The 57671-nt window shown below is 37.7% G+C and carries 49 protein-coding genes, 1 tRNA gene, 1 other RNA gene and 1 pseudogene (1 of these 52 running past the window's edge); 28 read left to right on the top strand and 24 right to left on the bottom strand.

What is annotated here, in order from left to right:
• Positions 1-129: 129 nt before the first annotated feature.
• The 3 genes from BZK16_RS02885 to htpG form a co-directional block, all read right to left on the bottom strand.
• Complete coding sequence (locus BZK16_RS02885; RefSeq protein WP_077927407.1) at positions 130-459, bottom strand: hypothetical protein; 330 nt, start codon at positions 457-459, stop codon at positions 130-132.
• A 393-nt stretch (positions 460-852) separates the two neighbouring features.
• Positions 853-943 (bottom strand) — tRNA-Ser (locus BZK16_RS02895).
• An 87-nt stretch (positions 944-1030) separates the two neighbouring features.
• On the bottom strand, positions 1031-2932 hold the full coding sequence (htpG, locus tag BZK16_RS02900; RefSeq protein ID WP_077927409.1) for a molecular chaperone HtpG: 1902 nt from the start codon (positions 2930-2932) through the stop codon (positions 1031-1033).
• Positions 2933-3096: 164 nt separating this feature from the next.
• Here htpG and BZK16_RS02905 point away from each other — a divergent pair, with 164 nt between their 5' ends.
• The 4 genes from BZK16_RS02905 to BZK16_RS02920 all read left to right on the top strand — a co-directional run bounded on the left by BZK16_RS02905 (position 3097) and on the right by BZK16_RS02920 (position 8762).
• Positions 3097-3717: an XRE family transcriptional regulator gene (locus BZK16_RS02905; RefSeq protein ID WP_077927410.1), complete on the top strand. Its 621-nt coding sequence runs from the start codon at positions 3097-3099 to the stop codon at positions 3715-3717.
• 293 nt (positions 3718-4010) lie between these two features.
• Positions 4011-4274, top strand: coding sequence for a hypothetical protein (locus tag BZK16_RS02910; RefSeq protein WP_077927411.1), 264 nt, complete (start codon positions 4011-4013; stop codon positions 4272-4274).
• Between the two features lie 81 nt (positions 4275-4355).
• Positions 4356-7835, top strand: a complete 3480-nt coding sequence (dnaE, locus tag BZK16_RS02915) for a DNA polymerase III subunit alpha (protein ID WP_077927412.1) — start codon at positions 4356-4358, stop codon at positions 7833-7835.
• 9 nt (positions 7836-7844) lie between these two features.
• Positions 7845-8762: a LysR substrate-binding domain-containing protein gene (locus tag BZK16_RS02920; RefSeq protein WP_233145170.1), complete on the top strand. Its 918-nt coding sequence runs from the start codon at positions 7845-7847 to the stop codon at positions 8760-8762.
• A 245-nt stretch (positions 8763-9007) separates the two neighbouring features.
• Here the strand turns inward: BZK16_RS02920 and BZK16_RS14225 are convergent, their stop codons facing one another.
• Entirely contained in the window at positions 9008-9175 is a 168-nt protein-coding gene (locus BZK16_RS14225; RefSeq protein WP_158076795.1) for a hypothetical protein, read from the bottom strand.
• A 167-nt stretch (positions 9176-9342) separates the two neighbouring features.
• Here BZK16_RS14225 and cbiB point away from each other — a divergent pair, with 167 nt between their 5' ends.
• The 4 genes from cbiB to BZK16_RS02940 all read left to right on the top strand — a co-directional run bounded on the left by cbiB (position 9343) and on the right by BZK16_RS02940 (position 12972).
• Positions 9343-10302 (top strand): adenosylcobinamide-phosphate synthase CbiB, encoded by a 960-nt coding sequence (cbiB, locus tag BZK16_RS02925; protein WP_077927677.1) that lies wholly within the window; start codon positions 9343-9345, stop codon positions 10300-10302.
• A 9-nt stretch (positions 10303-10311) separates the two neighbouring features.
• Positions 10312-11325, top strand: a complete 1014-nt coding sequence (locus tag BZK16_RS02930; protein WP_077927413.1) for an aminotransferase class I/II-fold pyridoxal phosphate-dependent enzyme — start codon at positions 10312-10314, stop codon at positions 11323-11325.
• 67 nt (positions 11326-11392) lie between these two features.
• Positions 11393-12118, top strand: a complete 726-nt coding sequence (locus BZK16_RS02935) for an aminotransferase class I/II-fold pyridoxal phosphate-dependent enzyme (RefSeq protein ID WP_233145171.1) — start codon at positions 11393-11395, stop codon at positions 12116-12118.
• Positions 12004-12972, top strand: coding sequence for a PLP-dependent transferase (locus tag BZK16_RS02940; RefSeq protein ID WP_233145190.1), 969 nt, complete (start codon positions 12004-12006; stop codon positions 12970-12972). The genes BZK16_RS02935 and BZK16_RS02940 overlap by 115 nt, the downstream gene beginning before the upstream one ends.
• 71 nt (positions 12973-13043) lie before the next feature.
• On the opposite strand, the gene BZK16_RS02945 is transcribed toward BZK16_RS02940, so the two are convergent.
• The 6 genes from BZK16_RS02945 to aegA form a co-directional block, all read right to left on the bottom strand.
• Entirely contained in the window at positions 13044-13865 is an 822-nt protein-coding gene (locus tag BZK16_RS02945) for an NAD-dependent epimerase/dehydratase family protein (protein WP_077927415.1), read from the bottom strand.
• A gap of 89 nt (positions 13866-13954) precedes the next feature.
• Positions 13955-14140, bottom strand: a complete 186-nt coding sequence (locus tag BZK16_RS14840; RefSeq protein WP_077927416.1) for a DUF2511 domain-containing protein — start codon at positions 14138-14140, stop codon at positions 13955-13957.
• Positions 14124-14945, bottom strand: a complete 822-nt coding sequence (locus BZK16_RS02955) for a hypothetical protein (protein WP_077927417.1) — start codon at positions 14943-14945, stop codon at positions 14124-14126. Before BZK16_RS02955 ends, BZK16_RS14840 begins: the two co-directional genes overlap by 17 nt.
• Before the next feature lie 22 nt (positions 14946-14967).
• Positions 14968-17115, bottom strand: a complete 2148-nt coding sequence (gene fdhF, locus BZK16_RS02960; protein ID WP_077927418.1) for a formate dehydrogenase subunit alpha — start codon at positions 17113-17115, stop codon at positions 14968-14970.
• A 17-nt stretch (positions 17116-17132) separates the two neighbouring features.
• Entirely contained in the window at positions 17133-17636 is a 504-nt protein-coding gene (locus tag BZK16_RS02965; protein ID WP_077927419.1) for a 4Fe-4S dicluster domain-containing protein, read from the bottom strand.
• Positions 17629-19623 carry a formate-dependent uric acid utilization protein AegA gene (aegA, locus tag BZK16_RS02970; RefSeq protein WP_077927420.1) on the bottom strand — a complete coding sequence of 665 codons (1995 nt, stop codon included), beginning with the start codon at positions 19621-19623 and terminating at the stop codon, positions 17629-17631. The genes BZK16_RS02965 and aegA overlap by 8 nt, the downstream gene beginning before the upstream one ends.
• Positions 19624-19900: 277 nt before the next feature.
• Between aegA and BZK16_RS02975 the strand changes: the two genes are divergently transcribed.
• The 3 genes from BZK16_RS02975 (at position 19901) to trmL (ending at position 22508) form a co-directional block, all read left to right on the top strand.
• On the top strand, positions 19901-21553 hold the full coding sequence (locus tag BZK16_RS02975) for a CTP synthase (protein ID WP_077927421.1): 1653 nt from the start codon (positions 19901-19903) through the stop codon (positions 21551-21553).
• 107 nt (positions 21554-21660) lie between these two features.
• The gene (locus tag BZK16_RS02980; protein WP_077927422.1) at positions 21661-22041 is read left to right on the top strand and encodes a hypothetical protein; all 381 of its coding nucleotides are present in this window, start codon (positions 21661-21663) and stop codon (positions 22039-22041) included.
• Complete coding sequence (gene trmL / locus BZK16_RS02985) at positions 22038-22508, top strand: tRNA (uridine(34)/cytosine(34)/5-carboxymethylaminomethyluridine(34)-2'-O)-methyltransferase TrmL (protein WP_077927423.1); 471 nt, start codon at positions 22038-22040, stop codon at positions 22506-22508. The genes BZK16_RS02980 and trmL overlap by 4 nt, the downstream gene beginning before the upstream one ends.
• Here trmL and BZK16_RS02990 read toward each other — a convergent pair.
• The 5 genes from BZK16_RS02990 to BZK16_RS03010 all read right to left on the bottom strand — a co-directional run bounded on the left by BZK16_RS02990 (position 22492) and on the right by BZK16_RS03010 (position 27029).
• On the bottom strand, positions 22492-22785 hold the full coding sequence (locus BZK16_RS02990; RefSeq protein ID WP_233145172.1) for an RnfH family protein: 294 nt from the start codon (positions 22783-22785) through the stop codon (positions 22492-22494). The genes trmL and BZK16_RS02990 overlap by 17 nt on opposite strands.
• Position 22786: 1 nt before the next feature.
• Positions 22787-23221 carry a type II toxin-antitoxin system RatA family toxin gene (locus BZK16_RS02995; RefSeq protein ID WP_077927425.1) on the bottom strand — a complete coding sequence of 145 codons (435 nt, stop codon included), beginning with the start codon at positions 23219-23221 and terminating at the stop codon, positions 22787-22789.
• Positions 23222-23233: 12 nt separating this feature from the next.
• Positions 23234-24907, bottom strand: coding sequence for a phosphate acetyltransferase (gene pta, locus BZK16_RS03000; protein ID WP_077927426.1), 1674 nt, complete (start codon positions 24905-24907; stop codon positions 23234-23236).
• 66 nt (positions 24908-24973) lie between these two features.
• Entirely contained in the window at positions 24974-26413 is a 1440-nt protein-coding gene (locus tag BZK16_RS03005) for an acetate kinase (protein WP_077927427.1), read from the bottom strand.
• A gap of 79 nt (positions 26414-26492) precedes the next feature.
• Positions 26493-27029 (bottom strand): hypothetical protein, encoded by a 537-nt coding sequence (locus BZK16_RS03010; RefSeq protein WP_143691125.1) that lies wholly within the window; start codon positions 27027-27029, stop codon positions 26493-26495.
• Positions 27030-27197: 168 nt separating this feature from the next.
• Here BZK16_RS03010 and BZK16_RS03015 point away from each other — a divergent pair, with 168 nt between their 5' ends.
• Genes BZK16_RS03015 through BZK16_RS03030 form a run of 4 tightly spaced genes read left to right on the top strand, consistent with a single transcriptional unit; the run spans position 27198 to position 30677 of the window.
• Positions 27198-28100, top strand: a complete 903-nt coding sequence (locus BZK16_RS03015) for a metal ABC transporter substrate-binding protein (protein ID WP_077927429.1) — start codon at positions 27198-27200, stop codon at positions 28098-28100.
• Positions 28097-28984 (top strand): manganese/iron ABC transporter ATP-binding protein, encoded by an 888-nt coding sequence (locus BZK16_RS03020; protein ID WP_077927430.1) that lies wholly within the window; start codon positions 28097-28099, stop codon positions 28982-28984. Before BZK16_RS03015 ends, BZK16_RS03020 begins: the two co-directional genes overlap by 4 nt.
• Positions 28984-29835: a metal ABC transporter permease gene (locus BZK16_RS03025; protein WP_077927431.1), complete on the top strand. Its 852-nt coding sequence runs from the start codon at positions 28984-28986 to the stop codon at positions 29833-29835. The genes BZK16_RS03020 and BZK16_RS03025 overlap by 1 nt, the downstream gene beginning before the upstream one ends.
• Positions 29835-30677, top strand: coding sequence for a metal ABC transporter permease (locus BZK16_RS03030; protein WP_077927432.1), 843 nt, complete (start codon positions 29835-29837; stop codon positions 30675-30677). The genes BZK16_RS03025 and BZK16_RS03030 overlap by 1 nt, the downstream gene beginning before the upstream one ends.
• 36 nt (positions 30678-30713) lie before the next feature.
• On the opposite strand, the gene mgtE is transcribed toward BZK16_RS03030, so the two are convergent.
• A complete protein-coding gene (mgtE, locus tag BZK16_RS03035; RefSeq protein ID WP_077927433.1) occupies positions 30714-32120 on the bottom strand; it encodes a magnesium transporter in 1407 nt (468 codons plus the stop codon).
• Between the two features lie 690 nt (positions 32121-32810).
• On the opposite strand from mgtE, the gene BZK16_RS03040 reads away from it, so the two are divergent.
• Positions 32811-33518: a hypothetical protein gene (locus BZK16_RS03040; protein WP_077927434.1), complete on the top strand. Its 708-nt coding sequence runs from the start codon at positions 32811-32813 to the stop codon at positions 33516-33518.
• A 58-nt stretch (positions 33519-33576) separates the two neighbouring features.
• Here BZK16_RS03040 and BZK16_RS03045 read toward each other — a convergent pair whose 3' ends face one another.
• The 4 genes from BZK16_RS03045 to BZK16_RS03060 all read right to left on the bottom strand — a co-directional run bounded on the left by BZK16_RS03045 (position 33577) and on the right by BZK16_RS03060 (position 36425).
• Positions 33577-34098: an ExbD/TolR family protein gene (locus BZK16_RS03045; RefSeq protein WP_077927435.1), complete on the bottom strand. Its 522-nt coding sequence runs from the start codon at positions 34096-34098 to the stop codon at positions 33577-33579.
• A 2-nt stretch (positions 34099-34100) separates the two neighbouring features.
• Entirely contained in the window at positions 34101-34832 is a 732-nt protein-coding gene (locus tag BZK16_RS03050; protein WP_077927436.1) for a MotA/TolQ/ExbB proton channel family protein, read from the bottom strand.
• A 37-nt stretch (positions 34833-34869) separates the two neighbouring features.
• Positions 34870-35628, bottom strand: a complete 759-nt coding sequence (locus BZK16_RS03055) for an energy transducer TonB (protein WP_077927437.1) — start codon at positions 35626-35628, stop codon at positions 34870-34872.
• A 275-nt stretch (positions 35629-35903) separates the two neighbouring features.
• The gene (locus tag BZK16_RS03060; protein WP_077927438.1) at positions 35904-36425 is read right to left on the bottom strand and encodes a Dps family protein; all 522 of its coding nucleotides are present in this window, start codon (positions 36423-36425) and stop codon (positions 35904-35906) included.
• 603 nt (positions 36426-37028) lie between these two features.
• On the opposite strand from BZK16_RS03060, the gene BZK16_RS03065 reads away from it, so the two are divergent.
• The 3 genes from BZK16_RS03065 to BZK16_RS03075 are packed head-to-tail and all read left to right on the top strand — an operon-like array spanning position 37029 to position 40041.
• Positions 37029-37238, top strand: a complete 210-nt coding sequence (locus BZK16_RS03065) for a hypothetical protein (protein ID WP_077927439.1) — start codon at positions 37029-37031, stop codon at positions 37236-37238.
• On the top strand, positions 37235-38599 hold the full coding sequence (gene allB, locus BZK16_RS03070; RefSeq protein ID WP_077927440.1) for an allantoinase AllB: 1365 nt from the start codon (positions 37235-37237) through the stop codon (positions 38597-38599). The genes BZK16_RS03065 and allB overlap by 4 nt, the downstream gene beginning before the upstream one ends.
• Positions 38600-38646: 47 nt before the next feature.
• A complete protein-coding gene (locus BZK16_RS03075; RefSeq protein ID WP_077927441.1) occupies positions 38647-40041 on the top strand; it encodes an NCS1 family transporter in 1395 nt (464 codons plus the stop codon).
• Between the two features lie 489 nt (positions 40042-40530).
• Here BZK16_RS03075 and BZK16_RS03080 read toward each other — a convergent pair whose 3' ends face one another.
• From BZK16_RS03080 to BZK16_RS03095, 4 genes are all read right to left on the bottom strand, one after another.
• Positions 40531-40878 carry a hypothetical protein gene (locus BZK16_RS03080; RefSeq protein WP_077927442.1) on the bottom strand — a complete coding sequence of 116 codons (348 nt, stop codon included), beginning with the start codon at positions 40876-40878 and terminating at the stop codon, positions 40531-40533.
• Positions 40879-40994: 116 nt separating this feature from the next.
• Positions 40995-41343, bottom strand: an RNA gene (rnpB, locus tag BZK16_RS03085) — RNase P RNA component class A.
• 126 nt (positions 41344-41469) lie between these two features.
• Positions 41470-42870, bottom strand: coding sequence for a sodium:proton antiporter (locus tag BZK16_RS03090; RefSeq protein ID WP_077927443.1), 1401 nt, complete (start codon positions 42868-42870; stop codon positions 41470-41472).
• 256 nt (positions 42871-43126) lie between these two features.
• Positions 43127-43723: a nitroreductase family protein gene (locus BZK16_RS03095; RefSeq protein WP_077927444.1), complete on the bottom strand. Its 597-nt coding sequence runs from the start codon at positions 43721-43723 to the stop codon at positions 43127-43129.
• 241 nt (positions 43724-43964) lie between these two features.
• Here BZK16_RS03095 and tkt point away from each other — a divergent pair, with 241 nt between their 5' ends.
• The 9 genes and pseudogenes from tkt to aceE all read left to right on the top strand — a co-directional run.
• A complete protein-coding gene (gene tkt, locus BZK16_RS03100; RefSeq protein ID WP_077927445.1) occupies positions 43965-45938 on the top strand; it encodes a transketolase in 1974 nt (657 codons plus the stop codon).
• Positions 45939-46013: 75 nt separating this feature from the next.
• Complete coding sequence (gene yajC, locus BZK16_RS03105; protein WP_077927446.1) at positions 46014-46469, top strand: preprotein translocase subunit YajC; 456 nt, start codon at positions 46014-46016, stop codon at positions 46467-46469.
• Between the two features lie 81 nt (positions 46470-46550).
• Positions 46551-49394 carry a protein translocase subunit SecD gene (secD, locus tag BZK16_RS03110; RefSeq protein ID WP_077927447.1) on the top strand — a complete coding sequence of 948 codons (2844 nt, stop codon included), beginning with the start codon at positions 46551-46553 and terminating at the stop codon, positions 49392-49394.
• Positions 49395-49490: 96 nt separating this feature from the next.
• Positions 49491-52931, top strand: a complete 3441-nt coding sequence (locus BZK16_RS03115) for a DNA translocase FtsK (RefSeq protein WP_233145173.1) — start codon at positions 49491-49493, stop codon at positions 52929-52931.
• Between the two features lie 24 nt (positions 52932-52955).
• The gene (locus BZK16_RS03120; RefSeq protein WP_077927448.1) at positions 52956-54332 is read left to right on the top strand and encodes a leucyl aminopeptidase family protein; all 1377 of its coding nucleotides are present in this window, start codon (positions 52956-52958) and stop codon (positions 54330-54332) included.
• Positions 54333-54364: 32 nt separating this feature from the next.
• Complete coding sequence (locus tag BZK16_RS03125) at positions 54365-55681, top strand: D-alanyl-D-alanine carboxypeptidase (protein WP_077927679.1); 1317 nt, start codon at positions 54365-54367, stop codon at positions 55679-55681.
• Entirely contained in the window at positions 55612-55818 is a 207-nt protein-coding gene (locus tag BZK16_RS03130) for an SPOR domain-containing protein (protein WP_233145191.1), read from the top strand. Before BZK16_RS03125 ends, BZK16_RS03130 begins: the two co-directional genes overlap by 70 nt.
• The gene (locus BZK16_RS03135) at positions 55818-56384 is read left to right on the top strand and encodes a pseudouridine synthase (RefSeq protein WP_077927450.1); all 567 of its coding nucleotides are present in this window, start codon (positions 55818-55820) and stop codon (positions 56382-56384) included. The genes BZK16_RS03130 and BZK16_RS03135 overlap by 1 nt, the downstream gene beginning before the upstream one ends.
• A 112-nt stretch (positions 56385-56496) precedes the next feature.
• Positions 56497-57671 (top strand): annotated as a pseudogene (gene aceE, locus BZK16_RS03140) (pyruvate dehydrogenase (acetyl-transferring), homodimeric type); its annotated part runs 1339 nt beyond the window's last position; the annotation flags it as partial.

Genomic DNA, 57671 nt, shown 5'->3' on the forward strand with positions numbered 1-57671 from the left:
ATAATTGGGTAATCATTTTTTAAAAAAGCGAAGAATTCTACCATAAATTATTATGACTTATTATTTATATAAATATATTTATACCATGACATACTAAAAGCCCCTTTCGGAACTTGTTTAAAAAATAAATTATTTTTTTCTGCTGTATGAATGATCTATTTCAGATCTATCAAATTCTTTCAGGATAATTCTGCCATCCTCATTTACTATAAATCCAAAGCAATCTTTTTCTATGCACTTTTCAAAGTATATGAGATAAACCTCTTCATAAAGCTTCACCGACTTATCAATATATTGCTTATAGTTACCGCTAACAATTTTCTCTTTCACCTCTTGCCCAAACCTTCGACCAGACCACTCACCTACAGAAGCACTAATCATATAAAGATTAAAAGAAATTAGTGTTAAGGTAAAAACTAATACAAATATTGCTCCAAGTAAGATAATTGCTAATTCCATCTGTTTTTACGTTTAGTTATAGGCTTCTGTGTTTTTTTAGAGAAATATAATACTAGACCTATGAATATAGCAGCTCCTATCATTACCCCAATTAATATAAATTTTGCAAGAAAATTATCATTACTTAAAAATGCAAAAAACAAGAATACGCCCTGCACTATTACATAAGACATAGCAAACCATATAGGATGATCCATATTTTTTGTTAAAAAGTACAAAGAACAATATATAGAATAGATATAAGTAACTATGACTATTATTAATAACCATAACAACTGAATTTTATTGAAGCTATAATAATTATCTAAATAAAAAATTGGCGGGGTATTTAATACTGCAAGGTACGATACATTAGCGAAAAGCCCGATATAATCGGGCTTTCAGCATTCTAATTGGCGGAGAAGGAGGGATTCGAACCCTCGATACGCTATTAACGTATACGCCCTTAGCAGGGGCGCGCCTTCAGCCTCTCGGCCACTTCTCCGTAAGAAGTGAGATGTATTATAGAGAAAAAATCTCAGTTGTAAAGCCTAGTTTTGCTTAAAAAGTAGTCTTTACGTCATAATGCATACTATTTCATCAATCTATTTAAGCGATTCACGAATTCAGATGGGTTTTCCAACTGCGAACCTTCCAATAATAACGCTTCTTCATAAATTAGCATAGCTAAATCATCCGCAACGGCATTATCAGTCTCACGTGCAATACGTTCAACCAATGGATGCTTCGTATTAATTTCCAACCAAGGCTTCATACTTGGCACATCATGCCCTGCTTCTTTCAACATTTTCTCAAAGTGACTACTTAAAGCATATTCATTGCGAACCAATACAGATGCTGAGTTTGTTAAACGCTTAGAAACTTTTACATTTTCAACTTTTTCACCCAATACATTAGTGAGTTTATCGATGATTGCTTTGTCTTCATTGCTTAATTCAGGCTCTTCTTTTTTCTCATCTTCAGATTTATCATCCAAATTCACATCGCCTTTTGCGATATTTACGAATTTCTTACCTTCAAATTCGGATAAGAAGCCCATCATCCAATCATCGATCACATCTGTCATCAAGATTACCTCATAACCTTTAGAGCGATAAATCTCTAAATGCGGGCTGTTTTTCGCCGTGTTCAAGTTATCTGTTGTGATGAAATATATATTCTCTTGTCCTTCTTTCATTCTGCCGATGTAATCTGCAAATGAAACTTCTTCTGCATCATTCTCTGTAGAAGCAAAACGTAAGAGCTTAGCGATATTTTCTTTGTTCGATGCATCTTCACCGATACCTTCTTTGATCACGCGGCCAAATTCTTTATAGAATGTTGCATACTTTTCTTTTTCATCACCTGTCGCCAAGTTATTCAACATGGTTAACACGCGGCGAGTAACACCTTGCTTAATAGAATCTAATGTAGAAGATGATTGCAAAATTTCACGAGAAACGTTCAACGGCAAATCAACTGTATCTACAACACCTTTCACAAAACGCAAATAACGTGGAATCAATTTATCTGTCGCATTCATGATGAACACACGGCGCACAAATAACTGCAAACCATAATCTTGGTTTTGTTCCCACATATTTTGCTGCGCATGCTCTGGCACAAACAATAAAGAAGTATAGTTAACTTTGCCTTCTACTTTATTATGCGACCACAATAAAGGATCCGCATAATCATGGCTAATGTGTTTGTAGAATGCTTTGTATTCGTCTTCTGTCACATCTTTTTTATCACGCTGCCAAATAGATGTTGCAGAGTTAATTTGTTCAATTTCAATTTCTGAAACTGTTGTTGGCTCTTCGCCTTCTTGTTCTGCTGGCACAGTTTTCGTGCGTTCAATTTCCATCATCACAGGATAAGCAATATGATCAGAATATTTAGTAATGATCGAACGAATTGACCATTCATTCAATAAATCAACATGCTCATCACGCATGTGCAAAGTAATTTCTGTGCCTGCAACTGCTTTCGATGTGTTTTCTAAAGAGAATTCACCTTCGCCTGCTGATTCCCAAATTACAGCACTATCTTCTGGCTCACCAGCTTTACGCGTTGTTAATGTTACTTTGTCTGCAACAATGAATGCAGAATAGAAACCCACACCAAACTGGCCAATCAAGTTAGATACATCTTTTTGATTTTCTTCTAATTTTTCTAAAAATGCTTTCGTGCCTGATTTGGCGATTGTACCAATATTTTCAATCACTTCATCACGATTCATACCGATACCATTATCTCTAATGGTTAATGTTTTTTGTGTAGCATCCATTGTGATGAAGATTTCAGGATTACCTTGATTCTCAATCAATTTAGCATCTGTCAAACCTTCAAAACGGCGCTTATCCAAAGCATCCGATGCGTTTGAGATTAATTCACGCAAAAATATTTCATGATTCGAATACAAAGAGTGAATCATTAACTTTAATAACTGATTAACTTCTGTTTGAAATTGCATTGTTTCTTTTTGGCTCATAACTTCTCCAGTGTTTACCATTAATTGATCTACAAATTTGATAGTTATGAATATGGGCACTGGTTTAGTAATTTCAAGAGAGAATTCTTCATAAAGCTAGACTTTTCCTTGTTATTTTTATAACTATAAGTTATATTGACTCTCGTAAATTAAGGAGAGTTTATATGAAAGATACAGCTGATCGAATCAATCATTTGATCGAAGAGAGAAAAATCTCTCAGGAAATTCTCGCAGCCGATGTGGGCATTTCACAAGCCGCAATCTCTAAAATCTGCCAAGGCAGAACTAAGAGAAGCCGCTTTTTACCACAGATTGCTGAATACTTTAGTGTGGCAGAAAATTGGTTATTATTTGGTGAAGAAACCATAGATGAAGATGAAGTTTTAGTACCATTTTATAAAGATGTGCAGCTATCAGCAGGTTATGGCGCCAGTGAATTCGATGATTATGAAGGCAGAACGATCCGCTTTACTTTAGATACATTAAGAGAAGCAAATGTCACACCCAAAGATGCCATTTGCGTAACAGTCAAAGGCGATAGCATGGAACCTGTTTTCAAAAATGGTTCAACGGTTGGCATTGATTTATCACGCAAAAAAATTATTGATGGTGATGTTTATGCAATTAATAATGATGGCTTATTACAAATGAAACGCCTTAAGCAAAAAACAGGCAGCGTGATTACGGTGGAATCTTATAACCGCGAAGAATACCCAGCTTTTGATGTTTCCTTAGAACAAGTTGAAGTCATTGGCCGTGTTTTTTGGTATTCAACTGTTATGTAATTAATATTTAATACATTATTTTCAATAAATACCCCATGATAGAAATATTTTGGGGCATTTTTTATAACTAAAAATTACTTTTTCAGTTGCCAAATGAAACACAAATATAACTTTAAGTAATCAATAAAAACAAACCCGATAAAACTAATATATTGATTTTAAATAAACAAGTACAAATAAAAGAATTCCTATAACAATATTCATAACTTTTTATGCAAAATAATTTGACACTTTTATAACTAAAGTTATAATTAAGTTATATTCATTAACAACGAGAACTTAAGGTGACACATATGATTAAGCAAGAACGTTTTCAACAGTTATTCAATTCTCTTTCACAACAAGAAAAAGATAGCATTGTGAACAGCGCGATTTCATTAAGCGAACAATTCAAAGCAAGCTCTATTGCCGAGTTGATGTGCGAAAGTCATTATCACGCCAAAGAAGCTATGCAAACCTTCCGCTTCAAAAAACAACGCATTCACCATGCAACACTATTCGCAGCCTTACAACATGCAATGCGCAATCGTATGGGACCATTAATGGCGGCTGCATAAGTGAATCCTTTTTGTTAAACAGCGAATCCTTTCTCCGTGATACAATGGTTAATTTTCACCATCACATGACGAAGGATTCACATGCGTTTTGTCCATTTAAATCTTCACACTGAGTTTTCCATTGCCGATGGTTTAATCCGAATTAAACCCTTATTTGGTAAATTAAAAGATCAAGGTGTTGAATCTGTTGCAATTACAGATATTGGGAACGCATTTGGCGTCATTAAATTTTATGAAACCGCATTAAAGAATGGCATTAAGCCCATTATTGGTGCGGAATGTTATGTGAAAGATGGCAACGAAACCATTGGTAGAATTACTTTATTAGCTCAGAACTATGATGGTTATTTAAGTTTATCCAACTTATTAAGTGAAGGTTATCGTCATGGGCAAGAACGTGGCGTCCCACATATTACTTATGATTGGTTGACTCAATATCACAATGGTTTGATCATCATTGCTGGTAAAGAAAGCCCAATTGGCACAACATTATTAACGCGCAAAGAAGAAGATTGGGCTGAATCGCTCAAATCATTTGAAGCATTTAAAGATCGTTTATATTTAGGACTTTCAAGAACACAACAAGAGAATGATGAAACATTCATCACAGTGGCTAAGCAATTTGCGTTAGCACACAACTTACCTTTAGTTGCGGTCAATAATGTACGGTTCTTAGATAAAAGCGATTTTGATGCTCATGAAATCCGTTCCTGTATTCAAGCAGGTAATGTCATCTCTGATTCTAAACGCCCACGTTTATACAGTGAAGAGCAATATCTCAAATCACCTGAAGAGATGATTGAGCTATTTGCTGATATTCCTGAAGCTATTGAGAATACAGTTGAGATTGCAAAGCGTTGTACTGTACCTTTATCTTTATATAAACCATGCTTGCCAAACTTCCCTATTCCTAATGGAATGACAATGGATGAATATTTCCGTCATTTATCTCATGAAGGCTTGAAAGATCGCATTGGAACAGATCATCCTGAACAAAAAAAATACTTAGAGCGATTAGAAATTGAACTCAACGTTATCATTAACATGGGATTCCCTGGCTATTTCTTAATCGTTGCGGACTTTATTCAATGGTCAAAAGACAATGATATCCCTGTTGGCCCTGGCCGAGGTTCAGGTGCAGGTTCATTGGTGGCTTGGGCATTGAAAATTACAGACTTAGATCCACTGCCTTATGACTTACTATTTGAACGATTCTTGAACCCAGAACGTGTTTCCATGCCCGACTTTGACGTTGACTTCTGCATGGAAGGCCGAGATCGTGTGATTGAATATGTTGCAGAGAAATATGGTCGTGATGCTGTATCTCAGATTGCAACGCACGGTACAATGGCTGCTAAAGCTGTAATTCGTGACGTTGGTCGTGCATTGGGTCATCCTTATGGCTTTGTGGATCGCATTGCTAAATTGATTCCTTTTGATCTTGGCATTACGCTTGAAAAAGCATTAATGCAAGAGCCTGAATTACATGATCTTTATGAGAATGATGAAGAAGTTAAAGAGCTCATCAACTACGCGAAGCAATTAGAAGGTCTAACTAAATCAGTAGGTCGACATGCTGGTGGCGTTGTAATTTCTCCTACAACTATCACAGATTTCTCACCCTTATATTGTGAAGAAGGCAGCGAAGCTTTAGTTGCACAATATGATAAGAGTGATGTTGAATCTGCGGGCTTAGTGAAGTTCGACTTCTTGGGATTAAGAACGCTCACAATCATTAACTGGGCCATTCAAAATATCAAAAAAACGCGCAATCTAAATATTAATATTCTAGATATTCCGTTGGATGATAAACCTGCCTTTGATCTCTTAAAATCTTGTAAAACAACTGCTGTATTCCAGCTTGAATCCCGTGGCATGAAAGATTTGATCCGCCGATTACAGCCTGATACTTTTGAAGATATCATCGCACTTGTGGCATTATTCCGCCCTGGTCCTTTGGAATCAGGCATGGTTGAAGACTTTATCAACCGTAAACATGGCCGTGCTGAAATTGAATATCCTTTTGAAGAATTAGAAACTGTATTAGCTCCAACTTATGGTGTCATTGTTTACCAAGAACAAGTTATGCAGATTTCACAGGTTATTGGTAACTATACATTGGGCGGTGCTGACTTATTGCGTCGTGCAATGGGTAAAAAACTCCCTGAAGAGATGGAAAAACAGCGTGGCTTATTCATGCAAGGTGCTGAAGAACTTGGCTTTGATAAAGAAAAAGCTGGTGCGCTCTTTGACTTGATGGAAAAGTTTGCAGGCTATGGTTTCAACAAATCTCACTCCGCCGCTTATGCTCTAGTTTCTTATCAGACAGCCTATTTGAAAGCCCATTATCCTGCTGAGTTTATGGCAGCAGTATTATCATCCGATATGGATAATACTGAAAAAGTTGTGACATTCATCGAAGAATGTGAAGACATGAAGCTCACAGTTTTACCGCCAAGCGTGAATTTATCTCATTATAAATTCACTGTAAACAATCAAGGTGAAGTGATATATGGCTTGGGTGCAATCAAAGGTATCGGTGAAGCAGCTGCTTTACAAGCCATTGAAGAGATGCAAACTAATGGTCGCTATGTTGATCTATTCGATTTTTGTCGCCGTGTTGATTTATCCAAAATGAATCGCCGTGTTATTGAAATTTTAATCAAAGCAGGTGCATTGGATGATTTATCACCAAAAGTATTAAAAATTCCTGAAAAATGTCAATTCCGCGCAAATTTATTGGCAACATTACCTGAAGCCATTCACTCAGCAGAACAACATCTACGTAATTTGAACTCAGGACAAGAAGATCTATTTGGATTATTTGGTGGTGATTCAGCACAAGATGTCATGCCAGCTAATACACATTTAACAGAAACAGATGCTTGGTCTGAGCGTATTTTATTAGAAAATGAAAGTGATACTTTAGGTTTTTATCTCACAACTCATCCGATTAATCGTTATCGTCAGGAACTAAAATCCATCACAACACATCCGATTGGTGAGATTTTATCTATGCCTGAACCTGCTTATCGAATTGCTCGTGCTAAAGAGCCTGAATCTACAATTGCAGGTTTAGTCATTGGTATCAGAAGTAAATTCAATCAGAAAGGTCTCAAGATGACTTTTGTGACATTGGATGATCGCTCTGGCAGAATGGAATTGCGCTTATATGATGAACATTTGGAACAGTTAAGCCAACCATTAACAACCAAATCGATATTAATTGTAAAAGGCACATTAACATGGGATGATTTTAATGGCGGCATGCGCATTCGCCCATTAGAATTACAACATCTTGAAGCAGTTCGTGATACCTCTGCTAAATCTCTTGCCTTAACAAATATCGCACCTTTTGAAATTGAAAAAGTGCAAAAATTAATCCAATTGATGAATGAGCACAAACAAGATAATGGCAAGCCTGTTTATCTAAAATACAATACAGATTATGCCAACATTTTGCTAAACTTAGGACAGGATTGGAGTTTACAGCTCACGGATGAATTGCTTGAGAAACTTTCTAGCCAATTCCATGAACTTTCCATGAAAGTACAATATTAAGGAGTTTATATGCGCATGGTGGATCTTAACCAACTTTATTACTTTGCCAAAATTGTCGAATATGGCGGCATTAGCGAAGCAAGCAAGCACTTGCGCATTCCTAAATCTAAACTTAGCCGCCATTTAGCAGTTTTAGAAGAAGAGTTGGGTGTACGTTTAATTCACCGTACTACTCGCCATTTCTCTGTCACAGATATTGGACAAACTTATTACACTCATTGCCAAGCGATGCTTGATAAAGCGGAAGTTGCACAAGCTTCTATCATGGAAGCACAAACAAAACCGCGTGGATTAATTCGCATTACCTGCCCAATTACGTTGCTGCATATGTCCGTAGAAGATATGATTGCGAGCTTTGTAAAAGAAAATCCTGAAGTGGATATGATTGTTGATGCAACTAATCGCCGCATTGATCTCGTGCATGAAGGTGTTGATATTGCACTTCGCGTAATTAAACCGCCCTTTGAAGATAGTGAATATGTCATGAAGCGCTTAAGCATTCGTGAACAAGTTTTAGTGGCCAGCTCCGATTTAATTGAACAAATTGGCGAAGCTCATACGCCAAAAGATTTGCATATTTATCCATCCATGGCGCATAGCCAACATCGTGATCGCAATCACTGGGAATTTGTGGATCATTACAATAATACAACTGTGATCCCATTCAGCCCTAAATTCATGACAACAGATTTATCGCTACTAAGAAAAGCTGCATTAAATGGGATTGGCATCGTTAAATTGCCACTAATGGTTGTTCATGAAGATGTTAAAGCAGGAAAATTAATACGCATTCTGCCAGATTGGCATTTCCAAGATGAGGTTGTGCACGCAGTTTACCCTTCTCGTCGTGGTGTTATCCCTGCAATTCGTAGCTTTTTAGATCATTTAGAGAAAGAATTTCTAGAGCTTGATAAATCTCAATGCTGATTTAAAATTATAACTGTATTTTTCGCATATTTATATATACAATTAACATTGTTTATTTATGTAAAATTATGAAATGAAAAAACTGTTCTACCTAACCATACCAGAGAAAATCATGCTATCTTTATTGATAGTTCTGGTTTCTCTATTGGCATTTTCTTCTTATGAAAAAAAAAATAAGTATGGTAATTTTATTAATAATATTCAAAATTGCTCTGGTGAAGCTCATTTTCATCCACATACGCCCATTACTTCCCGAGATTAAAAGTTGAAATAGGCGTATTGAATACAACAACTTCTTTATTCTGATGCTTTACAGCCAACCAATCATCCACTCTATTCAACTGTCCTGTTACCAATCCAAAAATAAATAAAGCTACGATCACGATGAATAAATTTTTAGAGATAGTTTTCATGTTTTGCCTCTTTAAATGAACAACGATTAATTTATAATTAAACATTGTATTATTAATAAATAAAAAAGCAATGTTTTTTTATTATTTTTTCATGCTCTTCTCGAAAAGCCACAATAATGCTATTGTTAGAGGATATAACAACGAATACATTTTCTGATGGTGAAATGATGAGTTTAATTACAATATGGCTAGCAGCTATTACTGATATTTTCTGGGGAGATCCTAACTACCGTTATCACCCTGTTCGCATCATTGGTAATGCAATTACATTCATAGAAAAGAAGCTACGCAAACATTGCTTGAATGATCGTGCTTTGAAAATTGCAGGCATTTTCCTTACGATATTGATTGTTTTAGGCACTTATCTCGCAATTCACTTTCTCATTGCAATCGCCAATCAATATAGCAGTTTACTTGCGACATTTATTTCCATCTTTCTCATTTACTCATTCTTAGCACTACAATCTTTAGTGGATGCTGCTAATGGTATTTATTATTCATTAAAAAATGATCCCATCGCACAAACTCGCCATAAACTTGCCATGATTGTAGGTAGAGATACACAACAATTGAATGAACAACAGATCACTAAAGCGACAGTAGAAACAGTTGCAGAAAATAGTGTAGATGGCGTGATTGCACCATTATTTTTCTTATTCATTGGCGGTGTACCATTGATGGCAGCCTATAAAGCCATTAACACATTAGATTCTATGGTTGGCTATCAAAACAGCCATTATAAAGCAATCGGCTGGTGCTCAGCTAAATTGGATGACATTGCTAACTATATTCCTGCTCGTTTAAGTTTATTGTTCATCACAGCGAGCGCTATATTATTAAAATTAGATTATAAAAATGCGTGGAAAATTGGCCGACGTGACTGCTACCAACATAAAAGCCCTAATAGTGCTTGGTCTGAAGCCACTGTTTCAGGTGCTTTAAACATTCAATTGGGTGGCGGCAATTATTATCATGGCATTTACGTAGATAAGCCAACCATTGGTGATGATATTCATCCAATTAATATCAATCATATCAAGCAAACCAACCGTTTAATTTATGGTGCTTGTGCCATTGCTTTAGTATCATTCACACTCATTTTTTTAGTATTTAAATTCGTATTTTAAAGGTTTTCAATGATTAATGGCCATGGTGATGATTATTTCAATTTTAATCATATTGAGATTAATTTCAGTAGTAACGTTTATCAATCACCAGCGATCCCTGCTTTACAACAATATTTGGCGGATCAACTCCATTTAATCACGCGCTATCCTGAGCCTGATGCTGCTTCACTGAAAAAACTATTATCAGAAGTTGATCAAATTTCTGAACAGCAACTTTGGATCACTAATGGTGCCATTGAAGCGATTTACCTTATTGCACAAGCCTTTCAAAATCAACGAACAACTATTCTAGCGCCCACTTTTAGTGAATATGCAGATGCTTCATGCATTCACAATCTATCCATTCAATATATCTCTGACATTAGAGATTTTAATGGCGATAGCGAACTTTTTTGGCTATGTAATCCCAATAATCCAACGGGCATTTATTGGGATGATGAAACACTCATTGCGCTATTTAAGCAATATCCACACACAACTTTTGTGGTGGATGAATCCTATTTGGCTTTCGTTCAAAGCGCTAGAAAAAAATCTTTTCCTTATCAACATTTACCCAATGTCATCACATTGCATTCATTGACGAAATGCTTTGCCATTCCTGGTTTGCGCTTGGGCTATTTATCAGCATCTGCATCTTTGATTCAAAAAATCAGCCATTACGCAATGCCTTGGTCTGTGAATCAATTAGCCATTGAAGCAGGTAAATTCCTCACGAAATACAAAGATAAATTTGCGGTGCCTTTAATCAATTTATTGAATGATACTGAAACTTTGCGCAATGCGCTGAATCAAATCCCGATGCTATCTGCATTACCGACACAAACTCATTTCTTTTTAGTGCAAATTCAAAATGAAATCATGACAGCCCATGAATTGAAAAAAATCTTAGGCGAAGAACATGGTATTTTAATCCGTGATTGTGCAAACTTTGAAGGATTAACACCCTATCATTTTCGGATTGCAACACAAAAAAAAGAAGCAAATGAATCCCTCATCAATACCCTACAAATGATTTTCAATTAGTACTTAAATTTCCCGCTAGATGTTGCTATATTCATTAATCTTACAAAAATATTAGGCGGGATTTAAAATGGCGGATTCACAGTGTAAAGGTTTTAACAGTCAACTCTTATCAGCAGATAAAAGCATCAAAGATGCACATGGTGCGATTAATACACCAATTTATCGTACAGCGGCTTATGAATTTCCAAGCTCACAAGCGATTGCAGATGCTTTCCAAAATAAAGAGATGATTCCTTCACATACTTATTCGCGCATCAGTAATCCTACCGTTGAGAGTTTAGAGAAAAAGATCAAAGCCATTTCTGGTGGCGACAATGTCATGTTATTCAGCTCTGGTATGGGCGCAATTTCCAATGCATTTATGGCATTGGCTTATGCAGGCAGTAATATTGTCACTTCTCCCCATTTATTTGGCAATACTTTTGCTTTTTTCCAATTCACATTGGCTGAATTTGGCGTAGAAGTTCGCTTTGTGGATACAGATGATTTATCTGCGATTGAAAATGCCATTGATGAAAATACTTGCGCGTTTTTTTGTGAAGTGCTCACCAATCCTCATCTAGAAATTGCAGATCTAGCCAATATTTCTCCAATTTTGAAAAAGCATAATGTGCCAATGGTTGTGGATACAACGGTCATTCCTTGGTGCGGATTTGATGCGAANCTGGTATGGGCGCAATTTCCAATGCATTTATGGCATTGGCTTATGCAGGCAGTAATATTGTCACTTCTCCCCATTTATTTGGCAATACTTTTGCTTTTTTCCAATTCACATTGGCTGAATTTGGCGTAGAAGTTCGCTTTGTGGATACAGATGATTTATCTGCGATTGAAAATGCCATTGATGAAAATACTTGCGCGTTTTTTTGTGAAGTGCTCACCAATCCTCATCTAGAAATTGCAGATCTAGCCAATATTTCTCCAATTTTGAAAAAGCATAATGTGCCAATGGTTGTGGATACAACGGTCATTCCTTGGTGCGGATTTGATGCGAAAAAATTTGGCGTAGATATTGAAGTGGTTTCCACGACTAAATACATTTCAGGCGGTGCAACCAGTTTGGGTGGCGCTATTGTGGATTATGGCTCATTTGATTGGTCAAAGCATCCTCGCTTGAAAAAGGTTACACCACAAGCACCATTCTCTGTTTTCATGTTCAAAATTAAACGAGAAATCGCCCGTAATTTTGGTGCAAACATGGATCCTGATACAGCATTTTTCCAATCATTGGGCTTAGAAACATTAACATTGCGCTATGAAAAAATGAGCAAAAATGCTTATGAGCTGGCAAAATTCTTAGAAACTTTACCGCAAATTATGAAAGTTTCTTACACACAATTAGATAGCTCACCTTATAAAAAATTATCAGATGAAATGTTTAAAGATCACCCAGGTGCAATGCTAACATTTGACTTAAAAGATCAAGCAACATGCTTTGCTTTTATGGATAAATTACAACTCATCAAACGTGCGACAAACCTATTTGATAACAATAGCTTGATCATTCATCCTGCTTCAACAATTTATGGCACATTTACCGCAGAAATGCGCAAAGTGATTGGCATTGAAGATACATTAATTCGCATGTCGGTTGGCTTAGAAGAATTGGAAGATATCAAAGCGGATATTCTCCAAGCATTGCAATAAGAGCTTTTATACGCACCCAAATCAATAATCCTCGCTGAAGCGAGGATTATTTTATACAACATCCAATTTAATTAAACCTCATAAATTGAACCTTGATATTGAAATGGAAAATCACGTGTGATTTTACTGCCATCCACATAAGATGCACGCGTTGGGCGAGCCAATTCAGCTTCATCAAAGATTGGTAATGGCAAACGATGATCCACCGCTACTTTATTATAATATTCATAACGCGTTGGATGCATTGCAACGACAACATTATAAATCTGTTTTTCATCCCAATTGCCCGCAATAATCGCCGCAATCGCATTCACTGCATCCACTCGATGAACCATGTTAATGCTGTGATTTGGGTGATCAAAATGTGTTTTCTTCTGCAACCAATTTTGTGGCAAGCGATCATCACCAAATAATCCACCTAAGCGCACAATTGCCACAGGAATTTTAACTGCTGCCAACAATGCTTCTTCTGCTGCTAAAACAGCATCACCTGAATCTGTGATTGGCTCACAATAAGATTGCTCTGTCACAATATTCGCTTGCTTGCCATACACAGAAATTGAGCTTGTGAATACAATACGTTTTGCTCCGCAATATTCAGCTGTTTTTGCTAAAGCAGCCACAATAGATGCATACTTTTTCACGCCATGATGACCGTTTGGTGGCAATGTAATTACCAAAGTATCACAGCTGAATAATGCTTTGATATTTGGATTTCTAAGTGATAGATCCAAAGTTGTATTCAACAATTGGCAATTCAAACCCAATGCTTGCGCTTGCTCTACGCCTTCTGTTGATGCTTTTGAGCCTTGAACATCATAACCATCCTTTTGCAATTTCTCTGCCAACGGCAAACCTAGCCAGCCCAAGCCAACGATGGAGACTTTTTCCATGTTTATTATCCAACCAAATGGAGGGATTATAGCGTAATTCTATTCCAGATAATTAATTTATAAAGAAAGAGCTATTTGCAAAAAATCACTCATAGCCCCCCAACTATGGCCACCCCAGACTCATGCGGAAAATCAAGCTTATAATAGGAACTAGCCGTACCATTTAAAGCATAATCATATCCATCAATAGTAATTATGCACCAATGTTTTTTACGGCACTCAACAATTACTTCATCAACATAAAAAGGCCATTCTTTATCATAATCCTGTCTCATTATTTTTTACTGATCTGTATTCTGGATTATGAATTCTCTCACGCTCATCCTCACTAGTACGCTTGTGCCTCCTGATCTTAGTAGCTTTATGGCGAGTAGTGTATTTTCGATAATCTTTTTCTCCGAATTTTCTTGATTGAGATGTTGAAAACTCATCAGAATATATAAGACCAAACTCACTAGCTACCAAATACCCTAAGCTTTTAGCCTCGCTTCCTAAATTATTAAAAATAATCTGTCGTGATAGTGCAGCTATAAGCTTTTCAATAATAATGACAACATGGCGAGCTATTTCACTATGCCATTCTAAATGGTTATCATTCTTCACTTGCAGATCTCTTTGGAAGTTCTCCCATAAATTAGCAGGATTCTTATCACCCGGCTTGTCACTACCACAAATTACATCAAAGTTATAATATCGTCCAAATTTTCCAAATTCCGAGATAATGTTAAGGAAACCATTAAGCTCTGCGGAATTTTCTAAAAAATCATAGTCATACTCGTATTGTAGAGGTAGAATTCCAGTGAAATACTTAGGTATAATTTCCTTATATAATAGCCTGCTCAAATTATGCCCATCATGACTTAAATATTTTGCTGGTGGAAATTCACTATGAATATTGAAATATGCTAAACATATATAACTTTTGAAAAATCTCTCAACCCCTTGAGATAACAACTGAAAAGGTAAAAAATGAAAATCATTGAGATAATTTAAATTCTGTATTTCACCTAACCCTAGCTGAATAAGATTATTTGCTGTTTCTAACTCTTCAATTAATAATATTTTTTTTATAGCATTCATATTCGATCAATACCTATTTACTTCAAAAACTCACCACATTATTCAACGATTCCTTAATTTGCACATAAGTTTCTTGCACATAATTCTCTGCCCAAGTTTGATCATCAATCACTTCAAGTTTAACTGCACAATGTTTATATTCAGGAGTTTTAGTAATAGGATCACCCACATCTAGTGTGAGTTTATTACATGCGCCAATCCACCATTGATATGTCATATAAACCGCACCTTTATTCACTCGTTCATTGAAATTAGCGCGCGTCATTACTTGCCCACGGCATGATGCAATCCATACTAAATCTTGATCTTTGATACCCATTCGCATTGCATCTTCAGGATGAATCTGCATAAATCCAGGTTCGTCTGCCAAAGTTTGTAATGCGCTACAATTGCCTGTCATAGATCGGCAAGAATAGTGTCCAACCTCACGAACAGTAGATAATATGAAAGGATATTCTTGATCAGTTTTCTCTAATGGCGGGCGCCATTCTGTGGCATATAACTGACCTTTTTTCGATGGTGTCGAGAATAGATTATCTTTATATAGCCATTCCGTACCTTGATGATTTTCATCAGGGCAAGGCCATTGAACATGCCCTAAACCTTCTAATTTTTCATAAGTGACACCAGAAAAAGATGGACACAGCATTCGCATTTCATCCCAAATTTCTTTTGTATTGGTATAACTCATGGGATAGCCCATCGCTGTGGACATCAAACTGATGATCTGCCAATCTGTTTTTACATCGCCTTTAGGCTCTACAGCTTTATTGAAGTGTTGGAAGCCACGATCAGCAGAAGTATAAACGCCTTCATGTTCCCCCCAAGATGTTGCAGGAAATACAACATCCGCCATTAAAGCTGTTTTGGTCATAAAGATATCTTGCACAATCACAAATTCTAATTGCTCAAAGGATTGCTGAACCATAGATAAATCAGCTTCCGTTTGCATTGGATCTTCGCCCATCACATAAAATGCTTTGATCTTATCTTCATGCACCACTAAGTGCGGCACTTCACTTAAGAATTCACCCACTTTATCAGGCAAAGATTCTACATTCCAAGCTTTGGCAAATTTCTCACGCACTTTTGCATCCGTCACAGATTGATAACCTGGGAATTGATTCGGTAAAGCACCCATATCACAAGCGCCCTGCACGTTATTTTGCCCGCGCACAGGTGAAATCCCCACATTAGGGCGACCTAAGTTACCTGTTAACAATGCCAAACTTGCTAAGGTTTTAACAGCATCCACGCCTTGATTCCATTGTGTTACGCCCATTCCCCACATGATCAAAGCGCCCGATGATTTAGCATACATTCGTGCGGCTTCACGTATTTTTTGTGCAGGAATTCCTGTAATGGTTTCAGAATATTCTGGCGCATATTGCTGAACCGTTTGCCTCATAGCTTCAAAGCCTTCTGTGAACTGGTTCACATAATTGGCTTTATAGAGTTTTTCCTCAATGATCACATGAACAAAAGCATTCAACAGTGCGACATTCGTACCATTTTTAAGTGGCAACCACAAATCTGCAATGCGAGCAGTTTCAATATAACGAGGATCGCACACAATGATCTTCGCACCTTTCTCTTTTGCTTTGATGACACGACGCGCGATGATCGGATGAGAATCCGCAGCGTTATAACCAAAGACCAAAATGCAATCTGCATCCTCAATTTCATTGATTGAGTTGCTCATTGCGCCGTTTCCTACAGTTTGTTGCAGACCTGCAACAGATGGTGCATGTCACACCCGAGCACAACAATCTATGTTGTTTGTCCCTACAACTGCACGTGTAAATTTTTGCATCAGATAATTCACTTCATTGCCTGGCCCGCGAGATGAACCTGTCAAGTAAATGCTATCTGAGCCATATTGATCTTTAATTTTAGAGAGATTTTCAGAAGCAAAGCTAATCGCCTCTTCCCACGAAACGGGCTGTAATGGCTCGTTACGATTTTTACGCATCATTGGTGTTGTTAAACGTGGTGTTAAGATTTTCGTATCATTGATAAAATCCCAACCATAATAGCCTTTTAAGCACAATTCGCCTTGATTTGTATAGCCATCTGCACCTTCAGCACCGACAACTTTACCATCTTCCACCATCAAGTAGAGCTTACAACCTGATGCACAATAAGGACACACTGTTAAAACTTTTTCCACAATATTCTCCCTCAATTCTATTGCGTTAAGCTCACTAAACTTTTAGCGGCAGAAGTTTCTCGTTTTTCTTGGATAATTTCATCCATAGATTTTGCATCCATGATGCTCAACGCATGCGTTGGGCAAACTCTTACGCAGGCTGGCCCTGTTGCAACTTCATGGCATAAATCACATTTTAATGCTTGGCTATCTTCCTGTGTCAAAACAGTCATTGCACCAAATGGACAAGCAATCGCACAGTTTTTACAGCCAATACACAATGATTGGTCCACAATCACAGCATCATCCTGCCTTGAGATTGCTAATGTTGGACAAACTTCTGCACATGGTGCATTTTCACATTGGCGACATAAAACTGGCAGAGTGATTTTTGCACCACGAATCACTTTTAAGCGCGGTGAAAATGTTTCTTTGGGTAACAATGTTTGTAATTTAATTTCAGAGTGCGCAACTGCACAGGCAATTTCACATGTTCTGCAACCGATGCAACGCTCCGCATTCACTGTAATGAATTTATTCATGGCGCAACTCTCTTGTCACAAATTGTGGCGGGAAAATTGGTTGAACTTGTAAATATTTAATGATGCCTTCAGCGGCTCTTCTGCCATCTGACATTGCAGTCACAACCAAATCAGCTCCGCGGACAACATCGCCACCTGCAAAGATTTTTACATTGCTCGTTTGGCAGAATTTCTCTTCGCCTCTTGGCGCATCAATCCCGCCCCATTTATCTAATTTCACATGATAAGGCGATAACCAAGGCATTGCATGAGAGCTAAAACCAAAGGCTTGCAAAATAATATCTGCATCTAAAATGAATTCAGAGCCTGCTATTTTCTGTGGCTTTCTTCTGCCTGAAGCATCTGGCGCACCCAATTCAGTTTTAACCATTTCAATGCCAGCAACTTTACCATCTTCATTCAATACAATGCGTAATGGCTGAACATTGAATAAAAATTCAACGCCTTCTTCTTTCGCATTTTTCACTTCTTTTTTAGAACCAGGCATGTTTGCTTCATCACGACGATAAGCACAAGTCACAACTTCAGCACCTTGGCGAATGGATGTACGCACACAATCCATTGCAGTATCGCCGCCACCCAAAACAACCACCTTTTTGCCTGCTGTATTCACATAAGGCTCTTTTTCTAGCTGTGCTAAATCCATCACATGTTTGGTATTAGCAGTTAAGAATGGCAATGCATCATAAACATCATCCGCATTTTCATTCTCTAAACCTGCTCGTGTATATTGATAAGCGCCAACACCAACAAATACTGCATCATAATCACGCATGAGATCATCAAAGGAGATATCTTTGCCCACTTCTGTGTTTAAGTGAAATTCGATACCCATTTCTGTAAATAATTCACGGCGATGGATAAGAATCTCTTTATCCAGTTTAAAAGATGGAATACCAAATGTGAGCATCCCGCCAATTTCAGGATGACGATCAAACACAACAGCTTTAATGCCATTCTTAGTTAAAACATCCGCACAGCCTAATCCAGCAGGCCCTGCACCAATGATCGCTACACGCTTACCTGTGGCAACAACATTAGATAAATCAGGCTTCCAACCCATTTCAAAAGCTGTATCTGTAATATATTTTTCAATGTTACCAATTGTCACTGCGCCTAAATCTCTACGATCCAAAGTACAAACGCCTTCACATAAGCGATCTTGCGGGCAAACACGACCACAAACTTCGGGCAATGAACTGTATTGATGACATAATTCAACAGCTTCTAAAATCTTGCCTTCTTTTGCTAATTGAATCCAATGGGGAATTTGATTGTGAACTGGGCAAGTCCATTCACAATAAGCATGATCGCCACAAGTAATACAGCGCTCGCCTTGTTTTTTGATATCGCATTGGTTAAAGCCAATATAAATTTCATCAAAGCATGTTTTACGAGCTTCAATGGCGATTTTATCCGCATCTTTTCTTGGAATTTTACCTAAATTATCTAGGATGGAAGATCGTTGTGGCGCTTGATATCCATAATTCCCCAACATTGTGCGTAATTGTTTTTGTTGCTGATTATGCTGAATTAAACTTTCATCATAATATTGAATCGCATTTGTTGGGCAAGCATTCACACATGCAGGACCTTCACTTCTATCTTCACATAAGTCACATTTATGTGCGACGGCTTCATAATTCAATAAACCGTCTTGAGTTTGTGCATTGACGACAGAGATCACACCAAAGGGGCATGCAATCACACAGTTTTTACAGCCAATACATTTCTCTTCGATTAATTTAACGTAATCATCTCTAAAAATTAATGCATCCGTTGGGCAAACAGCCACGCAAGGCGCATCATCACATTGATGGCACATCACAGATGTTCGAACATTGCCATTGTCTAACAATGTCACTCTTGGTAAAAAGTTATCTTTATTTTCTGGCCATATCTCATCATTGTGAGATAAGACACAAGCGGTTTCACATGCTAGGCAACCAATACAACTTAATGGATCAGTCAAAACGAATCGATTCATATCCCGCACCTGTTTCTTTTATATTAATTATTAATGTCTGTAATTTTATAATAAATGCGCTATTTACTGCTGTTTTGCGATCTTATACATGATTTAGAGCAAAAAGTGGCTGAATTTAGTCTGATTGTTATTGAGATTCATCATAAATGTTTATCAGAATCTGTCTAATTTATTTTCTTTTAGGAAATTCTCGAAATCTTCTATCGCCAAATTGATGACGATATAGTACAATGCAATCCCTGATATATATACATTTTATCCCAATCAGGAATTATTCATGACACGTTTTATCTTTGTGACTGGTGGTGTTGTTTCATCACTGGGTAAAGGCATTGCCGCAGCTTCACTTGGCGCTATTTTAGAATCTCGTAAACTTAAAGTAACTATGATGAAACTTGATCCATACATTAACGTGGATCCTGGTACTATGAGCCCGTTTCAGCATGGTGAAGTTTATGTGACAGAAGATGGTGCCGAAACTGACTTAGACCTTGGTCACTATGAACGTTTCATTCGCATGACTGCAACGCGTAAAAATAGCGTAAGTGCAGGTCGTGTTTACTTGAACGTTATCCAACGCGAACGCCGTGGTGATTACTTAGGCGGTACAGTTCAAGTTATTCCACACATTACTAACGAAATCAAAACTTGTATTCGTCAAGCAGCAGGCGATGCTGATGTTGCATTAATTGAAATCGGTGGCACAGTGGGCGATATTGAATCATTGCCATTCTTGGAAGCGATTCGTCAATTAAGCTCAGAATTAGGCCGTGATCAATCATTGTTCATGCATTTGACTTTGTTACCTTACTTACAAGCTTCTGGCGAATTAAAAACAAAACCAACACAACATTCTGTGAAAGAATTGCGTTCAATTGGCATTCAACCAGACATCTTAATCTGCCGCTCTGAAGTTGCTATTCCTGATGATGAAAAGAGCAAAATTGCACTATTCACTAACGTGCAAAAAGAAGCAGTGATCCAATGTTTGGATGCTAAAACAATCTATGCTTTACCACGCATTTTGCATGAAGAAGGCTTAGATCGTATCGCATTAGATTACTTAAAATTGTCTGCACCTGAAGCAGATTTAACAGAGTGGGATACAGTTGTTGAGAAAATCTTAACACCACAATCACAAGTTAATGTATTGATGGTTGGTAAATACATCGACTTAACAGATGCTTATAAATCAGTGAATGAAGCATTGTTCCACGCTGGTATCAAAAATTCAGTGAAAGTTAAAATTCACTATTTAGATTCAGAAACTTTGGATAATGCAAAAACTGAAGAAGAATTAGCACCATACTTCTACAACATTGATGCAGTTTTAGTACCTGGTGGCTTTGGTGAGCGCGGTATTGAAGGTAAAATCAATGCAGTTCGTTATGCACGTGAACATAAAATTCCTTACTTTGGTATTTGTTTAGGTATGCAAGTTGCTGTAATCGAATATGCACGTAACGTTGCTGGCTTAACAGATGCAAACAGCTCAGAAATTCGCTCAGATACGCCACATCCTGTGATCGGCTTAATCACTGAATTCACAAATGCAGCAGGCGAAACTGAACGCAGAACAGCTAAATCAGATGTTGGCGGTACAATGCGCTTAGGTGCACAAACATGTATTTTAGAGAAAGATTCTAAAGCATACTCAATTTATCAAAAAGAAGAAGTGATCGAGCGTCATAGACATCGTTACGAATTCAATAATGATTATTTGAATGTATTGAAACAAGCAGGCTTGAAATTTGCAGCTTGGTCAAAAGATAAAGAATTGGCTGAAATTGTTGAAATTCCAGAACATCCTTGGTTCATTGCATGCCAAGCGCATCCTGAATTCAAATCAACACCACGCGATGGTCATCCATTATTTGTAAGCTTCATTGCAGCAGCAGTTGAACGCCAAAAGAAAACTTCTGGTCAGTAATTCTAAATCTTATATAAATATCTCGCCTTAATGGCGAGATATTTGCATTTAATGAATTAATAAAATATAAAAATAATGGTTATATTATTTTATTGAGGAATATAGTTATGTTGAAATATTTAGGATTAGCTTCTCTAATGATCGTTGTCGCTGGATGCTCTAGCACAGTTGAGCACATCATTACACCTACAGATGATGTTAAAGATTCAAAGCTAAGCTGGGAAATGGAAGGTCGTGCACCTGAATGGCACGTCAGCATCAATGATCAACGCTTTCATGGATCGTTTCCTGGTCGCTATGAAGGTCGTATGATGAGTTGGGAAGAAACTACGAAAGGCAACAAAACCCACTTAAAATCCACCAATCAATTAGCAAACATTGAATTGACAGAAAAAGACTGCTCTGTAGCAGGTAAAGATTTCTCCCATTCAGCCGTTGTCAAAATTAACAAGCAAACATTTAAAGGTTGCGCTAAACGTAAATCATGAGTCGATTATCAGTAATATTATTTGAGCCTGAAATTCCACCGAATACAGGCAACATCATCAGACTTTGCGCAAATACAGGCGCAAAATTACATTTAATTAAGCCATTAGGTTTTAAATTAGAAGATAAAGCTTTAAAAAGAGCGGGATTGGATTATCACGAATGGGCTGATCTCAAAACTTGGGATAGCTTGGCTGAATGCTTAGATTACATCAAACCTAATAATGCATTTGCCATGACAACCAAAGGTACACGCTCGTTCTTTGATGTGAAATTCACAGATAATGACGCATTAATTTTTGGTCCAGAAACACGTGGCTTGCCAATGGATTTCTTGAATAGCTTGCCACATGAAACATTGTGCCGCCTGCCAATGACAGAAAATGGCCGTAGCTTAAACTTATCTAACAGCGTTGCCATCGCAATCTATGAAGGATGGCGTCAATTGAATTTTACTTCTTTGAGTTAAGTAGCTTTCTTTTCCGTTCTGCTCGAATTGTTCGGGCAGTTTTCGGATCTATCTGTAATGGTCGATAAACTTCTATGCGATCGCCATCTTGTAAAACATAATCCAACTCTACTGATTGATTGAAAATACCATAAATAGGCGATTCAATCATTGCTTTGGCTTTTTTATCTAATGCAAAAGAAGACAATGCATCTTTCAATGCACTGCCTTCTTCGATCATTTGATATTCTTGCAATTGTTCATTGGGCAATGCCAAAACATATTCAATTTTGATCATATTATTCGCCATAAACAACCTTCGCTCGATCAGAGAAAGCTTTGATCATGGAACCATACATATTCTCAAAAATTGGATTGAGCATATTGGATAACAAGCCAATCGATAAAGTAAAATCGAGTTCAAATTCTATCGTGGATTCAGTTTCTGAAACATTCACGAACTTCCATTCGCCACGTAATTTTTTGAAAGGCCCATTCACTAAAGACATGTGAATCACTTCACCATCCACCATTTGGTTTCGTGTTGTGAAAGTTTTATTCACTGGCCCCATCAAAACGCCGATCGAAGCGTCCATTTCATTTTCAGTTTGGCGAAGTATCCTAGCTGTTTTACACCAAGGTAAATATTCTGGATACTTCTCCACATCATTAACTAAATCAAACATTTGCTTAGCCGAATAAGGTACGACTTTACTTTTACGGATAATTGGCAAAGAAAACTCCTGTTACTTCTGTTGCGCCGCCTGCACTGCGGTAATCGCAATAGTGTAAACGATATCTTCAACTAATGCACCACGAGATAGATCATTCACAGGCTTTGCCAAACCTTGAAGCACTGGCCCAATGCTGATTAAGTTCGCACTTCTCTGCACTGCTTTATATGTTGTGTTCCCTGTATTTAAGTCTGGGAAGATAAATACAGTCGCTTGACCCGCAACTGGGCTATCAGGCAATTTTTGCTTACCCACTGATGGCACATAAGCTGCATCAAACTGAATTGGTCCATCAATCATTAAACTAGGATCAGCCGCTTTCGCCAATGCTGTTGCCTGTTTTACTGCTTCCACATCTTCACCAGCACCTGATGAACCTGTTGAATAAGAGATCATCGCAACACGTGGCTCAACATCAAATGCTTTTGCTGATTGTGCTGATTGCAATGCAATATTTGCCAATTGCTCAGGTGTTGGGTTTGGGTTCACAGCACAATCGCCATAAACATTTGCACCTTCTGGCATCAACATAAAGAAGATACTAGACACAATGTTTGAACCTTTTGCTGTGCCCAATAATTGTAGTGCTGGGCGAATGGTATCAGCCGTTGTATGAACTGCACCTGAAACTAAGCCTGCAACATCATCTTTTGCTAACATCAAAGTGCCCAAAATTACAGTATCTTTCACTTGTTCTTTGGCAACTTCTTCTGTCATACCTTTGTGCTTGCGTAACTCCACCAATGTTGGCACATATTGCTCTGCCACATCTTTTGGATCAATCACTTCAATAGATTCTGGCAACGTTAAACCTTGTGCAGTAGCAACTGCTTCAATTTTTACACGCTCGCCCAATAAAACACATTGTGCAATCTGACGATCATGACAAATGATTGCAGCTTTCACCGTTCTTGGTTCATCACCTTCTGGCAATACAATGCGTTGATTCGCTTGGCGCGCCTTTTCAATCAAACGATATTTAAAGAATGCTGGCGTTGTGATTGGTTTTTCTTCCACAGCATTCAATTTTGCAACGATATCATCCACTTTCAAGCTACCTTGAATGAAGTTCACAATATCATTCACATCACGCAAACTTTTATTGTCAGCAATCAAACCTAAGCAATCAATTTGCTCATCTGTTAATACTTGGCATGCATTCTCTTCGTCAGACAAAGAAGCATCTGCCATTTTGTTAGCAATATAACCTGCTAACCAATTTTTCAAGCCTGAAAAACGCTTGATGTAGAAATTCAAATATTCACCGATTTGGCAGAATGTATTTGCACCCGCATTACCTGCAAAAATTAAACCTGATTGGAAAGTCGCCGCTAAATCTAGATTCAATTTTTCAGTAAATGGATTACGCGCATTCAACTCGATGCCTTCGATCACAACCACATCGTTATCTTTTTGTGCTTTCATAACCAATTCGATAGATTTCTCTAGAATTGTGTCGTAATCATCTTTTAGAATTAAACTTTCAACTTCCGCCATATCCAAAGAAATTGGCGCGACATCATCAAAAACATATTTATATAACATTGCAGTGTCTTTATTAGCATGACTGATTGGTTTGATATAACCAACCTTCATGCCTTTGGCTTGTAATGCTTTCACTAGTGCAAAAGAAATTGGGTAAAGATTTTTGATTTGACCAATTGGACTAACAAATAATGTTTTCATTGAGTGAATTCCTTTGTTGAACGAAAAAGGATGATCCATGATCATCCTAATATTTGTTGGTGAAAATTATAGTGCGTTAACGATCTTCAGAGTATCTCTAACGATCATCAATTCTTCATCCGTGCAAAGCACCATTGCCTTACCAAATGTTGGGCTTTCGCCGATGATACCTTCTTTACCACGTGATGTTGCATTATTTGCAGCATCATCTACTTTGAAGCCTAAAAATGCTAAATGCTCCAATACTTTTTTACGTGTCATTACATCATTTTCACCAATACCGCCTGTGAATACTAATGCGTCCAAGCGACCTAATGGTACGATGAAAGAAACGATTTTCTTCGCTAAACGATAAATCATGATTTCTAATGCAAGTTTTGCACCTTTATGACCTTCTTCAGCAGCCGCCCACAATGTGCGGCAGTCATTGGATAATTCTGANTTTGCAGCATCATCTACTTTGAAGCCTAAAAATGCTAAATGCTCCAATACTTTTTTACGTGTCATTACATCATTTTCACCAATACCGCCTGTGAATACTAATGCGTCCAAGCGACCTAATGGTACGATGAAAGAAACGATTTTCTTCGCTAAACGATAAATCATGATTTCTAATGCAAGTTTTGCACCTTTATGACCTTCTTCAGCAGCCGCCCACAATGTGCGGCAGTCATTGGATAATTCTGAAATGCCCAATAAGCCACTTTTGCTATTTAATAATGTGTCGATTTCGTCCACATTCAAATTTAATTTAGATGATAAGAATTTAACGATACCCGCATCTACATCGCCTGCGCGCGTGCCCATTACTAAACCTTCTAATGGTGTAAATCCCATTGTTGTATCAACTGATTGACCATTTTTAATAGAAGTTAAAGATGAACCGTTACCCAAATGAGCACTGATGATCGCGGAATTATTTCTATCTAAACCTAATTTCTCAATTGTTTTATCTGCAATGTAACGATGGCTTGTGCCATGGAAACCATAACGTCTAATATTATGATCACGATATAAATCCATTGGAATTGCATATAAATAAGCGGTTTCTGGCATTGTTTGATGATATGCCGTATCGAATACTGCAACTTGTGGCAATGTTGGGAATGCATCAATAGTAGCTTCAATACCGATCAAGTTTGCTGGGTTATGAATGGGCGCGTATGGAATACATTTTCTAATTTGTGCAACCACTTCATCATTAATTAATGCTGAATCTTTAAATTTAATGCCACCATGAACCACACGATGACCGATTGCTTTGATTTTATCTAAATATCCTTTTTCTTTTAAAAAACCTAAGATGTAATCAACTGCTGCCTTATGTCCACTACCATTGCCTAAATCTGCAGGTACTTTTTCGCCATTCCAAGATGTTGTAATCATTGCGCCAGCTTCACCTAATCTTTCAGCTGTTCCTGACATCTCTACTTGCTCACTTGCTTCATCCATTAAAGAAAATTTAAGTGATGAACTACCGCAGTTAAAAATAAGGATATAAGACATAAAATCTCCATGAATTTCAATTTGTTATTAATTTAGTGAGCAGAAACTTTTACTACAAACTGCTCGTTTATACTCGATGTTAAAAATCTTCATCTCCATTTTGCTCATCTAAATTACTATAAATCAATATGATTTTAGATGAACATCCACTCGCATTGGAAAAAGGATTAATTGTACGATCTGTCGACAACCAAATCCCCCAACTGCGATCCTGCAACTGCCAAAACATACCTTCATCTGACTCATTGAACGTAGCCTTATTTAGCTTTTTAGTCAAATGTTTTGTGTAAGCATTTTGTTGCTTTTCACAATTCTCATTTTTACTTGAGTAATAACTAAAACTAACATCATTCAATAACCATTGACCATCCAATTTCATGTATGTCATTTCTAAACTATTAGGTTTTTTTTGTGCTGATAAAACTAATTCATCCTCTGTTTCTAAAGTGGTGTTTAATTTACCGAAAAAATTTTGATTCGCAATCACCTCATGTGGGGTCAATTGAGGCAGATCAGGATTTAACAAAAAATTACTTATATTATCTAAAGTTATCGCAGAGGATATCGTCGGAAATAATCCTAATCCAATAAATATTAATATTCTCTTATCGCTCATAATATATACTCAAAACCCACTATTTAATAATTTATTATCAAAATCATCTTGCATGAAAAACATTCCCATCAAATAAGAATAACTCTCAAATCCACTAAATCCCATTTGGAAGCCACTTATAGATTTACTATACTAAGGTTTTTCAATCCCTCAATAAGGCTATTCTCCATGCGTAAACATAAATACCTTGCAACTATCGGCATCACAATCCTCGCTTCTGTATTCTCTCTTGCATCCGTTGCAAATGCAAAGGATAAGCTCAAAGTTGTCACAACTTTCACGATCATTCAAGATATGGCGCAAAATGTAGCAGGTGATGCGGCAATTGTAGAATCCATTACTAAGCATGGTGCTGAAATTCATAACTATCAGCCAACGCCAAAAGATATCTTACGCACACAATCTGCTGATTTAATCTTATGGAATGGTTTGAACTTAGAAAATTGGTTTGAGCGTTTCTTTGAAAATATGAAAGATGTTCCTTCAGTTGTGATCAGTGATGGCATTGTACCGATGTCCATCGTAGAAGGCGAATATAGTGGCATGCCAAATCCTCATGCTTGGATGTCTGCAACAAATGCCATCATTTATATTGATAATATCCGTGATGCACTCATTAAATATGACCCAGAGAACAAAGCTGTCTATACTGCTAACGCAGAAACTTACAAAGAGAAGATCAAAGCATTGGATCAACCATTGCGCGATCGTTTAGCGAATATTCCTCAAGATAAACGTTGGTTGGTAACAAGCGAAGGTGCTTTCAGTTACTTAGCTAAAGATTATGACTTGAAAGAATTATACTTATGGGCGATCAATGCTGAGCAACAAGGGACTCCGCAACAAGTTCGTAAAGTGATCGAAACTGTTCGTGCGAATAATATTCCTGTTGTATTCAGTGAAAGTACTGTCTCTGATAAGCCTGCAAAACAGATCAGTAAAGAAACAGATGCTATTTACGGTGGCGTGTTATATGTTGACTCATTATCTGAACCAGAAGGTCCAGTACCAACGTATATTGATCTTTTACAAACAACCGTTGAAACAATTGCAAAAGGCTTTAATCAATGATTTCACAAGAAAAGTTTTCGCTCACAGTCGAGAATTTAACTGTCACATACAATAATGGCCATACGGCCATTAGAGATGTTAATTTTCATTTAGATGGTGGAACCATTTGCGCGCTCGTTGGCGTGAATGGCGGTGGTAAATCCACGCTATTTAAAAGCATCATGGGCATGGTGAAACCAACGAAAGGCTCTGTTTCCATCAATGGTGGTAATGTTAAAGATGCTTTGAAGCAAAATACCGTTGCCTATGTACCACAAACAGAAGAAGTGGACTGGAACTTCCCCGTATTAGTTTCAGATGTTGTGATGATGGGTCGATATGGCAAAATGAATTTTTTGCGCATCCCATCATCTCACGATAAAACTAAAGTTTTAGAATCTCTAAAACGTGTGAACATGGAATCTCTAGCGCATCGTCAAATTGGTGAATTATCAGGCGGACAAAAGAAGCGCGTATTCTTAGCACGTGCTTTGGCTCAAGAAGGTAAAATCATTTTGTTGGATGAGCCTTTCACTGGTGTAGATGTCAAAACAGAGAATGCGATTGTAGATTTGCTTCGTAAGCTCCGTGATGAAGGTCATTTGATTTTAGTTTCCACACATAACTTAGGTTCTGTGCCTGAGTTCTGTGATCAAACTTTGTTCATCAATCGCACAATCATTGCAGCAGGTCCAACAGAAACGACATTTAACCATCATAACCTTGAAAAAACATTTGGTGGTGTCTTGCGTCATATTCATATTGATGGTGATGATCTACATGATGATAGCGATCCACGTCGTGTTACAGTATTAACAGATGATGAGCGCCCTGCTGTATTCTATGGTGTCGATAAAAAAGAGCCACCAAGAACCAGTGCACAAGCGCCGAAGGAAGAATCATAATGTGGGAATTATTGATGGAACCTTTCACCTACGAATATATGCGTAAAGCCATTTGGGTGAGCGGATTAGTAGGCGGTACATGTGCTTTCCTATCTGCTTATTTGATGCTCAAAGGCTGGTCCTTGATGGGGGATGCTTTATCACACTCAGTTGTTCCAGGTGTTGCGGGGGCTTATGCGTTAGGTTTACCTTATTCAATTGGCGCATTCTTTTCAGGATTATTGGCTGCATTTTCCATTACTGTGATTCGCCATTTCACACGATTAAAAGAAGATGCCATCATTGGATTCATATTTTCTACATTCTTTGCTGTCGGTTTATTCATTGTTTCACTGAACCCAACATCAGTAGATGTACAATCCATCATTTTTGGCAACATTCTTGCCATTGCAGATAGCGATATTTTGCAAGTAAACATCATCATTGCAGTTTCATTAATTGTATTATGTGTGATTTGGAAAGACCTTTTGGCGGTATTTTTTGATGAAGTGCATGCACGCTCTGTAGGTTTATCACCTTTAAGATTAAAGATCATTTTCTTCACTTTGTTGAGTGCTTGTACAATCGCAGCATTGCAAACTGTTGGTGCAATTTTAGTCATTGCAATGGTTGTGACGCCGGGTGCAACTGCTTATCTTTTGAGTGATAAATTCTCCCACATCATTTTAATCTCCATTGCAATTGGTGCAATCAGCAGTATTGTGGGTGCTTGGTTAAGTTATTTCTTAGATGGTGCAACGGGCGGTGTCATAGTGACATTGCAGACAGGATTGTTCTTGTTAGCATTCTTCTTTGCACCCAAATATGGCTACATTGCAACACGTTTGAAAATTCGTAAAGGAGCACAATAATGTCAGAATTATTTAACTTCTTTGTGGAACCTTTCCAATTAGAATTGATGCGTAGAGCATTATATGCAGCCATTGTGATTGCCATTGTGTGTGCACTATTCTCATGTTTCTTAGTACTCAAAGGCTGGTCTTTGATTGGTGATGCGATCTCTCATGCTGTATTACCTGGGATTGCTGCGGCTTATCTGATTGGCATTCCTGTGATCATTGGTGCATTTATTTCTGGTATTTTCTGTTCATTCGCAACAGGATTCATCAAAAATAACTCCAGAATCAAAGAAGATACTGTGATGGGGATTTTATTCTCAGGGATGTTTGCCATCGGCATCATTATGGTGACAAAGATCCACACCAACATTCACTTATCTCACATTCTATTTGGTAATATTTTGGGTATCACAAAAAATGAGTTCATTTTTACAGTGATCATCAGTGCCGTGATCAGCATCATCATCTTATTGAAGCTCAAAGATTTCATCCTATTTTGCTTTGATGCAACACAAGCCAAAGTTGTGGGTTTACCTGTAACATTCTTGCATTACCTATTGCTCTCTATGCTCTCTTTAACGATTGTCACAACGTTACAAGCAGCCGGGATTGTATTAGTGATTGCCATGTTAATTTCACCAGGCATTACTGCATTTTTATTGACTAAACGCTTTGAGTTTATGTTAGTGATTGCTGTATTTGTTTCAGTGATTGCGTCCATCATCGGTACAATCATCAGCTACCATTTAGATGCTGATACAGGCCCTTCTATCGTAATTGTACAAGCAATTATCTTTGTGCTCGCTTATATCCTAAGTTTAATTCTACGTGCAAAAAAGCCACAACATGCATAGCATGCTGTGGCTTTGCCACTTCTTTATGATCTCTGATTAAACTAACGCATCTGCAGCTTCAATCAATAAATCACTTAAGAACCAATACGCAAAGCTGAAATAGATCACAACGCCCAAGAAATCCATAATAGACGTCAACATTGGTGAGCTTAATGTTGCAGGGTCAATATTGAAACGTTTTGCGATGAATGGTAAGAAAATACCGATCAAACCACCCACAAATGTTACAGTAATCATCGATAAACCAATGATCATCAATACTTCTACGCTGATGCCTGATTTAAAGAAATATGCCAATATAACTTCTACAGTTGCAACTGTTACACCCAACATTAAAGCAACTGGCACTTCCTTCTTAAAGACAAACCAGATATCTTTCCATTTCAATGTTAAATCACCCAATGCCATCGAACGAATAACAAGTGTTGCGGATTGGCTGCCGGTATTACCACCCATATCCACAATTGGCGCTAAGAATGCAGCCAAGATAATCACTTCAGATAATATCTCTTCCTGCTTTGCCACAAATGCACTCGTGAATACGCCGAAAATCGTTAAGATGATTAACCAGAAACCACGCACAGAGAACATACGCCAAAAGCTTGAATATTCATAGTCCAATTCAGGACCTGACATTGGCACGTTACCACCAAGTTTTGCAAATGAATCCGCTGTTGATTCACGCAAACGCTCCATCGCGTCATCCATAGTCACAATACCCACTAAATGGCCATAGCCATCCGTAACTGGCAAAGCTTCTAAGTTATAACGTTCAATTAATTCAACAGCCACTCTATCTTTATCTTCTGCTCTTGCTTGGATGATATCTTTCACCATGATGTCTTTAATGCAATCATCATCGTTACTCATCAATAGATCTTGTAAAGATAAAACGCCCACTAAATGGCGATATTCATCTGTAACGTAGATCATAGATAATGCTTCTTTTGTGCGTGCATCAATACGAACTTTCGCCCAAGTATCACGCACAGTTGCTGTTTCTGCAATATTGACATAATCCGCTGTTGTCATCGCACCCACAGTACCTTCAGGATAAGATGACAATTCAACAATCGCATCACGCTCTTCTTTATCCAAGGCAGGTAAGATTTGACGGCGCTGCTCAGTATTCAACATCACAAACAAGCTTACTTGCTCATCTGATGGTAAATCTTCAAATAATCGCCCCAATGTTCCGATGGATAAATGTGGCACAAAGCGAAGCTTTTCTTCTTCTTCAAACTCTTCAAACAAATAAGATAAGTTTGCTGAATCCAATTTTTCTAATAATGCGACAACTGCTTCTGTAGGAAATTCTTCCACAACATCTGCAATATCAATGGCTTTAGTATTTTTGACAAGCTCGATGAATGCTTCTGCATCACCTGCTTCAATGATTGGCTCTAAATAGAAATATAAATTGGATTGTTGATAAACACTCATTGTAGCTCCTTAGTTATAGAATGCAGGAGACCATGGGTTAGACATCACCCACATCTAATATTAATAGATAATATTTTACCATTTAATATTAGATATAAGTGAACTATAACAATAGATCTTCAGATTGCCTGAAGATTGGAAAAACTCTCAGGACTTAGCTGTTGATCGTATGATCAAAACACAAGGATATGATCGGGTCCTCATCCACGGAATTTTTCTCCAAATAATAAAAAACCGTATTATACAGATTCGCATAAAAATGTAACGACTTTTATTTACAAAAATAAACAAAACGCCTATTTAATCTCATTCAACAATTTTCCTGATAAAATCATAGCTACGAATGTGAAAGCACCACAAAGGAACAAACATGAATAATAAATTGCAACCATTTACACTCTCATTGCTTCTAATCTCCTCTTCATTGAGCATGAGCTATGCCAGTCAACATGTTGAAAAATGTTTTGAAACCAATGAAGGCTTAGAAATTTGCGTTAAACAAAAAGCAAACAATACAGCTTCTAATTTTACACAAANCTCCAAATAATAAAAAACCGTATTATACAGATTCGCATAAAAATGTAACGACTTTTATTTACAAAAATAAACAAAACGCCTATTTAATCTCATTCAACAATTTTCCTGATAAAATCATAGCTACGAATGTGAAAGCACCACAAAGGAACAAACATGAATAATAAATTGCAACCATTTACACTCTCATTGCTTCTAATCTCCTCTTCATTGAGCATGAGCTATGCCAGTCAACATGTTGAAAAATGTTTTGAAACCAATGAAGGCTTAGAAATTTGCGTTAAACAAAAAGCAAACAATACAGCTTCTAATTTTACACAAAAAGATGCAGATCAATTAGCAGAATCCCTACCGAAACTCAGTAGTAAACAAATTACTGCCTTACAATTACTAGTGCAAAGCCAACAAGGTAAAGCATTATCCAATCAAGATGTACAAGAGCTAGCATCTTCATTGCCAAAATTACCTGATGCTTATGTGAATGCTTTAGCACTATATTTGCAAAGCAGTGAATCAGGCACAGCTAATCCTAAAGAAGTTGAAAAAGTTCTAACAGAAGTCTTTAATATTCCGACAGAATATCAAAGCTCGTTACAAGCGGGATTAAAATTGATTTCAGAAAAAGATCCAAGCGAAACCGATGTTGTCAATTTAGTGACACAATTGATGAAAGCCAATGATGTTCCCGATGAATTTGGTAATACATTACAAAGCTACTTCACAATGATCAATGAAGAGGATAATCAAAAAGCTGAAGATCAATTCATGAAGGCTGGCGTTGGTTTATTAAAATTCATCATCAAAGAATCTAAAAACAGTGATGATACAAATGAAGTTAAAACACCACAAATTCAACCGCAATAATTTTTACTCAATAAAAAAGGCTTAGTCATTCAACCAAGCCTTTTTTATACTTTTATTTCTAGTTTGCTGGCGCTGGTTGTGCTGTATTTTCAGCTGGTGTCGCTTCTCCTGCTGCAGGAGCAGATCCACCTTCACCTGGTAACGTTACAAAGCCGATATTACCTAAACCTGCTTTACTCAATGAAGTAATCGTTTTCGCTACGATCTCATAAGGCACTTTAATGTCCACATGAAATTGAACCAAAGGATTGTATTCAGGGCCATTCTTAGCTTGTGCTTCTGACTTCAATGTTGTTAAAGTCGTTAAGACTGCTTCATCAGTACCCATTTTAACTTCATTGATATGAACTTCAGATTCACCATTGATTGCAACCAAAATTGGCTTATTTTCAGCTTGATCAGGTGTTGTTTTCTCTTTTAAATCCACCGCTTCTGGTAATTTTAATTGAACTGACTGTGTTACTAATGGTGCTGTTAGAATGAAAATTACTAACAGAACTAACATCACGTCAATCAAAGGCACCATATTAATTTCAGCACGGGCACGCGAGTTAGTACCTCGTAAACGTCCAAATGCCATGATTAAGCTCCTTTTGTTTGGCTCTTATCGCAACAATCATTTTTGCAATGAACACATTCGCCACCTAATAGATTCAATAATTCATATGCAAATGAATCTAAAGCGCCCACTGTTACTTGATTACGTCTAATCACCCAGCTATGTGCTAATACTGCTGGGATCGCAACTGCCAAACCAACACCTGTCATGATCAATGCTTCACCCACTGGGCCAGCGATTTTATCGATTGTACCTGCGCCCGTTGAACCAATTTCAATCAAAGCATGGTAAATACCATAAACTGTACCGAATAAACCAACAAATGGTGCGGTTGCAGCAATTGCTGCCAACGCTGTCACACCATTTTCACAGCGCAAATTGATTTCATCCAATTTAGTACTCAAAGCACGTGTAATCACTTCACCCAATGAGCCACTATCTCTCAATGAATTACCATGAGTTTTCTTATAACGTTGTAAAGCATGAACACCTGCATCCGTTAAAATCTCATGATAGTTGTTTGGCGTATGCTCTACCAAATAGCCATCGATATCATCCACCGATTTAGCATTCCAAAACATTTTTAAGAATTTTTTAGTATTACGCTTTTCTGAAATACCCTGTAATGCTTTCAAAAAGATAATGAGCCAAGAAACTATAGACATCACAATTAAGATTACAAAGAGTGCTTTACTCAACATATCAGCTTGGCCAATAAAGTTTTCAAACCCCAATCCGGTGACTTCTGGTTGCATGTGTTTTCCTTTTCTACGTAAATAAACTTATAAAATTCTAAAATTTCAATTGATATGGAATTCTGACAACAATCACTTGAGCCTTACCATCCACAATGTATGGTTTCAAACGTACTTTGTGGCCTGCCGTTACTGCGGCTTTATCAATTTGATCATTGCCTGAAGACCTTTCAACCTTCACAGATACTGCGTGACCTTTTTCATTAATCTTAATCAAAAGAATTGTTGTACCGCCAGTACGGCGCATTAATACAGATCTTGGGTAGTTCGGTGCAGGTTTAGACAATACAGAAATATCTTGCATCGAGAATACTCTATTTTCCACACGCTTAGATTGACGTTTAGGCTGTGGTTTTGCCTCTTGTTTTTTCTGCTGAGGCTTAGGCTTTGGCTTCTCTTTCTTTTTTTCCTGAATTTTTGGTGCTTGCGGTGTTGGTTGCTTAGTCGTAATGATCTCTTCCTTAGACTCTTCCACTACAGGCTCTTCAGGAACTTCTTCAACCTTTTCTTCAACCACTTCCTCTTCTTTAACTTCTTCCTTCACTTCCTCTTCAGGCTCAGTGGGTTCTGTTAAGAGCTCTTCATCATCATGCTGGTTTGTCACTTCTTCTGCCGTATCAACACCTGCCAAACTAATATGATGCATGATCATAGTTGAAGGCTCCATCATCACCTGATGATCCTCACGATTACCAACATAAGTAATTGCATACAAAAGACCGCCATGAAATAAAAAAACGGCTAACATAGCGACAGCTACTATGGCTTTGCTTGTTTTGTAATTACGTAGTGGCACAATCTTTCCTTCTTGGCATTCATAATGATTCAAATTAAATACATTGTTACGCTTTAGAAACAATATTCAGGTCAGAATTATTCACATTTACAACCGATATGTCAATACAAATAACAATTATTCTCATTTAGTTTTGATTGACCTTATCATTTAATAATCATTATATGAATTAAGAATCAACTGTTTATTTACAAAAATCAATCGCCATACAAAAAAAGAGAAAGCCATAGACTTTCTCTTTTTTACTCTTAACCATAAAGCTTTAAGGGATATATTTATTGATGACCATTAATTGTTTCATATAAAAACCATACACGTTGCTCTGCTTGATCAATCCAATCATCCAATAAACTCGTTGTTGCATAATCATCGTATTGATCAGTGATTGCATGCAATGCACGTAAATCTTGGCTCAAACGTTGATTATCTGCCATCAAGATTTCTAACATTTTTTGTGCATTCACAGATGCATCATTGTTATCTTCGATTGTTTGCAATTTTGCAACTTCACCAATGGAGTGAATGGTTGTGCCACCAATTTTACGAACGCGCTCTGCTGCTGCATCCACAATGGCTAGGATTTCTGTTGCTTGCTCATCCAATAATAAATGGTATTCACGGAAATGAGGGCCACTGACATGCCAATGGAAATTTTTAGTTTTTAAATACAATGCAAATACATTTGCAAGCAATTGGTTCAAACCTGTGGTAATCTGCGCAACGCCTTCTGCCTCGATTGAAGTAGGAGCCCAACTAGTTTTTTTTGCCATTTCTTTTACTTTTGCTGATGTTTTCATAATTTCTCCCTTTTCATAACTATGTATATGTACTGATTTGATGAAATAAGTATACATCCGTAGCACTTATCAGACCATTTGATCCTCACTATGTAAACCATAACTTTTTTTAATCAAACAAGAATCTCTAATACCTTTATTATTTAAATATTTCTAATAATAAGCTTTTATTAGCACAAAAAACCATTAAATTATATTAATATCCATATGATTATAATTTCAACTATATGATAATAATCAAAAAATAAATATTAAGTGCTATATCATTAACTTTTAAAATAAATGCCTAAAAACTTCTCTTGATTCCAGATTAATACATCTAATCTACTGATATTCATATCAGTATTAATATGCTTGTCATAAATAATGAGCGAATAACTCCTACTTCTTATCTAAATGAGCAGTGTATTGAAGACATAAATCAAAATTTCATTATAAAAAATATTAGAACAATGACTTTTTTTATACTATACTTTTTCGAAATCTGTGGGAAAGATCAATCTTTAAATTATGCCCACAGCAACAAATCAATTACATAAGATCATTAAGCAATGGTTTAATCTTATGACTCTATTGTCATTGAGCTGTTAAAAGGAGGTATCTATGCAACCAATAACAACCTTAGAATGTGCTTCTATCGCACCTTATCGTAGTATTTATTCTGAGGATTCAGCCAATGCTCAATCCCACATATATTTCATAAAAGAGATCAATCAAGCGCACACTTTTGATCGCTTTACGCTAGGATTAATACAAGAACAATTTTGTTCAACAATTTTTACAGACTCTTTTTCTAAGGAGAAAACCAAATGAGTTATGACTTAATTATCAAAAATGGCTTAGTGATTTTGGAAACAGGTGAAACCAACATTGATGTTGCGGTTAAGAATGGAAAAATCGCAGCGCTTGGCTATGACTTAGGTGATGCAGAAGAAATCATCGATGCAGAAGACTTAATTGTGAGCCCTGGCATGGTGGATGTTCACGTTCATATTACTGATCCAGGCGGTGTTCGTGCTGACTGGGAAGGTTATGTTACAGGCACAAAAGCATGTGCAAAAGGTGGCGTAACAACATTTGTGGAAATGCCATTAAACCAATTACCTGCTACTGTGAATGGTGAAAGCATCCGTAAAAAATATGCAGCTGGACAAGATAAGTTGCGTGTAGATGTTGCATCTTTTGGTGGCTTAGTACCTTTTAACTTAGATGGTGGTATTCAAGAATTAAATGATGAAGGTGTTGCTGCTTACAAATGCTTTATGGCAACTTGTGGCGATCCAACCTTGGATGGTGACTTCTCTAACGTAGATGATTACGCGCTAATGGAAGGCATGAAGCAAATTGCTAAAACAGGAAAACTATTAGCAATCCATGCAGAAAATGCTGCAATCACAGATGCTTTAGGCCGTGCTGCAAAAGCTCGTGGCGAAAAAACATTGGCAGAATATGTCGCAACTCGCCCTGCATTTACAGAAGTTGAGGCAATTCGCCGTGCAATTTTCTTCGCTAAATTAACAGGCTGTCGTATTCACATTTGCCACGTTGCATGTCCAGAAGGTGTTGAAGAAGTGATCAAAGCACGTGAAGAAGGTTTAGACATCACATGCGAAACTTGTGTTCACTACTTATACTTCACAACAGATGAGTTGGATTCAATTGGCATGTCAGCAAAATGCTCACCACCAATTCGCGATAAAGCAGCACAAGATGGCTTATGGAAATATGTAATTTCAGGCGCTGTTATCACTGCTGTATCTGATCACTCACCTTGCACACCAGATTTAAAAGACAAAGAAAATGCATTTGATGCTTGGGGCGGTATTTCCGGCGTTCAAAATAACGTTGATATCCTATTTGACGAAGGCGTACAAAAACGTGGTTTATCTTTAAAAGCATTTGCTGATTTGATTGCAACTAAACCATCAGAGCGCTTTAACTTACCAATGAAAGGTTCAATTGCATTGGGTAAAGATGCAGACTTTGTATTCATCAAACCACAATCAGCGTACACATTAAAAGCTGAAGATTTAGAATATCGCAATAAATTCAGCCCTTATGTTGGTCGCACAATCAATGCACAAATTGCTCGCACAATTTTACGTGGTAAAACAATCTATGCATTGGGTGAAGGCGTAACTGAAGGTGCAACAGGTCAATTTATTCGTCGATAAGATAAACACAAGCAACTTTTGAGAGTAGTTGTTAAAAGGAAGGAATTATGGCAAATACAGAAAATCATGAAGTCTGCGAAAAAGCAGCCAACATTGATCAATCCCTATTGCCTAAAAAGGCCGAAGAACGTACTGTCGGCCCATTAGGATATGTATTCATGTGGATTGGTGATGGCATCAATCTTGGCAATATGACATTGGGTGCAAGCTTAGTTGTAGCAGGTTTAGCAACCATGAACATTTACCAAACTTTCGCGGCTGCATTAATAGCAATCGGAATCATTTCGGCTGTATTTGCCTTAAATGATCGTGTGGGTTATCGCACAGGTATTCCTTATGTTGTTCAGTTAAGAATGTCATTTGGTGCAAAAGGTGCAATCATCTCTTCCCTTCTTCGTGGTATTCCTGCTGTTGTTTGGTATGGTTTCCAGAGTTGGATTGGTGCAACTGCCTTAAATGAAATTGTAAAAGTATTCTCTGGTCATACTTTCGATAATATCTTTGTCTGCTTCTTGGCATTACAAGCGATTCAAATCGTATTATCATTGTATGGTTTCCATGCGATTAAATGGGTGGAAATCTTAATTTCATTAGTTGTGATTGCTGCTTTAATTTATGTATTCATTATCTTATTGCAACCACATCATTTAACTAAGATCACTGATACTTGGGTCAATACTCCTGGCACTTGGGGCTTACCATTCTTTGGTTTTATTATGATGTTCCTAGGTAACTATGCTGCAATCTTCTTAAGTGCAGCTGACTATTCACGTGAATTAAAAACTGGCATCAGCGATGGTAAACGTGGGTTCTTATACTTCTTACCAATCGTAATTGCATACGGCTTTGTATTAACCATTGGTGTAATGTTAGCTTCTGCAACTGGCAATACAAACCCAGTACAAGCATTTGCGATCATTGTTGAAAATGATTACATCACTGTCGCAGTATCAGCATTCATCGTATTGGGTGCTATAGCTGTAAACATGGTTGCAAATATCGTGCCACCTGCTTATGTAATCACTTTAATCACTAAGATGAAATACAAGCCTGCGGTTGTGTTAACTGGTTTATTAGCAATCGCTGCTTGCCCTTGGGTATTAGTCGATGAAAACTCAGCGAAAGGCTTACAGATCTTCATTTTGACGTACTCAGCATTCTTAGGCCCAATCGTTGCGATCTTATTGTTGGAATACTATGTATTAAGAAAACAACAAGTGGATGTGCAGGAGCTTTACAACACATCAGGGCAATTTGCAGGCTTCAATAAAGCTGCAATCATTGCGATGTTGATTGGTGCAGGTGCAGCATTCATCGAAGTAAACTTAGCATGGATTGTTGGCTTTGTTGTGGGCGGTGCAGCTTACATGATCTTAACTAAAGTAGCTTTCTTAGATTCGCCATTCCGTAAAGGCACAATCTTTGAAGACAAACAAAAATAGTTAAATCAAATACTTTGTAATACTAAAAATGCCTGACTTGTTCAGGCATTTTTATGTTCAAATTAATAACACCAAATGCACCTTTGCCTCTTCCAGCCATAACTTATACTCCCTCTACTACAATGCAACGATTAATAAACCAATCCTTAGCCAATCCTTAGCCAATCCCGCTTCATCCAAAGCAGTTTTTAATCGATCACTTATAAACATAGATTCATCTAAACGTCAATCAGCCCAAAGATCTAAGCCTAACTCTAGGACAGAGGCTTTAATAATATAGCCATCATCTCGATACTCAAGCCCATCTGAATAGACTATTCTTTTAGAATGGTTTTTCCATTTTTGAACACTAATACTATTTTCAATATCACAACACTCATAAGCTTCTTCAATATGCAACAAATAGAGGGGGCAAGCATCTTTTATGGACTCATCCGTTACAGCATCATAAGCTTTAACTTTAATTAATTGTGAATCACCTAAATTATGTTATTTTAAAATTTTTGCTGTTGCTTCATTCACAAAAGTAAAGCCCGCATGTGCCATAAAAATACTTTTATTACATTCCCATTTTTCTTCTGGCATTTTATAAACATGATTAAGATAATCTTCTAACGCAAGTTTTTCTCGCGATCTATTTTTCTTTGTTAAATCAATATAATTATCTAATTCTTTATCATATTCAGGATTTAATTTTGCTTCTCTTTCAAGATAATTTTCTGCCTTATATTGCATCAGCGTTCTAGGGTTATTTTTTTCTGTCGATAAATAATAACCAAGCCATTCATAATCATGATTTCTTCTAGCACTGCTAACCCATACAGTTTCATTACTCATTTTTATTTTTCCTAGATGGTTTCTTAATAATCAACTTGTTATACTTTATTACTAGATATTATATGATTAATTCAAAAAGCAAAAGCCTTCTTAGATAACTAAGAAGGCTTTCTTGTTTTGCGAGTCGATCTATAAGCCGGGTTCTGTCGAGAATTATCATTCATCTAGGGATACAATCACTCATATCCTCAAGCAACCTACCCGAATACAGTGCGGATCACACTATAAGCATTCCTATTTGGTCTTGCTCCAAGTGGGGTTTACCTCAGCTACATCAAGTCACCTTGTGTACGGTGCGCTCTTACCGCACCTTCTCACCCTTACCGAGACTTGCGTCTTTAGGCGGTTTAATTTCTTCAGCACTTTCCATCAGCTCACGCTGTCTAGACGTTATCTAGCACTTTGATCCGTGGAGCCCGGACTTTCCTCGGATGATTTCTCACACGCGATAATCCAATCAACTCACACGCCGATTATCCTCTTTTCACAAAAAATGGCAACCCCTTTCATAGGATTGCCATCATTTAATACAAATATCAATCTCTACTCCTTGTGGGAGCAAGGCTAATTTTAGCTATATTTAGAATTGATCTAGATAAAGAAAATCACTGTCAATAAAATATATACAGGAATCAATACCAATACAGACCACTTCATGTAACCAAAGAATGTTGGCATATTAACGCCCGCTTGCGTTGCAATACTTTTCACCATGAAGTTTGGCGCATTACCGATATATGTCACAGCACCCATAAACACAGAACCCATTGAGATCGCCAACAATGTTGGGCTCAAGTCTGTCATTAAGTGTTGTGCATCGCCTGATGCCAAGTTAAAGAACACTAAATATGTTGGTGCATTATCCAAGAATGCAGACAATGCGCCCGTCATCCAGAAATACATACTATCAATTGGTGTGCCATTCGTATCATGAACCATATTCACGATACCAGACATTGAACCATCAGCACCTGCTTTCAAGATTGCCAATACTGGTGCAATCGTGATGAAGATACCTGCAAACAATTTTGCAACTTCCAATACAGGATCCCAACCAAATTCATTTTTACGATGAATTTCTTTAGATGTTACTTTCAATGAAATGAATGCCATTGCCAACAAAATAATGTCACGCACAATGTTTTGTAACTCAATTGGTGTACCTAAAATTGTGAATTCAACGCCTGATTTCCAGAAGCCAGAAATCAATACGCCCACAATAATCCCGCCCAAGAATAAGAAGTTAAATTTACCTTGAATGCTAAATGGTACTTTTGTTTCTGTTGCAACTGCTACATTACCTTCTTTCTTGTAGTAGTAACTATCAATTACAAAGAAGATTGCTAAAACAATAACTGTTGTGATGATCAACGGCATGAACATATGCTTCATCGTCCAAAAGAAATCAACGCCTTTCAAGAAACCTAAGAACAATGGTGGATCACCTAATGGCGTCAAGCTACCGCCGATGTTTGCCACTAAGAAAATAAAGAAAATTACGATGTGAACACGGTTTTTACGATTTTCATTCGCACGTAACAATGGACGAATCAATAACATTGCAGCACCCGTTGTACCCATGAACGATGCCAAGAATGTACCAATCAATAGGATCATTGCATTCAATTTTGGCGTGCCTTTTAAGCTACCTTCCAAGTAAATGCCACCAGAAACTGTAAACAATGCAAAGATTAAAACCATGAAAGGAACGTATTCCAATAACAATGCATGCGCCACAACATGGCTTAATTCAGTAAAGCCAAATGTGAACAAAAATGGGATCATAAACCCTAAGCACCATAGCGCTGTAATTTTACCAAAGTGGTGATGCCAAATATTCACCGCAACCAATGGAAAAATTGCAATAGATAATAAAATACCTGCAAATGGAATTGCCCATAATAAACTAGCGCTTGCACCATCAAATCCTGCTGAAAATGCTGGGGATGACAAACCCAAAACAACTAATAGTAAAGATGTAAATAGCCTCATATCTTCTCTTCTATATTGAATCAAACAGACAAGATACTACCTCAATCATTCTCTCAAGGCTACAAAAAATCTACACTTTTACTGTTTTTGATGGGAAATTATGCTTTTATACAGGCAATAAAAAAGGATCATGTAGTCACATGATCCTTGATAAACATACTAATTCTGAATGTTATAGCATCCCATACATCTTTATAATATAACAACGCCTACTTTCAGCATGATTAATGTTTATAAAGATGAAAGGATATGAAAATTAACCAAATACTTTGAAACGCTCTGTTTCATCCATATGAGATTTTTCACCAGCGCCTGCAACAATTGAACCAAATGGCATTTGTGCATGCAAAGTCCATGATTCAGGGATGCCGTATGCTTTTGCAACGTCTGTGTCTATCAATGGATTATAATGCTGTAAGCTTGCACCAATATCACTTTCTGCTAACAACAACCAAACTGCATATTGTGCAATTGCTGTTGATTCTTGTGACCATTTTGGAAAGTTTGCTGCGTACAATGGGAATTGCTCTTGCAAACCTTTAACAACGTTTTGGTCTTCATAAAATAATACTGTACCAAATGCTGCTCTAAAACCATCAATGCGCGCTTTTGTTGGCTCAAACTGATCTGCAGGTACAATATTACGTAATTGCGCTTCTGTGATATCCCATACTTTAGCATGTTCATCACCCAATAACACAACAACGCGTGAGCTTTGAGAATGGAATGCTGATGGTGCTTCGCTCACAGCTTTTTTGATCATTGATGTGATTTCATCTTTTGATAACGTTACATCTTTACCTAATTGATAAATTGTTCTACGTTTTTCTAATAAATTTTGAAAATTACTCATTGTTCATCCTTTCATAAATACAATTGATAAGTGATTAAAACTAAAATTTCTAAGTAGCGATTATAAATATTTCTTCACTAAATGCGACTGGTTTTCACCTAACAAACTGTTCCACAAATGAAACAATGATCAATCCATGAAAATATATCCCAGATCAACATTTCAAGCAGTGATTTATCGAGCTAGATTCAGTATAATGGCAAGATTGATTTTCTTATTTATTCATTCTAAGGATTTGAACATGTCGTCAATCGAACAAAAAAGTGCTAATGCAATCCGTTTTTTAAGCATGGATGCAGTCCAAAAAGCAAACTCAGGCCATCCAGGCGCACCAATGGGAATGGCAGAAATGGCTTATGCACTTTGGCATAATCACCTTTCTCACAATCCTAGCAATCCAAATTTCTTTAACCGTGATCGTTTTATTTTGTCAAACGGCCATGCGTCAATGCTTTTGTATTCTTTGCTTCATTTGACAGGTTATGATGTTTCAGTTGATGACTTGAAAAACTTCCGTCAATTAAATTCAAGAACAGCTGGTCACCCTGAACACGGTTACATTTCTGGCATCGAAACTACAACTGGTCCATTGGGTCAAGGCATCACAAATGCTGTAGGTTTCGCATTGGCAGAAAAAATGCTAGCGGCAGAATTCAATAAAGATGATTTCAGCATCGTTGATCATCACACATATACATTCATGGGCGATGGCTGCATGATGGAAGGTATCTCTCACGAAGCATGTGCTTTGGCAGGTACTTTGAAATTAAACAAATTGATCGCATTGTATGATGATAATGCAATCTCTATCGACGGCGATGTATCTGGCTGGTTCACAGACAATACAAAACAACGCTTTGAAGCTTATCAGTGGAATGTCATTGGCCCAATCGATGGTCATGACATTGAAGCTGTTTCTAAAGCAATTGCGGAAGCTAAAACTCAATCAGAAAAACCAACTTTAATCATTTGTAAAACTAAAATTGGTAAAGGCTCTGTTTCTAAAGAAGGTTCAGAAGCAACTCATGGTGCACCATTGGGTGATGCTGAAATTGCTGCTATCCGTGAAAAAATGGGTTGGACAGCACCAGCATTTGAAACACCTGAAGATGTTGCAGCTCATTGGGATGCAAAAGCTAAAGGCTTAGCAACTGAACAAAATTGGGCAGCAGCGTTTGTACAATACGAAACTAAATACCCAGAATTGGCAAAAGAATTCTTGCGCCGTATGAACATGGCATTGCCTGAAAACTTCAACGAAATCATTACTAATGCAATGACAGAAGTGAATGCAAAAGGTGAAAGTATTGCAACGCGCGTAGCAAGTAAAAATGCATTGGATGCATTGGCATCTCATTTGCCTGAAATCGTTGGTGGTTCAGCTGACTTAACGCCTTCAAATAACACATTCTTCAAAGCAAGCAAAAACTTAGATATCACAACAGGAGAAGGTAACTATATTCGTTATGGCGTGCGTGAGTTTGGTATGGCTGCGATCATGAATGGCTTAGCATTGCATGGCGGCTTCATTCCTTATGGTGCAACATTCTTAGTATTCAGTGATTATGCTCGTAACGCAATTCGCATGAGTGCATTGATGGAACAAAAAGTTGTATATGTAATGACACATGACTCAATCGGTTTAGGTGAAGATGGTCCAACACATCAACCAGTTGAACACGTTGAATCTTTACGTTTGATCCCTAACTTAAATGTATGGCGTCCTGCTGATACAGTAGAAACAATGGCTGCTTGGGCTTCTGGTTTAACATCAGATAAGAACCCAACATTATTGGCATTATCTCGTCAAAAATTATCTTTCCAACCACGTACAGCTGAAGCTTTAGCAAACATTGCAAAAGGCGGTTATGTGTTGAAAGAAAATGCAAATGCTAAAGTAACAATCATTGCAACAGGTTCAGAAATTGAATTAGCGATGAAAGCTGCTGAAGCACGTGATGATGTACGTGTTGTATCTATGCCTTGTGTTGAATTATTCCGCGCAAATGATGCGGCTTACAAATCAGCAGTATTAGGTAACTTACCAGTATTGGCAGTAGAAGCGGGTACAACTCGTGGCTGGTACGAATTTGCAGATTCAGTGATTGGTATTGATACATTTGGCGCATCAGCACCTGCTGAACAGTTGTTTGAAGTATTTGGCTTTACAGTTGAAAACATCAATCAACACGTTGATCAATTAATTCAAAAATAATTCACTGGTTGCAATTGTATTTTGAAAATTAGGTCTCATTATGAGATAACATCTTTTTATTTTTGGAGTTTTACAATGTTAAGAACGTTACTTTTATCATTAGCTGTTGTTTCTACTACTGTTGCTAATGCACAAGATGCTGCGGCTCAACAAGGCGGAATGACAAGCACATTGATCATGCTAGCTGTAATGGGTTTATTCTTCTACTTCATGATCATTCGCCCTAACAAGAAACGTCAAACAGAACATCAAAACTTGATGAACGAATTGAAAAAAGGCACTGAAGTTGTAACAAGTGCGGGCATCATTGGTAAAGTAGCAGATGTTGCTGATGGTTATATCTCTGTTGAGATTGCAAACAACGTTGTGATCAAATTACAACGCCAAGCAATCATCTCAATGGTTCCAAAAGGTACTTACAAAGGAACAACAGATAACGCACAAGGCAACAAAAAAGCTAAGAAAGAAGAAACAGTAGCTGAAACTGCAGAAACAACTGAAGCAGTTGAAACAAAAGAAAATAACGGTTAATCCAACAATTTAACCTAACGAAATGATTGGCAAGTGAATAACTTGCCTTTTCACTTTTCATATAACAACGAAGAAATAATTATGCTAAACCGCTATCCGCTCTGGAAAAACTTATTAATAATATTGGTATTGGCAATATCTACTCTACTTGCCTTACCTAACTTATATGGCGAAGATCCTTCGGTACAAATTTCAGCGACTCGTACAACTAAAGTCGATGATAAGCTCGTCAGCAATATCGAAGCTTTGCTTGCTAAGAAAGAAATTCCTTACAAAAGAATTGAAAAAGTAGATGATCAAGTTTTGGTTCGTTTTAACGATACTGAAACACAATTGAAAGCTAAAGATTTAATTGCCAGCGATCTTGGCAATGGCTATATGACAGCCCTAAACTTAGCACCCGATATGCCTGAATGGTTAGAAAGCTTTGGTTTTAGACCAATGTATTTAGGTCTTGATCTTCGTGGTGGTGTGCATTTCTTATTAGAAATCGACATGAAAACGTTGATCACTCAGTTGACTGAAAGCTATGCAGATGAAATCAAAACATCTTTAGGCGATCAAAAAATTGCTTATAAATCTGTGACTGTTCACGATTCATCCATTGACGTGATCTTTAACTCAGATGCTGAAGCTGCAAATGCTGGCAACGCTGTAACAATCAACAAGCAAAACTTAATGCAATTGAATTGGTCAGTGGATGGCAACAAATTAATTGCAAAATTATCTGATGCTGAATTAACTGAACGTAAACGTAACGTTGTGGCACAAAACATTGTGACATTACGTAATCGTGTGAATGAATTAGGTGTTGCTGAACCAATCATCCAACAACAAGGTGCTGATCGTATTGTTGTTCAATTACCTGGCGTTCAAGATACAACACAAGCAAAAGAAATTTTAGGCACAACAGCAACATTAGAGTTCCACATCGTTTATGAAAACTCTAATTTAGAAGCAGCACAAGTTGCCAATGGTTCAAAAAATGCACCATTAGGCACTAAGCTTTATCATTGGCGTGATACTGGTGCACCAATCTTATTGAAGCGCCAAGTAATGTTAACAGGTGAATCTATTGTTAACGCAACAGCACAAATTGATCCTGAAAATCGCCGTCCTTTAGTTTCTATTACACTAGATTCACAAGGCGCTGATAAATTCTCAGTTGTGACTAAAGCTAACGTTGGCAAACCAATGGCAACTGTTTTCATTGAGCATAAAGTAGAAACTATTATGCAAAATGGACAAGAAGTTAAGCGTAACTATATTGTAGAAGAAGTTGCCAATGCTGCAACGATTCAGCAACAGTTATTCAAAAACTTCGTGATCACAGGTTTAGATTCATTAGAAGAAGCAAATAAATTAGCGATTACATTACGTTCAGGTGCATTAGCTGCACCGATTCAAATCATTGAAGAACGTACCATTGGTCCAAGTGCTGGTAAAGATAACATTGACAAAGGTATGACAGCAGGCTTCTATGGCTTGGCTGCTGTAATGGTATTCATGTTAATTCGCTATAGCTTATTTGGTATGGTGGCAAACATTGCATTGGTTGCAAACTTAATATTAATCATTGCATGTTTATCATTGTTACAAGCAACATTAACATTGCCAGGTATCGCAGGTATCGTTCTATCTCTCGGGATGAGCGTGGATGCTAACGTATTGATCAATGAAAGGATACGAGAAGTTCTGCGTAAAGGCGTCAGCCCACAGAATGCAATCAACGATGGTTTTGGTAAAGCATTTGCAACAATCGTGGATGCTAACTTAACAAGCTTATTTGCTGCTGTTGTATTATTCCTAATTGGTTCTGGTGCGATCAAAGGCTTCGCAGTAACATTATCCATTGGTATCATCACTTCAATGTTCACAGCTGTATTAATGAACCGTGCGATTGTGAATGTTATTTGGGGTGGCCGTAGACTTAAATCATTGCCTGTTGGCGGCAAAGAGTTATTACCTATCTTTAGTGGTGAAACGACGTACGACTTCATGAAATATGCTAAAGCATGGTTAGCAGTTTGTATCTTTGTGATCGTCGCTGCAATTGGTTCTGTTGGCTTCTTTGGCTTCAAGTATGGCTTAGATTTTACAGGCGGTACAGAAGTTGAAGCTGTCTATAAAAACAGTATTGAAACAGATGATGTTCGTGATGCATTACTCAAAGTTGGCCTAGAAAATGCAGAAGTTCAGCATTTTGGTTCAAGCCGCGATGTATTGATCACATTGCCAATCATTGAAGGCATGAATGAATCATCTATTTCTACAGCTGTATTAGGTGCATTAGAAATTATTGATAAAGATGTAACCATTAAGCGCGTTGACTTCATCGGTTCAAAAGTGGGTGATGAACTAGTGATGAGCGGTATTTTAGCCTCTGTCATTGCAATCTTAATGATTCTTGCCTACATCTGGATTCGTTTTGAATGGAAATTAGCAACGAGTACAATCTTATCTACGGTGCATGATGCAGCATTTGTTCTCGCTGTGTTTGCAATCTTAGGTCATTATGGGCAACTACAGTTTGACTTAACATCATTGGCTGCTGTTCTAGCTGTGATTGGTTACTCTGTGAATGATACCGTTGTTGTATTAGACCGTATTCGTGAAAACTTCCGTGCAGCAAGAAGTGGCACACCGAAAGAAATTATTGATCAATCAATCAATCAGACATTGTCTCGTACGATTATGACATCAGTGACAACATTGCTCGCAGTATTGGCATTGTATCTATTCGGCGGTGAAGCAATTCATTCATTCTCCTTCATTATGTTGATCGGTATTATAGTGGGAACATACTCCTCTATCTTCATCGCATCAGCGAGTGCTTTAATCTTGGGAATAAAACGAGAAGATTTATTACCACCTAAAAAAGAAAAAGCAGAAGAAATTCAAGAAGAATCGATGACATACTTCTAAAATACTAAGCCCCAGCCTAACTGGGGCTTTTTAGATTTGGATGAATGTATGGTAAACTGCTGGCTCTATCGACATTCATTTATTGGGTACATAACATTGAAACAGGCCATTCGACGTCAGCCTCTTGAAATCACAACTGAACCAACAAAAAAAGCCAATAAGATCATTTGTAATATCATGTTTGGTGGCGTTGTTGCCATTGCATTACTCATGGTGATCAGTTTATTAACTTATCATCCTGAAGATTCAGCATGGAGTAAAACCATTGCAACCACACAAGTTCATAACTGGCTTGGTGCTCGTGGTGCATATTTCTCAGATATCTTATTCACAACCATTGGTAAAGCTGCATGGTTAGTGCCTGCCCTGCTCATTGCTTATGGTTATCGTTTAATTTGCCAAGCGGGCTATAAAAATCTAGACATCGAAACTATCATGATCAGAATCGTGGGCGTTGCATTAGTGCTTCTATCCGTCGCTTCTCTTATGAATGTATACAATCCAAATGATGATTTAATCTCACATGGTGGCGCAGTGGGCCAATTAACGGGAACATTATTAGGCCATTCTATTGGCTGGGTACAAAACTTATTCCCTGACAGCCTAATTTCTGTCACATTAAGCAAAATCATTTTATTCTTTCTACTATTCATTACATCGATCATGGCAACAGGCTGCGGTCCTGTTATTTGGATTGAAACCATTGGTGCAATTATGATTAAAGCCTTCCAATTTGCGATTGGGTTCTTTAAATCATCTAACAAAGCCGATACCAATAGTGATCTAGCCAATATAGAACATTTAATGACTAAAGAAGTGGCAGAACCTAAACTTGAAAAAGCACATGAGAAAATAGAAGAAGAATCATCTGAACCGAAACCAAATTTCTTCTCAAAATTCATCAAATCTAGAGAAAAACGAACAGAAGAAGAAACAGATGCAGATAACTTTCATACTGAGCCACAATTCAATGAAACTCAACAGAAGAAATCTAATGTTTCAAAAACTGAGCCTTCATTTGGATTTGGTGCTAATAATTTTGACAAAGTAGAACCTGATTTTACAAGCTCTGCTGATTCAGAAGAACGCTTTACACATTCATCAACCGAATCAACCATTACACCAAAATTTGAACCGCAAGTGGATGAAAATGGCCAACCTAAATTACCATCCATTTTTAAGCGCCCAACCATTACATCACCACAACAAAACAGTGCTTCATCATCAGAAGATACGCGCTTTAAAGGCTTATCTGATTGGGTAGATGAAACACAAGATGAAGCGCCATTAGTGATGCCTGCATCTATGTTCGCACATGCTTCACCAACACAAGCAATAGCTACAGAAGAAACGCCTGTATTTAATATGTTCGGGCAAAAATCTGAGCCAACCATTTCTAATGGAGTCACGGAAGAGCCTAGCATCACAACTCACACGCAAATGTGTCAATCTATGTTTTCGCAAACCAATAGTTTTGCTGATCATAGAGCTGCCGCACCATTATCTTCTGCCAATCCACATGAAAATGAACAAGATTTTAATGCATTCCTAGAAGAACTTGAAAAATATCATGCGCCAACATTCTCGGAAGAACCTTCATTCCCAACTGTGAATACAATCTCAGAAGATTTCCCAACAGTTGAAATCATTTCTGAACCTGTTGTAGAAAAAGATATTGACCTTCCAATTGATCTCCCACAAGTGTCAGAGTTTGTGGATGATTCTTATCATCAAAAATTTGAACCTGCGTTTGATCATCTTGTTGCGCCAACTCTAGAGCCAGAAGCTGAAGCTGTCGCAATGCCAACTTGGGTGCCTTTTGAACCTGAAACTGAAATCGTGCAGCCTGAATTCATCCAAGAAGAACCACCAGTAATTTCTGCAGAACCTGTATATAAACCTGCGATGGAAAATTTAACATCTGTTGAAGCACCTAAGCAAAATATTGTCATGCCTGCAGCTCGTATGCCAGAGCCAATGAGCGAAGGTAAAAAAGCTGAGCTATTGAAGCACTTCCCTATGGCGGGTCAATTACCACCATTGAATTTACTTGGTGATCCACCGCCATCACACAATCAATATGATGATAGTGAACTGTATGAGATGGCGCAATTAATCGTGGATCAGCTTAAAAACTTCTCCATTAAAGTTACTGTAGCTAACATTGAACCTGGCCCTGTTGTCACAAGATTTGCACTTGAGTTAGCGCCTGGCGTTAAAGTTGCACAGATCAATAATCTTGAAAAAGATATTGCACGTGGCTTATCTGTCACAAGCGTGCGCGTTGTAGATATTATTCCTGGCACAAGCTATGTTGGCTTGGAAATTCCAAATAAGAAACGAGAGATTGTTTATTTTAAATCTGGCTTAGAATCTCAAGAATATCAAGATGCTAAAGATCCTTTAACTTTAATTCTAGGTAAAAGTATTTCTGGCGAACCTGTATTAGCGAATCTTGCAAAAATGCCACATGTGCTTGTTGCAGGGACAACTGGTTCTGGTAAATCTGTGGGCGTGAATACAATGCTATTAAGCATGCTATTTAAAGCCCGCCCTGAAGAATTACGTTTGATCTTGATTGATCCCAAAATGTTGGAATTATCTGTTTATAACGATATTCCACATTTGTTAATTCCTGTCATCACTGACATGAAAGAGTCAGCCAATGCTTTACGTTGGTGCGTTGCGGAGATGGAACGCCGTTATATGTTAATGAGCCAATTAAAAGTTCGTAACATTGCAGGCTTTAACCAAAAAGTTCAAGATGCCATTGATGCAGGCAATCCAATCATTGATCCATTATGGCGCAGAAGTGAACATGTTTCTGATACAGAAAATCCACCTTTATTAGAAAAATTACCATTCATCGTTGTTGTAATTGATGAGTTTGCCGACATGATGATGCTTGTTGGTAAAAAATGTGAAGAATTAATCGCACGTTTGGCACAAAAAGCGCGTGCATCAGGCATTCACTTGATTTTAGCAACACAGCGCCCTTCTGTAGATGTCATCACAGGTTTGATCAAAGCAAACATTCCAACACGCATCGCATTCCAAGTTTCCAGTAAAATTGATTCTCGCACAATCATTGATCAGCAAGGTGCAGAGACATTATTGGGACATGGTGATATGTTATATGCACCGTCTGGCGTGAATGTACCAATCCGTGTTCATGGTTCATTTGTGGATGATCATGAAGTAAATAAAGTGGCAGAATTCTTGAAACTGACAGGCGAACCTGATTACATTGAAGATATTTTGCAAGAGCCAACAGAAGCCATTCCTGGATTATCACCAGAAGCTTCAGGCGTACCTGCTTCGCCATCAGATGAGCAAGATCCTTTATTTGATGAAGCAGTGAAAATAGTTGTGGAATCTAGAAGAGCAAGCATCTCCTATATTCAAAGAAAATTACGTGTGGGCTATCAACGCGCTGCACGTTTAATGGAAGAAATGGAAGAATTACGCATCGTCACACCGCCACAATCTAACGGTAACCGTGAAGTACTATTGGCAAATGATAATGACGACTTTTAACAAATAACCAATTGGAGAGAGAAAATGTTTCATGAATTACTGATCAATGCGCCGTCTATGGTTAAGGCTGTACCCATTTATTTATATCATCAGCTATCAGATTTTGCGTTCTCTCCTTTTGAGCAAAACTGGGTTCACCAATCGTTAGATAATGAACCTGAATTATTAGTGATTCCCGATGAAACAGGCGCAATCAGCAAAGTTCTAGTTAAATTTGATTCTGCTGAAGAGATGTTCTCACTTGGTAGCTTCTACACCAAAGCGCCACAAGGTGTTTACTACATTGCCAATGAAGATTTAACACTGGATGCACAGTATCAATTATTGTTAGGCTTTGCCTTAGGCGCTTATCAATACAATGAATTCAAAGAATCCAAACAACCCAATGTACAGATCTTATTCCCGAAAGAACTAGATCGTAAAAAACTAGTGAATGAAATCGAAGCGCACTATATAACACGTACTTTGATTAACCGCCCATCCAATCATTTGAATCCTGAATCTTTAGCGCAATACGCACAAAACTTATTGTCATCTCAAAAATGTACTGTCAAAGTCATCAAAGATGAAGAGCTATTAGAGCAAAACTTTCCATTAATTTATCATGTGGGCCATGGCAGTGAATTTGCACCCTGTTTAGTGGAAGTGACTTATGGCTCAGCGGATCATCCAAAGTTAACATTGATTGGTAAAGGCGTAACATTTGACAGTGGTGGTTTAGATTTAAAACCTGCAAGCGGCATGCGTTTGATGAAAAAAGATATGGGTGGCTCTGCACATGCCTTAGCATTGGCAAATTGGATCATTAAAGAGGAATGGCCTGTACAATTACGTTTATTATTGCCAATTGTTGAAAATTCAGTATCTAGCACAGCAATGCGCCCTGGTGACATTATTAAAGCGCGCAATGGCTCAACTGTTGAAATTGATAATACAGATGCTGAAGGCCGCTTAGTTTTAGCTGATGCAATCAGCTATGCATGCGAACAATCACCTGATGCAATTGTGAACTTTGCCACATTAACAGGTGCAGCACGCGTTGCATTAGGCACAGAATTACCTGCGTTATTCTCTAATGATGATCAATTAGCTTTGAGTTTAGTCAATTTAAGTCAACAAAAGACAGATGGCTTATGGCGCATGCCATTGCATCAAGCTTACAATGATTGGATCGAGACAAAATTTGCAGATATTTTGAATTCATCCACTCAACCTTATGGTGGCGCGATCACCGCAGCTCTTTTCTTAACGCATTTTTTAAGCGATAATGTGCCATTCGCACATATCGATGTTATGGCATGGAATATCCGTAATCGCAAAGGCCGTCCGATCGGCGGTGAAGCAATGGGATTACGTGCCGCATACTATGGCTTGGCTCAACATTTTGAGATTGATCTATGAAAAAATTACTACAAAAAATCATAATCACATGCATGCTACCAGCCATTGGTAGTTTGGGTGGTTTTGCTTACGCCAACACAGGATTCTCTGCACTTGTCATAGAACCCAATACTGGTAAAGTCATTTATGAGCATGATGCGAATCAACGTCGCTACCCTGCTTCATTGACTAAAATGATGACGTTATACATTCTATTTGAAGATTTATCGAAAGGTAAAATCAAAATGAATCAGCGCATCAGAATTTCACAAAAAGCTTCACAAGCTGAATGCTCCTGTTTGAAATACAAATCAGGCAAACGCATTCCAGCAGGTGCAACGATTACTGTGGAAACAGCTGTTAAAGCATTGATTGTGCAATCTGCCAACAACGTTGCAATCGCTGTTGCGGAACACATTGGTGGATCTGAAGCGGGCTTTGCAAAACGCATGAACCAAACCGCTAAACGCTTAGGCATGAAGAATACAAACTTTGTGAATCCGCATGGCTTGCCCAATGATGCTCAGTATACAACAGCACAAGATATGGTGACTTTAGGTGTGGCTTTATATAACCATCATCCTAAACATTATCCATTATTTAAGATGACAAGCTTTTGGTACGATGGCTATGAAATTAAAGGCCACAACCGTGTAAATCAAATGTTAGTGGGCGCTGATGGCATTAAAACTGGCTATATTCGTAAATCTGGCTCTAACTTAGTGACCAGTGCTCAGCGTGGTAATACACGTTTATTTGCAGTTGTAATCGGCGGAAAGAACACTGCTTCTCGTGATAACATCATGGTGAATATCATGGATGATTCTTTTGATGCATTGAAGCGTAACCGCCGTAATCCATCAATATCTCCTGTGATCACAGAAGATATGTTAGTGGGTTATGATGAAACTAAAACACCAAATCCTAAACTTGTTAAAGCATCCAATAATAAGAACTCAGTAACAATCGTTAATAATGAGATAACACCTGATATTCCAACGATTAAGCTAATTTCAACAAGCACGACAACTTATCAATCTAATCCACAATCTCCTGCTTCTATTCAAGTCGGTGCGTATAAAAACCGTAAATCTGCACAAGATCGCGCGCGCATTGCACATAGAAAATTGAAGCAAGGAAAGATAGATATTGTCCTCATAGATAATTTATATCGTGCTCGTTTGTCAGGTTTTGACTACGAAAATGCTACATTGGCATGTAATCAATTAAAACAAAGCGGTAACGACNAATTTCAACAAGCACGACAACTTATCAATCTAATCCACAATCTCCTGCTTCTATTCAAGTCGGTGCGTATAAAAACCGTAAATCTGCACAAGATCGCGCGCGCATTGCACATAGAAAATTGAAGCAAGGAAAGATAGATATTGTCCTCATAGATAATTTATATCGTGCTCGTTTGTCAGGTTTTGACTACGAAAATGCTACATTGGCATGTAATCAATTAAAACAAAGCGGTAACGACTGTATGGTCGTAGGAAAGTGATGAAAACAACACCTTTAATTGTACTGAATAAGCCATTTGGTGTGATTTCACAATTTTCTGAGCATGAAAAGCATACGACTTTAAAGTCGTATGTTTCGTTACAGGGATACTATCCTGCAGGTCGCTTGGATACAGATAGCGAAGGTTTACTCTTATTAACTAATGATGGCAAGCTACAAGCTAAGATTGCTTCCCCAAAGTTTAAAGTTGCTAAAACCTATTGGGCACAAGTGGAAGGCACTGTAACAGAGGAAGCAATTGCTCAGTTACACAAAGGCGTTAGACTTAAAGAATTCACAACATTACCTGCTGATGCAGAAATCATTCCAGAACCTGAAAACTTATGGGAACGTGTACCGCCAATTCGTGAAAGAAAAAACATTCCCACTACATGGATCAGCATCACAATCACCGAAGGAAAAAATCGACAAGTCCGAAGAATGTGTGCTGCCATAGGTTTTCCATGTTTACGACTCGTCAGAGTCAAAATTGGCAAGTTAAATTTATTTACCAAAAATTTAGAGCAAGGAAGTTGGTGTTTTATTTCACAAACAGATTTATTTTAAAATTTCGTGCTATCATTTAAAGCAATTCATCTGCTCAGCAGATTAATTTTGTAAATATTTCAGAAAGATAGAAAATATTACAATCACATTATTTCAAAATAGGTGAAGAAATATGAGCGATTTAAAAACTATTCAAGATATCGATCCAATCGAAACCCAAGATTGGATTGCCTCCATTGAAAGCGTAATCAAGACTGAAGGTAAAGAGCGAGCTCGCTTCTTGTTAGATCAGATCATTGAACGCACACATCGCGATGGCATCGAAGTTCCGTTCTCTGGTACAACAGAGTACATCAATACAATCCCTGTACATGAGCAACCAGCTTACCCGGGAAATTCCGATATCGAACATAGAATCCGCGCATATAACCGCTGGAATGCTATGGCCTTAATCGTTAAAACGAACTTAGCAGATTCATCATTAGGCGGACATATCGCAAGTTATGCTTCTCTAGCAACAATGTGGGAAGTTGGTTTCAACCATTTCTGGCATGGTCCAGAAGGCGATGATCACGGTGGAGATCTAATTTTCTTCCAAGGTCACTCAAGCCCAGGTATTTATGCTCGTGCTTTCTTAGAAGGCCGCATCACAGAAGAACAAATGCTTAACTTCCGCCGTGAAGTTGATGGTAAAGGCTTACCTTCTTATCCGCATCCTTGGTTGCAAGATGATTTCTGGCAATTCCCTACAGTTTCAATGGGCTTAGGTCCAATGCAAGCGATCTATCAAGCTCGCTTCTTAAAATATCTCCATGCACGTGGTTTGGCTGATACATCAAAACGTAAAGTATGGTGTTTCTGTGGTGACGGTGAAATGGATGAACCAGAATCATTGGGTGCAATCTCATTGGCTGGTCGTGAAAAATTAGACAACTTAATCTTTATCGTTAACTGTAACTTACAGCGCTTAGACGGCCCTGTTCGTGGTAACGGTAAGATCATTCAAGAATTAGAATCTAACTTCCGTGGCAACCACTGGAATGTTATCAAATTGATCTGGGGCAACGGCTGGGATGCATTGTTGGCTCAAGATGAAAAAGGCATTTTGCGTAAGCGCATGATGGAAGCAATTGATGGTGATTATCAAACATATAAATCTAAAAATGGTGCTTATGTTCGTGAACATTTCTTCAATACGCCAGAGCTTCGCCAAATGGTTGCACATATGTCAGACAATGATGTATGGCGTTTAAACCGTGGTGGTCATGATGAAAACAAAATCTATGCTGCTTATGATGCTGCAACTAAACATGAAGGCCAACCTTCTGTATTGTTGATCAAAACCAT

Origin of the sequence: Wohlfahrtiimonas populi, assembly GCF_002006795.1 — a bacterium.
Taxonomy (GTDB): domain Bacteria; phylum Pseudomonadota; class Gammaproteobacteria; order Cardiobacteriales; family Wohlfahrtiimonadaceae; genus Wohlfahrtiimonas; species Wohlfahrtiimonas populi.

Coding starts and splice junctions, on each gene's coding strand:
- BZK16_RS02930 (WP_077927413.1), top strand. CDS start 10,312: ATGATTAATGGCCATGGTGATGATTATTTCAATTTTAATCATATTGAG.
- BZK16_RS03025 (WP_077927431.1), top strand. CDS start 28,984: ATGTGGGAATTATTGATGGAACCTTTCACCTACGAATATATGCGTAAA.
- secD (WP_077927447.1), top strand. CDS start 46,551: ATGCTAAACCGCTATCCGCTCTGGAAAAACTTATTAATAATATTGGTA.
- BZK16_RS02910 (WP_077927411.1), top strand. CDS start 4,011: ATGATTAAGCAAGAACGTTTTCAACAGTTATTCAATTCTCTTTCACAA.
- BZK16_RS02980 (WP_077927422.1), top strand. CDS start 21,661: ATGTTGAAATATTTAGGATTAGCTTCTCTAATGATCGTTGTCGCTGGA.
- BZK16_RS03040 (WP_077927434.1), top strand. CDS start 32,811: ATGAATAATAAATTGCAACCATTTACACTCTCATTGCTTCTAATCTCC.
- BZK16_RS03065 (WP_077927439.1), top strand. CDS start 37,029: ATGCAACCAATAACAACCTTAGAATGTGCTTCTATCGCACCTTATCGT.
- htpG (WP_077927409.1), bottom strand. CDS start 2,932: ATGAGCCAAAAAGAAACAATGCAATTTCAAACAGAAGTTAATCAGTTA.
- tkt (WP_077927445.1), top strand. CDS start 43,965: ATGTCGTCAATCGAACAAAAAAGTGCTAATGCAATCCGTTTTTTAAGC.
- BZK16_RS03090 (WP_077927443.1), bottom strand. CDS start 42,870: ATGAGGCTATTTACATCTTTACTATTAGTTGTTTTGGGTTTGTCATCC.
- BZK16_RS03030 (WP_077927432.1), top strand. CDS start 29,835: ATGTCAGAATTATTTAACTTCTTTGTGGAACCTTTCCAATTAGAATTG.
- aegA (WP_077927420.1), bottom strand. CDS start 19,623: ATGAATCGATTCGTTTTGACTGATCCATTAAGTTGTATTGGTTGCCTA.
- BZK16_RS03075 (WP_077927441.1), top strand. CDS start 38,647: ATGGCAAATACAGAAAATCATGAAGTCTGCGAAAAAGCAGCCAACATT.
- BZK16_RS14840 (WP_077927416.1), bottom strand. CDS start 14,140: ATGAGACAGGATTATGATAAAGAATGGCCTTTTTATGTTGATGAAGTA.
- BZK16_RS02920 (WP_233145170.1), top strand. CDS start 7,845: ATGCGCATGGTGGATCTTAACCAACTTTATTACTTTGCCAAAATTGTC.
- cbiB (WP_077927677.1), top strand. CDS start 9,343: ATGAGTTTAATTACAATATGGCTAGCAGCTATTACTGATATTTTCTGG.
- BZK16_RS03095 (WP_077927444.1), bottom strand. CDS start 43,723: ATGAGTAATTTTCAAAATTTATTAGAAAAACGTAGAACAATTTATCAA.
- BZK16_RS02885 (WP_077927407.1), bottom strand. CDS start 459: ATGGAATTAGCAATTATCTTACTTGGAGCAATATTTGTATTAGTTTTT.
- BZK16_RS02945 (WP_077927415.1), bottom strand. CDS start 13,865: ATGGAAAAAGTCTCCATCGTTGGCTTGGGCTGGCTAGGTTTGCCGTTG.
- mgtE (WP_077927433.1), bottom strand. CDS start 32,120: ATGAGTGTTTATCAACAATCCAATTTATATTTCTATTTAGAGCCAATC.
- BZK16_RS03135 (WP_077927450.1), top strand. CDS start 55,818: ATGAAAACAACACCTTTAATTGTACTGAATAAGCCATTTGGTGTGATT.
- pta (WP_077927426.1), bottom strand. CDS start 24,907: ATGAAAACATTATTTGTTAGTCCAATTGGTCAAATCAAAAATCTTTAC.
- BZK16_RS03080 (WP_077927442.1), bottom strand. CDS start 40,878: ATGAGTAATGAAACTGTATGGGTTAGCAGTGCTAGAAGAAATCATGAT.
- allB (WP_077927440.1), top strand. CDS start 37,235: ATGAGTTATGACTTAATTATCAAAAATGGCTTAGTGATTTTGGAAACA.
- trmL (WP_077927423.1), top strand. CDS start 22,038: ATGAGTCGATTATCAGTAATATTATTTGAGCCTGAAATTCCACCGAAT.
- BZK16_RS03020 (WP_077927430.1), top strand. CDS start 28,097: ATGATTTCACAAGAAAAGTTTTCGCTCACAGTCGAGAATTTAACTGTC.
- BZK16_RS03120 (WP_077927448.1), top strand. CDS start 52,956: ATGTTTCATGAATTACTGATCAATGCGCCGTCTATGGTTAAGGCTGTA.
- BZK16_RS02975 (WP_077927421.1), top strand. CDS start 19,901: ATGACACGTTTTATCTTTGTGACTGGTGGTGTTGTTTCATCACTGGGT.
- BZK16_RS02965 (WP_077927419.1), bottom strand. CDS start 17,636: ATGAATAAATTCATTACAGTGAATGCGGAGCGTTGCATCGGTTGCAGA.
- BZK16_RS03010 (WP_143691125.1), bottom strand. CDS start 27,029: ATGAGCGATAAGAGAATATTAATATTTATTGGATTAGGATTATTTCCG.
- BZK16_RS03045 (WP_077927435.1), bottom strand. CDS start 34,098: ATGGCATTTGGACGTTTACGAGGTACTAACTCGCGTGCCCGTGCTGAA.
- dnaE (WP_077927412.1), top strand. CDS start 4,356: ATGCGTTTTGTCCATTTAAATCTTCACACTGAGTTTTCCATTGCCGAT.
- BZK16_RS03060 (WP_077927438.1), bottom strand. CDS start 36,425: ATGAAAACATCAGCAAAAGTAAAAGAAATGGCAAAAAAAACTAGTTGG.
- BZK16_RS14225 (WP_158076795.1), bottom strand. CDS start 9,175: ATGAAAACTATCTCTAAAAATTTATTCATCGTGATCGTAGCTTTATTT.
- BZK16_RS02990 (WP_233145172.1), bottom strand. CDS start 22,785: ATGATCAAAATTGAATATGTTTTGGCATTGCCCAATGAACAATTGCAA.
- BZK16_RS02905 (WP_077927410.1), top strand. CDS start 3,097: ATGAAAGATACAGCTGATCGAATCAATCATTTGATCGAAGAGAGAAAA.
- yajC (WP_077927446.1), top strand. CDS start 46,014: ATGTTAAGAACGTTACTTTTATCATTAGCTGTTGTTTCTACTACTGTT.
- BZK16_RS03015 (WP_077927429.1), top strand. CDS start 27,198: ATGCGTAAACATAAATACCTTGCAACTATCGGCATCACAATCCTCGCT.
- BZK16_RS02955 (WP_077927417.1), bottom strand. CDS start 14,945: ATGAATGCTATAAAAAAAATATTATTAATTGAAGAGTTAGAAACAGCA.
- BZK16_RS03050 (WP_077927436.1), bottom strand. CDS start 34,832: ATGCAACCAGAAGTCACCGGATTGGGGTTTGAAAACTTTATTGGCCAA.